The sequence below is a fragment of the Sporosarcina sp. genome, from assembly GCF_029257255.1.
Taxonomy (GTDB): domain Bacteria; phylum Bacillota; class Bacilli; order Bacillales_A; family Planococcaceae; genus Sporosarcina.
Map to the genome: position 1 here is coordinate 1 of NZ_JARICI010000049.1, position 57,671 is coordinate 57,671.

A 57,671-nucleotide genomic window follows, 5' to 3' on the forward strand; every position below is an offset into this window, starting at 1 on the left:
TATCCAGTAATCGTTCGTCCTGCATTCACTTTGGGCGGAACTGGCGGAGGAATCTGTCACGATGACGAGGATTTGGAAGAAATCGTAGCAAGTGGTTTGAAATACAGCCCGGTAACTCAGTGTCTATTGGAAAAATCAATTGCAGGCTTCAAAGAAATTGAATATGAAGTAATGCGTGACTCTGCGGACAACGCGATTGTTGTTTGTAATATGGAAAACGTCGATGCGGTCGGTATCCACACAGGAGATTCAATTGTAGCGGCACCTTGTCAAACTTTGACAGACCGTGAAAATCAAATGCTGCGAAATGTTTCATTGGATATCATCCGTGCATTGAAAATCGAAGGTGGCTGTAACGTTCAGCTGGCACTTGATCCGCATAGTTTTGATTACTACATCATCGAAGTAAACCCGCGTGTCAGCCGTTCATCTGCACTGGCATCTAAAGCGACAGGTTATCCGATCGCCAAGCTTGCGGCAAAAATTGCTGTCGGTCTGACACTGGATGAAATGATGAACCCGGTTACAGGCAACACGTATGCTTGCTTCGAACCGACACTTGACTACGTCGTTACGAAGATTCCGCGCTGGCCTTTCGATAAGTTCGAATCAGCAAAACGTAATCTAGGTACGCAAATGAAAGCAACAGGCGAAGTTATGGCAATGGGCCGCACATTCGAAGAGTCGATCTTGAAAGCAGTGCGTTCACTTGAAACTGGACAGTTCGATCTTTCGTTGCCTGGCGGTGATGAAATGACTGACGAGTGGATCGAGAAGCGTATCCGCAAAGCAGGCGATGAGCGTCTGTTCTTCTTGGGTGAAGCATTGCGACGCGGCGTAACGATCGAAACATTGCATGAGTGGAGTGCAATCGATTTATTCTTCCTGCGTAAATTCGAAAACATTGTACGCTACGAACAAATGCTGAAAGATCATCCATTTGATTACGAAACAGCATATAAAGCAAAACGTCTAGGCTTTGCAGACATTGTGATTGCAAAGTTTTGGAATACAACAGAGCGTGAAGTATATGACTGGAGAAAAGAGCAGGAATTGATTCCGGTCTATAAAAAAGTAGATACATGTGCGGGAGAATATGAATCGGACACACCGTACTTCTACGGTACGTATGAAGAGGAAAATGAATCCGTCAGAACAGATAAAAAGAGTGTTGTCGTTCTTGGTTCCGGCCCAATACGTATCGGACAGGGTGTGGAATTCGACTATGCAACGGTTCACTGTGTATGGGCAATCCAAGAAGCTGGTTATGAAGCAATCATCATTAATAATAACCCGGAAACTGTTTCAACAGATTTCTCGATCTCAGATAAGCTCTACTTTGAACCATTAACGATTGAAGACGTCATGCATATTATCGACCTCGAGCAGCCGGAAGGTGTTATCGTACAGTTCGGCGGACAGACTGCGATCAACCTGGCAGCAGATCTGGAAGCACGCGGCGTAAAAATTCTTGGTACGTCACTTGAAGATATCGACCGTGCTGAAAACCGCGACAAGTTTGAAAGTGCACTTCACGAAATCGGCGTACCGCAGCCGCTAGGTAAAACTGCACTGTCAGTACCTGAAGCAGTCGTAATTGCCAATGAAATCGGTTATCCGGTACTTGTCCGTCCTTCGTATGTATTAGGTGGACGTGCTATGGAAATCGTTTACCATGAAGAAGAATTGCTTCAATACATGGAGAATGCAGTAAAGGCGAGCCCTGAGCACCCGGTATTAATTGACCGCTATCTGACAGGTACGGAAATCGAAGTCGATGCAATCTGTGACGGCGAGACAGTCTTGATTCCAGGAATCATGGAACATATTGAGCGTGCAGGCGTTCACTCCGGTGACTCAATCGCTGTGTTCCCGCCGCAAAACCTGTCACAATCCATGATGGAAACGATCGCAGAATATACGAAACGTTTGGCGCTTGGGTTGAAAATTAGAGGATTGCTTAATATTCAGTTCGTTATTTCTGAAGGACAGGTATATGTCATTGAAGTGAATCCGCGTTCAAGCCGTACCGTACCGTTCTTAAGTAAAATCACGAATATCCCGATGGCTAATGTCGCGACACAGTCGATCTTGGGTAAAACCATCGCTGAGCAAGGCTTCGCAGACGGGCTGGCAGTTGCTCCTGAAGGCGTCTATGTAAAAGTACCGGTCTTCTCATTCGCAAAACTTCGCCGCGTGGATATTACATTAGGACCAGAAATGAAATCAACAGGTGAAGTAATGGGGAAAGACAGCACGCTTGAAAAAGCTCTTTACAAAGGGTTAGTGGCTGCAGGCATGGAAGTGAAAGAATACGGTTCCGTACTCATGACCGTTTCTGATAAAGATAAAGAAGAAATTATCGAGATTGCAGAGCGCTTTGTACAAATCGGCTATCGCATCCTGGCTACAGAAGGAACTGCGAAAGCTCTTGAACAGGCGAATATTGAAGTCGAAACAGTAGGAAAGATCGGAACGGAAGGCCCGACACTGATCGATGTAATCCAAAAAGGTCAGGCGCAGTTAGTGATCAACACACTGACAAAAGGAAAACAGCCTGCTCGTGATGGTTTCAGAATTCGCCGTGAATCCGTAGAGAATGGAGTTCCATGCTTCACTTCAATCGATACAGCCGCTGCTATGCTGTCTGTAATTGAGTCCATGACATTCGAAACAGCTGCGATGCCAAAGCCGAAGGTGATTCAATGATCATCCAAGAGCTGATGACCATTGTTTCTCAGCAACAAATCGCGAGAAATATTTTTGAAATGAAAGTAACTGGAAAGCTGGTCGGAGAAATTACTTCTCCGGGCCAGTTTGTCCATATCCGCGTATCCGATTCATTCGAACCGCTGCTTCGCCGCCCGATTTCAATCGCGGATATCAATGCAGAAACGAATGAAATGACGATTATCTACCGAGCGGAAGGACGCGGCACAGAGCTGTTGTCACAGAAGCAAGAAGGAGAGATCGTCAACGTATTAGGACCTCTTGGCAATGGATTCCCTGTGGAAGAAACAGGTTCCGGTCAAACAGCCGTCCTGATTGGTGGAGGAATCGGTGTACCGCCGTTATATGAATTGTCCAAGCAGCTGACGGCAAAAGGTGTAAAGTGTATTCATATTCTTGGATTTCAGTCTGACGATGTGGTCTTCTATGAAGAAGAATTTAAAGCACTTGGCGAGACATGTATCGCAACAGTTGACGGAAGCAACGGTACAGAAGGGTTTGTCACGAATGTCATGGCGGAACTGTCTGATGAATTTGCGACATTCTACAGCTGCGGTCCTATGCCGATGCTGGATGCAGTGCAAAAAGCATATGTACACAAAAAAGGTTTCTTATCGTTTGAACAGCGAATGGGCTGCGGAATCGGAGCTTGCTTTGCCTGCGTCTGCCATACAAACGAAAATGCAACGGACAAAGCATATGTCAAAGTATGCTCAGACGGTCCGGTATTTCCAGCAGGGGTGGTGCAAATATGAATAGATTAGCGATTACATTGCCAGGATTAGAACTGAAGAATCCAATCATGCCAGCTTCCGGCTGTTTTGGTTTTGGTAAAGAGTACGGCAATTTATACGATCTGTCTCAGCTTGGCGCCATCATGATCAAAGCGACGACGCTTGAAACACGCTACGGAAATCCAACACCGCGTGTTGCGGAAACATCTTCAGGGATGCTCAATGCAATCGGACTTCAAAATCCCGGATTGAAAGGTGTTCTTGAAAATGAACTGCCCTGGCTGGAAAAGTTCGATGTGCCGATTATAGCGAACGTGGCAGGTTCAGAGACAGAGGATTATGTCGAAGTAGCCAAAGAAATCTCTAAAGCACCAAATGTGCACGCACTGGAACTTAATATTTCCTGTCCGAATGTTAAATGCGGAGGCATGGCATTTGGGACGGATCCTGAAGTCGCGAAAGAACTGACTGCAGCCGTGAAAGCTGTATCCTCAGTACCTGTCTATGTGAAGCTGTCTCCGAACGTTGCAGATATTAAATCTATGGCGATCGCAGTAGAAGCAGGCGGAGCAGATGGAATTACGATGATCAATACACTTGTCGGTATGCGCTTAGACGAAAAGACTGGCAGACCGGTAATTGCCAATAAAACGGGCGGGTTATCCGGCCCTGCCGTTAAACCTGTCGCGATCCGCATGGTCTACGAAGTGAGCCAAGTCGTTAATATTCCAATCATCGGAATGGGTGGCGTTAGCTGTGTGCAGGATGCTGTAGATTTTTTGTCTGCAGGCGCAAGCGCAGTGGCAGTCGGTACAGCGAATTTCGTAGATCCATTCATTTGTCCGACGATTATTGAGCAGCTTCCGCAAAAACTGGATGAACTCCAAGTGGATCATATTTCAGAATTGATCGGAAGGAGCCATCGCCTATGAATCGATCACCTATTATTGCACTGGATTTTAATTCAGCAGAAAAAACATTCGAATTCCTGAAAGCCTTTGAGCAGTCGGTCAATGTCAAAGTAGGAATGGAATTATATTATAAAGAAGGCCCGGCAATGATTGCCCGTCTGAAAGAAGAAGGCTATTCCATTTTCTTAGATCTGAAACTGCATGACATCCCGAATACTGTCAAATCTGCAATGAACGTCCTGGCTTCACTTGAGGTCGATATGGTTAATGTGCATGCGGCTGGCGGAAAAACGATGATGGAAGCGGCTTTGGAAGGTCTGGATACCGGAACACCTGCCGGGAAAAAACGTCCTGCTTTACTTGCGGTGACGCAACTCACTTCGACAGATGATCGTCAAGTGCGCGAAGAGCAACTGATCGGTGTACCGCTTCAAGAGTCTGTGGAACATTACGCGAAGTTAGCTTCCTCTGCCCAATTGGACGGTGTCGTTTGTTCCGTTCAAGAAGCGAAGGTTATTGAAGAAGTGTGCGGTAAAGACTTTTTCAAAGTAACACCTGGAATTCGCTTGGCGGAAGGAGATGTCCACGATCAAAAACGCGTGGCAACTCCCGCAAAAGCGATGCAGGAGGGTTCGACACATATAGTTGTTGGACGTGCGATCACAGGTGCAGAAAATCCATTAGAAGCATACGAGTTAGTCAATACATTGTGGAAGGGGATCAATTCATGACCAGAGAAAAAGAAGTCGCGCAGATTTTATTGAATGTCGGGGCGGTTGCTTTGAATCCGAAAGAACCATTTACATGGGCATCAGGAATAAAGTCACCGATCTACTGTGATAACCGTTTAACGATGGCAGATCCAGTAGGACGCAAAGAAATCGCAGAAGGTCTGGCGGCATTGATTCGCGTTCATTATCCTGATACAACAGTCATTGCAGGAACCGCAACAGCAGGTATTCCGCACGCAGCATGGGTGGCGGATATCTTAAAACTGCCGATGGTTTATATCCGTTCTTCGGCAAAGGCACACGGCAGGAGCAAGCAGATTGAAGGCAAGATCGAGCCTAATGCGAAGGCTGTGATCATTGAGGATTTGATCTCAACAGGCGGAAGCAGTTTGAATGCAGCGGATGCGCTGATTGCTGAAGGCGTAGAGGTGTGCGGCATCGTCTCCATCTTTACATACGAGCTTCAAAAAGCGGATGAAAAGTTCGCTGAAGCGAAGCTTTCCTATCACAGTCTGACGAATTTTGCGGCGCTTGCTGAGGTGGCAAAAGAAGAAGGCGCGATTGAAGAAGAGTCCATGGCAGAGTTGATGGACTGGCATAATAAGCTGAAGCAAGGTACATTGTAATAAATAAAGGACTGTCTGGGAGGGCGCGAATTGATTTGCGTTCTCCTGTGGCAGTCCATTTTGTTTACGAGGTTCAGCAAATGAGCCAGTATGTTAACGAAAGAGGAATAGTTAATTGTTGGATTGTAAGAATATTTTTTTAGGAGGTCATACAATGGAAGTTTTCAGAGAATATTTAGCGGGCATTGATTCCCCCGATCAACGTGATCGAGTAGAGAAGATCTTGACGTGGGTAACTACTAAGTTCCCTGATTTGAAACCACAAATAAAGTGGAATACACCGATGTTCTCTGACCACGGCACATTTATTATTGGTTTTTCTACCGCAAAGCAACATATAAGCGTTTCTCCTGAACCAGCAGGTATTACCCACTTTGCAGATGATATTGCACAAGCTGGCTATAGCGCTACTAATGGCTTGTTTAGAATTCAGTGGAATGAGCCGGTAAATTACAAATTGATTGAGAAACTAATTGAATTTAATATTCAAGATAAAGTAGATTATACGAGTTTTTGGCGGAAATAGATAAATGAAACGAAATAATTGGGGACAGTAGTGTCATAAGAATGCGTTTCACTGGGTTACGATTAAGGTTTTTGCTTAAGCTTACAGATAAACTGACAGTACATAAAAAGGTTGTCCTCTACGGACAACCTTTTTCATATTAAAGGGTTTACTTTCGCAGTTTACGCACCAGATCTTCATCTGGCGTAACAAACACGGTCTTCTGTTCAAAGTAAATCACGAACCCCGGCTTAGCGCCGGATGGTTTTTTGACGTGACGGATTTCTGTGTAGTCTACCGGCACGGATGAAGATTCGCGTGCTTTGCTGAAGTACGCGGATAGTCCTGCGGCTTCCTCGATTGTCTGGGCATCCGGCTCTGCATCATGGATAACGACGTGTGAACCCGGAATGTCTTTCGTGTGCAGCCAGACATGATCACGTGCGGCCAATTTGAACGTTAGGTAATCATTTTGCTTATTATTCTTCCCAACCGAAATTGGAATGCCTGTCGATGAAACGAATGCTTCAGGTGCAGGTTTTTTCGGTTTAGCTTTCTTTTTGCTTCTTCTGGCGCGCATAAATCCAAGTTCGACCAATTCTTCACGTATTTCTTCTATATCAATTGGGGAAGCTTGGTATACCTGTTGCCGCACCATTTCGAAATACTCAATATCATCCTTCGTCTTTTCCAGCTGCTCGGCAATTCGGATGAGTGCAGTTTTTGCTTTTGTGTAGCGGGAGAAATATTTTTGCGCATTGTCGATCGGTGATTTTCTTGGATCAAGCGGAATGGTAACCGTCGTGCCCTGTTCATAATAATTTTCCACTGTCACTTCTTTATCACCTTTATTCAGCATGTAGCTATTAGCAGTAAGCAACTCGCCGTAAAGCTTCAATGTATCCAGGTTCTGCGCAGTCTGCTCTTCTTTTTGGAGTTTTTTTGATTTATTTTCAAGCTTCGAGATTTCATTCGATAGCCAGCGCTCAAGATCAATAGCCTGTGATTTAACCCGCTCACGCTCTGCTCTTGCAAAATACACTTTATCGAGTAAGTCTCCAAGTGTTTCAAAGGTTTGAGAAACTCCTTCTGCATGCGTCAGTTCAACTGCGGAAAATAGAGTTTTTCCGCCACTTTCTATAACTGTGGGCTTCATGGAATCGATATCAAAACCGTTCAGGAAAGATTTCCATACCTTAAAAGGACTGGCTTCATTTTGCTGCAGACGGTAGATCAGCTCAGCGGCAGTTAAAGGAGAGAATCCCGCAAACTGCTGGACTGCATCTCTCGGTTCATTCAGACTCGGCAAGACGTTCATGAATTGCTCTTCAGAAACTTGGAAAGGATCCAGTTTATCCTGCGGAGGTGCTGGAATATAAGGCTGTCCGGGCAAGATTGTACGGTAACTGTTCACGGAAGGCGGCAGGTGCTTCATACTGTCGATAATGAGATCGCGTGACGCATCCAGCAAAATGAAGTTACTGTGACGTCCCATGATTTCAATGACAAGCTTCCGTTCGATCTCATCGCCCAGCTCATTTCGTGCCCGGACATTCAGATGGATGATCCGGTCAGTTTCATATTGCTCAATCGACGTGATCATTCCGCCTTCAAGCTGCTTTCTGAGCACCATACAAAACAACGGAGGCTCAGCAGGATTGGTCAACACTTCATTCGTCAGCTGAATCCTTGAATAAGAAGGATGCAGAGAAACGAGTAATTTATGATTTTTATTATTTGCTCTGATTTGAAAAATAATTTCCTGTGAATTCGGCTGGTGGATCTTAGAAATCCGGCCAGTCTTCAACTGCTGCAGTTCGCTAACAATCGCTTTCGTAAATAAACCATCAAATGCCATACGGATTCCTCTTTCATTTCGTTTTGTTCCATTTTAGCACTCATCGTATGATTATGGTATAATATGAACAGATTACACGCATGGGCCTGTCCGTTTCGGCGAATGATGATACTGGAAGTAATTATTATATTCAACCGAATGTTTTTGGGTATTTGATAATTAAAACTTACTTAGTTGATTGTAGCGGAAGACGGGGCCCTCCGGAAAGCGTCCCCGTCTGAAGCGCAAATCAACGATGCCTATTAGGAATGCAGTGTAAATGAATACATAACAAAGAGGGATTACATGTACAAACATCGAGGACTCCTAATCGTCCTTTCAGGTCCATCCGGCGTAGGAAAAGGAACCGTCCGCAAAGAACTGTTCTCAAGCCCGGACACCAACTATGAATACTCCATATCGATGACCACAAGAAATCCTCGCGAAGGTGAAGTGGACGGCGTAGACTACTTCTTCCGTTCCCGCGAAGTATTTGAACAAATGATCCAGGACGGAAAACTTCTTGAATACGCAGAGTACGTAGGGAACTACTACGGAACGCCGATTGATTATGTCAATCAAACTCTCGATGCAGGGCGCGACGTATTCCTTGAAATCGAAGTCGTCGGTGCTGCGCAAGTACGTGAAAAAGTACCGAACGGCCTGTTTATCTTTTTAGCACCTCCAAGCTTAAGTGACTTAGAAACCCGTTTAATCGGACGAGGAACAGAGGCATCGGATATCATTGCCGACCGTGTATTGAAGGCAAGAGATGAACTTGAAATGATGCACCTGTACGACTATGTAGTAGAAAACGACGAGGTCTCTAAAGCATGTGACCGTGTCAATGCGATTGTTACAGCAGAGCATTGCCGCAGAGAACGTGTGGAAAAGAGATACTTACAAATGTTGGAGGGAGAATAAACTATGTTATATCCATCAGTTGATTCACTAAAAGGGAAAGTTGATTCTAAATACACGCTGGTTACACTGGCGGCAAAACGTGCACGTGAACTGCAAGAAAAGCAAAATGAACTGCTTCACTCATACCGCGCTCATAAAAGTGTCGGCCGCGCGCTTGAAGAAGTCGCAGCTGGTGTTTTGATCAACCAGCAGGCAGACGCATCGATTATCTACGAAGACGAAATTTGATGCTATATATGATGAGTTAAGTTTCTAGCATAGGCAGCAACTTAATATACGGGATATATAGTTGATTGGAGTGGAATGCGGCGACTCCCGCGGAAAGCGTCCGCCTGCAACGGAAATCAACGTGCCTAAGGTAGATGCAAATTATTTTTCTCATCTTATATAAATAAAAAATTACTCCCTTTGAATTCAATTGTTCTCAGGGAGTTTGTTGTTTTATCAGGTGGATGAAAGAGAGAGGGAAGGGGACTCTGAATATGATGAACAATAAAAATATACTGCTTTGTGTGACGGGCGGTATTGCAGTATATAAAGCGGTGGCACTGGTCAGTAAACTGTCACAGGCAGGCGCTAACGTAAAAGTGGTAATGACAGACTCCGCTAGGGAATTTGTACAGCCTTTAACGTTTCAAGTAATGTCCCGAAATGATGTATACACGGATACATTTGATGAAAAAGACTCCCGTGTGATTGCGCATATTGATCTGGCAGACTGGGCTGACCTTATTATTGTCGCTCCTGCAACTGCAAATGTGATCGGTAAACTAGCGAACGGAATTGCGGACGATATGGTTACGACGATCTTGCTAGCAACGGAAGCTGATGTCTGGATTGCACCTGCCATGAACGTACATATGTATAGTCACCCTGCGGTTGTCCGTAACATTGAGCGGCTGCATCTGGACGGCTATCATTTCATTGAGCCTTCTGAAGGTTTTTTGGCATGTGGTTATGTGGGGAAAGGGCGTCTGGAAGAGCCGGAACGTATTACCGAACTGGTCAGTCAGCATTTTAATGAAAGACAGAATTTACCGCTGAAAGGTAAAAAAGTAGTGATTACAGCCGGTCCGACGCGTGAACGGATTGATCCGGTACGCTATTTAACCAATTTTTCAAGCGGTAAAATGGGCTATTCCATGGCTGCAGCGGCGCAAAAACTTGGCGCGGAAACAGTGCTGGTTTCAGGTCCTGTTGAATTGCCTGTTCCTGCCGGCGTAAAGGTTATCCGCGTAGAAAGCGCTGCCGATATGTATGAAGCGGTGCTTGGTGAATATCAGGATGCATCCATGGTAGTAAAATCTGCTGCAGTAGCAGATTATCGCCCTAAAGCGATTCATGATCAGAAAATGAAGAAACAAGAAGGCGACGATGTGCTTGAACTCGAGCGTACTACAGATATCCTGAAGTCGCTAGGTGACCGCAAAGAGCATCAGTTGTTGGTAGGTTTTGCGGCAGAAACAAATGATGTAATTGCATATGGACAGAAGAAACTGGATTCCAAGAACTTAGATTATATTATAGTCAATGACGTAACGGATCCTGAAGGCGGTTTCGGCAGTGATACGAATGTCGTCACACTGCTTTCAAGACAAGGAGAAGTTATTCCCTTTACAGCGATGCCGAAAGAACAATTGGCGCTTCAATTATTTGAAACCATTATTCAGCAAGAAGGCGGCAATTTGAATGATCGCTGAAGTCATTGTCGATGTGGCGGCATATCCGATCGACCGTCCTTTTGATTATGCAGTACCGGTGGAATGGGAATCTGTGATGGAGCCGGGCCTTCGGGTAAAAGTTCCGTTTGGCCCCCGAAAAGTTGTTGGTTATGTCACTGGAATCAAAATGAACAGTAATCTGGATTCTGCCAAAATCAAATCAATCATAGAAATCATAGATTTAGAGCCTGTGTTATCTACAGAACTTTTACAGCTGTCTCGCTGGATGGCTGATGAAACGATCGCATATGAAATTGATGCGCTCCAAGTGATGCTACCGGCAGCGATGCGTGCGAAATACGAAAAAGTTATGCGCGTCATTAAACCTGAATTACTTGATGAAAGTTTCCGTCAATTTCTTGGCAACCGCCAGCAAGTAACATTGAAAGCTTTGCAGGATGCTAATTTACTAAATGAAGCAAAGAAATATAGCGAACAGGGTGCTGTTCAGCTTGATACAGCCGTTCAGCAAAAGACGAAAATAAAAAAAGTTCGGATGATTCATATTCCCGATGCTGAGCATTTGCAGGCAGCTCTAGAAGATACGCATGCTAATGCGAAAAAACAGGCAGAATTATTAAGCTGGCTGCTACAGCGTCCTTCCTCTTCATTGGAAGCTAGTGAAATTATGAATAAATCCGGCGTCAAGGCGAATGTCCTAAAGGCGCTGCTCGATAAAAAAGTGATCGAAGAGTCGCAAATGGAAGTATACAGAGAACTCGATGCACCGAAAATGCGCGACAGCGGCAAGCCGGAACAGCTTACAGATGAGCAGAAGACAGCATTGTCAGCGATTGAACAAGCGAGTGATCAAGAGGAGCAAGAAACGTTTCTGCTTCACGGAATCACGGGAAGCGGTAAGACGGAAGTGTATTTGCAGGCAATCGATCATGTGCTGAAAAAAGGCAAGGAAGCGATTGTGCTCGTACCTGAAATTTCATTGACTCCGCAAATGACTGCTCGTTTCAAAGCGCGCTTTGGTGAGCTCGTTGCTGTGCTGCACAGCGGTTTATCGGCAGGTGAAAAGTATGATGAATGGCGCCGTATACATCGGGGAGAAGTGAAAGTAGCTATCGGGGCACGGTCAGCAGTTTTCGCTCCCTTCACTAATTTAGGACTGCTTATTTTAGATGAAGAGCATGAATCTACGTATAAACAAGAAGATTCTCCGAGATATCACGCTCGGGATGTAGCGATTTGGCGCGCGGATTATTATCAGTGTCCGGTCATATTGGGAAGCGCCACACCTTCTTTGGAATCGTATGCTCGTGCAACAAAGGATGTATATACATTACTGACCTTGACGAAGCGTGCGAAACAGCAGGCGTTGCCGAGTGTCCAAGTTGTTGATATGCGGGAAGAACTGAAAGCAGGGAACCGATCTATGTTTTCGATGGCGTTAGCAGATGCGATCAGAGAACGGCTTGAGCGTAAGGAACAGATCGTCTTGCTGCTGAATAAAAGAGGGTTCTCCAGTTTTGTATTATGCAGAGACTGCGGTACTGTGGTGGAATGTCCAAACTGTGATATTTCATTGACCTATCACCGTTCATCTGAAAGTTTAAAATGCCATTATTGCGGTCATGAACAGCCCGTGCCGCTTGAATGTCCGGAATGCGAAAGTGAGCATATCCGGTTTTTTGGAACAGGTACGCAAAAAGCGCAGGAAGAGTTGTACAAACTGGTACCGGAAGCTCGTGTCATTAGGATGGACGTGGATACGACCAATACTAAAGGTGCTCACGAACGATTATTGCATGATTTTGGTGAAGGCAAAGCAGATATCCTGCTTGGCACACAGATGATTGCAAAGGGACTGGATTTTCCGCGCATTACGCTCGTTGGTGTGCTGGCGGCGGATACGTCTCTTCACTTAGCGGACTTCCGCGCTGCAGAGAAAACGTTTCAATTGCTAACGCAAGTAAGCGGAAGAGCTGGACGTGATCAGTTGCCTGGCGAAGTAGTCATTCAGACATATGATCCCGAACATTATGCGATCGAGCTATCCAAATCCCAGTTGTATGTCCCTTTTTATGATATTGAAATGGAACGAAGAAGACAGCTCGGCTATCCGCCTTATTATTATGTCACTGTCGTACAGTTCAGCCATGAAGACGTATTAAAAGCTGCCGACTATGCACATAAGGGCTCGTCGTTCCTTGCAGAGCGTCTGTCAGCGGGTTCAGTCATCATCGGGCCCACAGCTGCAGCAATCAGTCGTCTCAACAATAGATATCGTTATCAATGTTTGGTAAAATACAAACAAGAACCGGCTCTCATACCCGTTTTGCAGGAGCTGCTGAAACATTATAAAACGAATTGGGTGAAAGACGGCCTAGTTATGTCTATTAACAGAGAACCGACAGCTATTTTCTAGTTGAAGCAGGTCTGCAGTTTAAAGCCCGCTTTGGAATGACTCGTAAATCTACCTATGCTGATTGGGAATCAATGCAGTGCAGGGAAACAGATTTATTCTACAAGCTTGCTCTTTGTAACGCAAAAATGATTGTTAACATTAGAAATGAGGAATTATTTTGGCTATATTGGAAATTGTAAAACATCCCTCTCCTATTTTATCAGCACCATGTAAAGAAGTTACGGTGTTTGATAAGGAACTGAGTAAATTATTGGATGATATGCATGAAACCATGATTAAAAATGATGGAGTGGGCATTGCAGCTCCTCAGGTTGGTAAATCGATTCGCGCAGCGATCGTCGATTTTGATGAGGATCAAGAGATTATTGAAATGATTAACCCTGTCGTAACAGCGACCGGCGGATCAGAAGTTGATGTAGAAGGCTGTCTTAGTTTCCCTGGATTATTCGGGGAAGTTGAGCGACCTTTCCACGTCCGTATCGAAGCGCAGGAGCGCGACGGCAAACTGTATGAACTCGAAGCTGAGGGATATGAAGCACGTGCTATCCTTCATGAAATAGATCATCTGAACGGAATTTTATTTGATAAGAAAATACAGCGTATTGTAGATCCTTCCGAGTTCGAAGAGGAAGAGGAGGACGACGAATGACAAAAATTATTTTTATGGGGACCCCGAAATTTTCTGTTCCAGTTCTCACCATGCTTCACGAAGAAGGCTATGATATTTTAGCAGTTGTTACACAGCCGGACCGTCCTGTCGGGCGCAAGCGGGTGCTGACTCCGCCTCCAGTTAAAGAAGAAGCAGTTCGCCTGGGTTTGCCTATCATTCAGCCGGAAAAACTGAAAGGTTCTGCTGAACTGCAAGAAATCATTGCTTTGCAGCCTGAATTGATTGTAACGGCGGCATTCGGTCAGTTGCTTCCGAATGAATTGCTAGAAGCGCCCAAACTAGGTTGTATAAACGTCCATGCTTCTCTTCTACCGAAATATCGCGGTGGTGCTCCAATTCATCAGTCCGTCATTGATGGTGCAGATGAAACAGGTGTGACGATTATGTATATGGCTGAAAAGCTTGATGCAGGCGATATCATTTCTCAGGTCGCACTGCCGATTGAAGAAAAGGATGATACAGGCAGTATGTTTGACAAACTTTCTGTCGCAGGCACAGATCTGTTAAAAGAAACGCTGCCATCCATTGTCAATGGCACGAATGAACGTAAAGTTCAGGATGAAACACAGGTGACGTTTGCGAGAAATATTTCGAGAGAACAAGAACGAATTGACTGGACTAATTCAGCCCGATCTATTTATAACCAGGTAAGAGGACTACATCCATGGCCGGTGGCTTATACGAAGTTTGCGGATGACCAGGTGAAAATTTGGTGGGGACAGCCGGAAGACCAAATGTCTGAAGCTGCACCAGGTGAAATTGTTGGGTTAGAAAAAGATCGTATTATCGTGCAGACAGGTGACGGGGCATTCGCAATTACTGATCTCCAGCCTGCAGGAAAAAAACGAATGACTGCCACCGTGTTCCTTAATGGAATCGGATCTAAATGGCAACTGGGAGATAAATTTGAATGACACATTATAATAAGAAAATTTGGCGCGGAAACGTCCGCGATGCAGCATTGTCCATCTTGATGGATATTGAAAACGAGCAGGCATTCAGTAATTTGTTGCTCCATAAAACAATTGAATTATATGATCTGCCTCAAAAAGACCGTGCATTATTGACGGAATTAACATACGGAACACTTCAGCAGCAAATGACACTGGATTATTATCTGGCTCCTTTTGTTCGAGGAAAATTGCAGCCATGGGTTCGCCAGCTGTTACGATTGTCTGTTTACCAAATTGTCTACTTATCGAAAATACCTGAACATGCGGTCGTCAATGAAGCGGTGAAAATTGCCAACAAGCGCGGACATAAAGGTGTTTCGTCAATGGTCAACGGAATATTACGTTCCATTTTACGTGAAGGAGTTCCTTCATTAGATGAAATCGAAGATCCTATCACTCGCATATCCATTGAAACGAGCCATCCTGAATGGCTGATTAAGCGCTGGATTGAACAGTATGGGGTTGAAGAAGCGACAGCTATTGCAGTAATCAATAATCTGCCGCCTGTCACGACTGCGCGCATCAACTCGACCAAGACGAACAGAGGAGAAGTTATCGGTCTGCTTAAGAAAGAAGGAGTCCTGGCATCTCCCGGCAACTTAACGGAAGGCAGCATTCAAGTCGAATCTGGCAATTTGGCATCCACGGAAGCTTATAAACAAGGATTGCTGACAGTTCAGGATGAAAGTTCTATGCTGCCAGGATTGGCTTTACAGGCGGAACCGGGTATGAACGTACTGGACATGTGTGCAGCACCGGGCGGTAAAACCACACATATCGCCGAACGAATGAAAGATGACGGAGAAGTACAGGCGCATGATCTTCATCCGCATAAACTGCGTTTGATTGAGCAAAATGCGAAGCGGCTTGGTCTGACTTCTATCCGGACGCATAGCGGTGACAGCAGAGAGCTGTTATCTACGTATGAGCCGCAGTCATTCGATAGAGTACTTGTTGATGCACCTTGCAGTGGTTTAGGTGTTATTCGCAGAAAACCTGAAATCAAATACAAAAAAACACTTCAGGACATCGAAAATCTGGCTTCTATTCAAAAAGATCTTCTACAAGTCGCCAGCCAATTGGTGAAAAAGGGCGGCCGATTGGTATACAGTACATGTACAATCGATAAAACAGAAAACCAAGAAATTGTAGAATGGTTTTTACAGCAACAACCTGATTTTGAATTGGTCCCGCTGGATATTTTGGGTGAAAAGAGTGACAGGGATGTAGTACAGGTGTTGCCGCATCAATATGAGAGTGACGGTTTCTTTGTAGCAGCCCTGCAGAGAAAAAACTGACTTATAGGGAAAAGGGAATGGGGGTTGGCTTATGAAGTATGAAATCCGCTCAGACACCGGACTGAAACGAACGGTAAATGAAGATGAAGCGGCCGTGTTCGTTCATTCAAAAAGTAATGCAGCGCTTGCTGTCGTTGCGGACGGGATGGGAGGGCATAAAGGCGGGGATTACGCCAGTGCGACTGCTGTCCAGATGATTGGTGAGCAGTTCATGTCTGCAAGTGAGGCAGTAGAAACAGAACAGGATTGGTATGATCTGCTTTATGATTCGGTCGTGGACGTCAATCTGTATCTATATAATAAAGCACAGCAGGACGAAAGTTATAAAGGGATGGGTACAACACTTGATCTGGCATTGATACTGCGAAATAAATGCTTGGTTTTTCACGTCGGCGACAGCCGGATTTATCAAGTTACTGGCAAAGCAATCCGGCAAATTACGAAAGATCATTCCTTCGTCAATGTGCTTATTGAAAGCGGCGAAATTACGGAACAGGAAGCAGAAGTGCATCCGCAGCGCAACTGGATCATGAAAGCGGTTGGATCGGAAAAATCGATCGTACCGGATCTTTATACAATTGAACTGCCTGCAGAATCTTATCTACTGCTATGTACAGATGGATTGAGTAATAAGATCGAAAAAGAATTGATGCTGGATATCCTACTGCGTGATGTCCCGTTGGCTGATAAAGCCGATACTTTTGTGGAACTGGCCAATGATCGCGGTGGCGAAGATAATATCACGGTAATTTTATTGGAAATACCTGAAACTGAGGTGATTCCCGTATGATCGGAAGACGAATCGGGCAGCGTTATGAAATTATCCGTGTCATTGGTGACGGAGGGATGTCGCGGGTCTATCTGGCGCATGATATTATTTTGGATCGCGATGTGGCGATTAAAGTACTGCACTATGATTTTGCCAATGAAGAAGAATTAAAAAAACGTTTCCAGCGGGAAGCTCTTTCGGCAACCAGTCTGACACACCCGCATATTGTCAATATTTTTGATGTTGGGCAGGAAGACGAACTTCATTATTTAGTAATGGAATACATACCTGGCCGGACATTGAAGGAATATATTCATACGCATGGAGCGCTGAGTGCTGAGCATGCAGTTTCCATCATGCTTCAGCTGGTATCTGCAATTTCTCATGCACATCATAACGGCATTGTCCATCGTGATATTAAGCCACAAAACGTTTTGATGAATGGTGAAGATGATGTAAAAATAACGGACTTTGGGATTGCCATGGCTTTGAACTCCACTGCCCATACAAAAACCAATTCAGTGATCGGAACTGTCCACTATCTTTCACCTGAACAGGCAAGAGGCGGCATGGCGACAAAGCGTTCTGATATTTATTCGCTTGGTATCGTTTTTTATGAATTGTTGACAGGGAAACTACCATTTTCAGCAGAAACCGCTGTGGCGATTGCGCTGAAACATCTGCAAGAAGAAACACCTTCTGTACGCGAACAGTTGCCTGAAATCCCGCAAAGCGTTGAAAATGTCATATTAAAAGCTACGGCAAAAGATGCGAACTACCGCTATGATACGGCAGATGATATGTATAATGATTTGCTGACGATACTTTCGCCTGAACGTGCCGATGAGGAAAAATTCACGTTGCCGTTCGACGATGACCGTACTGTAGCGATTCCAATCGTAAAAGATCCGAAGAAATTTGATAATGTAGAAGACACGGTTAAAATTGCTCCTTCTAAAGAGCAACCGAAACCCGCTGTCCCGGAAAAGAAGAAAAAGAAAAAGAAAAAGAAAAAATGGCCGGGTATTCTCGGTGTCAGTGTGTTAATCATTGCATTGCTTGCAGTACTTTTGACAATAATGCTCAAACCGAAAGAAATCATGGTTCCTGATGTAGTGGGAGAAGAAGAAGTGGCGGCTACAGAAATTCTTGAAAAAGATGGATTTGTGATCGATGAACGATTCGAAGAAACTTCCGATGAGTTTATTGCGGGCCAGGTAATTAAAACGGTTCCGAAAGCAGGCGAAAAGCGTAAGGAAGGCGACGGTATTAAGTTATTTGTCAGTACCGGCAAAGACAAAATGACATTGCAGGACTATACCGGACGTAATTACGAAGCGACGGTACGCTTGCTGGAAAGCTATGGATTCGAATTTGGCGAACCTGTTGAAGAATACGCTGATGAGCCAAAAGGAACCATAATCCGCCAGCAGCCGGAAGGTGATTCAGAAGTTGTGCCGGAAGAGACTGATCTGATTTTTACCATCAGTAAAGGGAGAGAGCTTCAATCATTGAATGATCTGCGGGGGATGACTGAAAAAGAACTGAAAAGCTACGCAAAGAGTTCAGGTTTCAATATTCATATCGTCAGTGAGGAACATTCTGAGAGAGTGGAAAAAGGCCGTGTGATTTCTCAAAAACCATCTAAAGGTACGAAGATGGATAAAGGTGGCCGTGTAGATGTCGTTCTTTCTAAAGGTGCTCCTACTAAACCGGTGAAACTGCTGGTTAAGAAGATTACGATTCCTTATGAATTTCAGGAATTTGATGAGGATGGGGACGGTGAGATGAATCTTCAGCCTCAAAAAATCCAAATTTATATACAAGATCGCAAACGAACGATGAATGACCCTGCGGAAGAATTTGAGATTACTGAGGATACGACGCGTAAGATTACAATTGAGTTGGAGCAAGGAGAGCGCGGAGGTTACAGAATCCTGCGTGACCAGACTGTCATAGAAGAAGATAAATTTGATTACAAAGAGTTGGATTAAAGGAGGAGTTCGATGGCGGAAGGTCAGATTCGAAAAGCAATCAGCGGTTTTTATTATGTGGAGCACGAGGGTCAACTGATTCAGTGTAAGAGTCGCGGTGTGTTCCGGCTGAAAAAGATTAATCCGCTTGTGGGCGATACAGTCACATATGTTCCAGATGGAGAGAATGATGCGTTGATTACAGATGTTCACCCGCGAAAAAGCGAGCTGGTCAGACCGCCAATCGCGAATGTAGACCAGGCGCTTCTTGTCTTTTCTGTCGTGGAACCTGACATGAGCCTGCGTTTGCTGGACCGCTTTCTGACGGTCATAGAATCGCATCAGCTGGAGCCGATTATCTATATATCCAAAGAAGATCTCGCAGATGACCAGACGGTAGAAGCCAATGAAAGTAATCTAACTTACTATCAGAATATCGGCTATACCGTGCTGCGTAACCGCGGCAATGACGACCCACTGCTGGAAGTATTGCGTCCGTATTTGAACGACAAAACTACTGTACTGGCAGGGCAGTCAGGTGTAGGGAAGTCAACACTTCTGAATACACTGCTTCCTGAACTAGATTTGAAAACCGGAGTGATTTCCGATGCGCTCGGCCGAGGTAAGCATACGACACGCCACGTAGAACTGATGGAAGTAGCCGGCGGCTTAGTGGCGGATACACCGGGCTTCAGTTCACTCGACTTTGATCATATTGAAAAAGAAGAGCTTCGGAATTACTTCCTAGAAATCTCTGAAGCCGGTGAAAGCTGCAAATTCAGAGGCTGTATTCACGTTAAAGAGCCCGGTTGCGCGGTAAAAGCGCAGGTAGAAGAAGGCATCATTTCTGAATCACGCTACAAAAATTACTTACTGTTCTTACAAGAAATTATGGATCGAAAGCCGAGGTATTGATTATGATAAAAATTGCGCCATCTATTTTAGCGGCAGACTTTGCAAAGCTTGGAGAAGAAGTGAAAGAAGTAGAAAAAGCAGGTGCCGAACTGATTCATATTGATGTAATGGACGGTCACTTTGTACCAAACATTACTATGGGACCTATTGTAGTAGAAGCCTTGCGTCCATTGACAGAACTGCCGCTTGATGTTCATTTGATGATCGAAAATCCGGATAACTATATTGAGAGCTTTGCAAAAGCGGGAGCAGATTATATTACGGTGCATGTGGAAGCATGCCGTCATCTGCACAGAACACTTCAATTAATTAAATCAACAGGCGCGAAGCCGGGTGTTGTGCTGAATCCTCACACACCTGTTGAACAGATCATGCATGTGCTCGAAGATGTGGATATGGTATTGTTCATGACAGTTAACCCCGGCTTTGGCGGACAGTCATTTATCCAGTCTGTCGTACCGAAAGTAAAACAGCTGTCGGACATCATTCAAGAGCGCGGTCTGTCGATTGAAATTGAAATTGACGGTGGCATTAATGAAGAGACGATCAAGCCATGCGTGGAAGCCGGCGCGACAATTTTTGTTGCGGGTTCTGCGATCTATAATCAGAAAGATCGGGCAAAAGCATTGCAGGCCATTAAATCTGCCGGCGAGAGTGTGATTGCTCAATGAAATATGCCATCATTTGCGCAGCGGGCCCTATTGAAGAAGTGGTGGATTTAGCGGAATATGATCAAAAAGATACCGTTTATATCGGTGTCGACCGCGGTGCATTTTATTTGTTGGAAAAAGGTATTCAGCCAAACGAAGCTGTCGGTGATTTTGATTCGGTGTCGGAAGAACAGTTTGCCGCAATAAAGTCCTCTGTAGAAATCATTCATCAGGCTAATGAAGAAAAAGATGAGACGGATACAGAACTGGCTGTGCAGCGCGCGCTGACGTATGAGCCGGATTATATTGTGCTGACCGGTGTTACAGGGGGCCGCCTGGATCATTTGCAGTCGGCGCTTCATTTGCTGTACCGCATGCAGTCGGAGAATCGCAAAGTGAAGTTTAAAATTCACAATACGACGAATGATATCCGTGTCATGCTGCCGGGAGTGCGCCGGGTGAAGAAAGATGAGCGTTATCCATATACTTCATTTTTTTCGTTTGGCCCCGTGGTTACAGGCTTGACACTGACCGGATTCAAATATGAGACGGTTAATGAAACGCTGGAAATAGGCATGACCCGATTCACAAGTAATGAAACGGTGGCGGATGTTTGTACTATCTCTTTCCGAGACGGCATATGCTTAATGGTAAGGAGTTCAGATTCCTGAAAGGAGTGGGGATTTGCGAGTATATACATTCACGCTGCCGAAGTTCGTCAGCAATATCGTTAGAAAATGCGCAGTCGCGTTCCAGAAGGACGGCCGTGCTAAATCAACTGTTGCTGCGAATAGTAAAGTCAGCAAGTCGAAAAGACGTAAAAAAGAAAAAACACAAGGCGCCTAATATAGGCGCCTTGTGTTTTTTTCTTTGGGTGCAGCAAAAAAGCGCAGGGGCTACCCGGCGCTTTCAGCATTTACTATTACACGCGTTGTACTTTGCCTGATTTTAAAGCTCTAGCAGATACCCAAACACGTTTAGGTTTACCGTCTACTAAGATTCTCACTTTTTGAAGGTTTGCACCCCAAGTGCGTTTGCTTGAGTTCAGAGCGTGTGAACGAGAGTTTCCAGAACGTGCTTTACGTCCAGTGATAACACATTGTTTAGCCATTTTAGTACCTCCTCGTGAATTATTTAGCGATTCACGTTACAATTCGCATACCATAGTACTTTATCATAAGGCAGGAAACCTTGCAACAATTTTTTGCGATGCTTTCAAGCTTTTTTCCTTTACACAATATTTTCACGACAAGAATACTTTCTTTCTTGATGAATTCCCGTATAATGTACGTATGATGGTCGAATAGTGTTAGGAGGAGATAAGGATGTCAATCGAACTGAAAAATGAACATGGAACCATAGATATTACGAATGACGTAATTGCCCAGGTAGTCGGAGAGGCTGCAATCGAGTGTTACGGAATTGTGGGAATGGCTTCGCAACACCAAATTCGTGACGGACTTACAGAAATTCTCCGGAAAGAAAACTTTGCCCGCGGCGTGATTGTACGCAATGAAGGCGATGAATTTCACATCGATATGTATGTCATCATGAGCTATGGCACGAAAATTACTGAAGTATCCTATCAAGTACAGTCTAAAGTACAATATACAGTGAAGAAGACGCTAGGTCTTTCAGTTAGCTCAGTCAATATTTTTGTTCAAGGAGTTCGTGTAACGAACGTGTAGAAGGAGGCCTTTTAGTTAATGAGTTCTTTAAATGGATTGCAATTTGCGAAGATGGTAGAAATGGGTGCACATCATCTTCATCAAAATGCTGATTACGTAGATTCTTTAAATGTATTCCCTGTACCAGATGGTGACACGGGAACAAATATGAATTTATCTATGTCTTCCGGTGCAAAAGAAACGGAATTACATGCACAGGAACATATCGGGCTGACTGCTCAAGCATTCTCCAAAGGTTTACTGATGGGCGCAAGAGGTAACTCAGGCGTGATCCTGTCTCAGCTATTCCGAGGATTCAGCAAGCAAATTGAGAACGAAGCGGAAGTAACAGTTAAGCAGTTCGCGGAAGCTCTTAAATATGGTGTAGATACTGCTTATAAAGCAGTCATGAAGCCAGTCGAAGGGACAATTTTGACTGTCGCGAAAGATGCTTCCAATGCAGCTGTTTCTGCTATAGAGGAATCATCGGATCTGACAGAGCTGTTGGAAGTGGTTGTCAAAGAAGCTAAAGCTTCATTGAAGAGAACGCCTGACTTGCTGCCAGTTTTGAAAGAAGTAGGAGTTGTCGACAGCGGCGGGCAAGGTCTTGTATATGTTTATGAAGGGTTTTTAGCTTGCTTAAAAGGCGAAGACCTTCCTGAAAAGACGGTCGTTCATTCGATGGATGATTTAGTGAATACGGAACATCACCGCAGTGTGCAGGGATTCATGAATTCTGAAGATATTGAATTCGGCTACTGTACGGAGTTTATGGTGAAATTAGCTGCAGATAAACAGCTGGATCAGCCGTTTGATGAAGCGGTTTTCCGCCAAGATTTGAGTGAGATAGGTGATTCGCTGCTTGTCATTTCTGATGACGAAGTGGTTAAAGTACATATTCACACAGAAGAGCCGGGAGATGCCTTATCATATGGTCAGAAATACGGTTCGCTGACGAAAATGAAGATCGAAAATATGCGTGAACAGCACAGTGATATTATGGAACGTGACAGCATTCCTAAAGCTGCGAAAAAGCAGCATAAGTATGCTATTGTCACGGTATCTATGGGATCCGGTATTGCCGAACTGTTAAAGAGTATTGGTGCATCTGCAGTTATTGAAGGTGGTCAGACGATGAATCCTTCAACGGAAGATATTGTCAAAGCTATTCAGGAAATCGGTGCAGAAAAAGTGCTAATCCTGCCGAACAATAAAAATATTATTATGGCGGCAAAACAGGCGGCTGAAGTAATGGAAATCGAAGCAGCAGTTGTACCGACTAAATCGGTGCCTGAAGGTTTGGCGGCAATTCTTGCATTCAATCCTGAAGCGACTGTTGAAAATAATGCGATAGCTATGAAGGAAGCAGCTTCTTCTGTGAAAACAGGACAAGTCACTTATGCAGTACGTGATACTTCCATCGACGGCGTGACGATTCAGAAAGATGATTTCATGGGAATTGCTCAAGGGAAAATCACGAGCTCCAATCCTTCATTGGAAGAGGTTACCAAGAAATTAATCGCTTCGATGATCGATGAAGAGGATGAAATCGTTACAGTCATTTATGGCGAAGACGTTTCTGCCGGAGATGCTGAAGAAATCTCAGCATTCATTGAAGAGCAGTTCGATCACGTAGACGTTGAACTATACGCAGGCAAACAGCCTTTGTATCCATACATTCTTTCAGTAGAATAAATTCCACGTTGTCCTTTTCACAGGGGCAACGTTTTTATTTTCCAGCTTTTTCGTGGTAAACTGGAAAGAAGAACATCCGTTTTCTAACATACTGTGCAAGGAGGTGGATTCACTGGTGGAAAATGTGTTGCAGCAAAAAGTGGATACAGTAAAAGGGATCGGTAAAACGACGGCTGAACAATTTATGAAACTTGGAATCCTGACGGTTGAGGATCTGCTTTATTCGTTTCCTTACCGGCATGAAGATTTCAGAATGACAGATCTGTCGGAAACTCCTCATAACGAACGTGTCACAGTAGAAGGGCGAGTCGAGTCGGAACCAGCTGTATTTTATTCGGGGAAGAGTCGTTCTCGTCTTCAACTGCGTTTGCTCGTTGGCCATCATTTAGTGAAAGCCGTATTTTTTAATCAGCATTATTTGAAAGATCGTCTGTCGACTGGAATGAATATTACGGTGACGGGCACATGGGACAGAGGCCGCCAGTCAATTACAGTGAATCGTCTTCATACAGGAGAGCAGGTTGATTTTGAGCCGGTTTACAGTTTGAAAGGCGTCATGCATCAGAAAACGTACAGACGTTACATGCGAAATGCGCTCGATGCTGCAGCAGACTCTATCATCGAAACGCTACCAGTTTCTATTTTAGAAGAGTACCGTCTTCCGATATTAAGTGAAGCACTCGAGATGATTCATTTTCCGACGAAGCTGGAGGACGTGAAGCAGGCTAGAAGAAGATTCGCGTATGAGGAACTGCTGCTGTTTCAGCTGAAGATTCAAGGTGTCAAGAAGTTGCGCAAAGAACAGGAGAAGGGTCTCGTTATCCAATACGATTTGGAGTTGTTGAAGAAGTTTATTGGATCGCTACCTTTTGAATTAACGAATGCGCAGAAGCGTGTAGTAAACGAACTATGCGCGGAATTAAAAGCGCCTCTCCGAATGAATCGTCTGCTGCAGGGAGATGTAGGTTCTGGAAAGACAGCAGTAGCGGCAATTGCTTTATATGCAGCGATTACAGCTGGCTTCCAGGGGGCACTGATGGCTCCGACAGAAATTTTAGCGGAGCAGCATGCGGAATTATTTGCTGATTGGTTTGAACCATTTGGAGTGACCGTAGCATTTTTAGCAGGATCAACAAAATCGAAAGCCCGCAGAGAACTGCTTGAGCGGCTCGAAGCCGGGGATATCGATTTACTTATTGGAACGCATGCACTGATTCAGCCGGAAGTGCAGTTTAAGAGGCTAGGTTTTGTCGTGACGGATGAACAACACCGTTTTGGCGTCGAGCAGCGAAGAGTGTTGCGAGATAAAGGACTGAATCCAGATGTCCTGTTCATGACAGCTACGCCAATTCCGCGTACACTTGCCATCACAGTTTTTGGTGAAATGGATGTGTCAATTCTTGACGAACTGCCTGCAGGACGGAAGGAGATTGAGACACATTGGCTGAAAGAAGAGTCGCTAGTGCCTGTGCTGCAGAAGATGGAGAAAGAGCTGCGTGCGGGACGCCAGGCGTATGTAATCTGCCCTTTGATTGAGGAATCTGATAAGCTGGACGTGCAAAATGCGGTGGAAGTTCATGCAGAACTGAGTAATTATTTTGCCGGACGCTACCGTGTCGGATTAATGCACGGAAGATTGCCTTCTTCAGAAAAGGAACAGGTCATGCGTTCATTCAGTGAAGCTGAGTTGGATATTCTAGTTTCTACGACAGTAGTAGAAGTCGGTGTGAATGTACCGAATGCTACGTTTATGCTGATTTATGATGCGACGCGATTCGGTCTGGCGCAGCTTCATCAGCTAAGGGGGCGTGTCGGACGGGGATCGGAGCAATCATATTGTGTATTGCTTGCGAATCCTTCCTCTGAGGAAGGCAAAATGCGCATGCAGTCGATGACAGAGACTAATGATGGCTTCGTCCTTGCTGAAAAAGATCTTGAGCTTCGCGGTGCCGGCGATATTTTTGGGAGGAAGCAAAGCGGAATGCCTGAATTTAAAGTAGCTGATTTAGTACATGATTTCAAAGTGCTGGCGACTGCACGTCAAGACGCAGAACGATTGCTGAATTCTGACGATTTTTGGCAGGGTGCAGAGTATGCGGCGCTACGACAGCGGCTAGAAGAGTCAGGAGCTTTGACGGATAAACGAATTGATTAAACGCCATCTGCTATATGTCCACAAGAAATTGGATCCCCCCTTGCAATCTGTTTTGCCACTTACTATACTAAGTATTAGTACCAAGTGCTAAACTGAAGGGGTGTAGCAATTGAAAATTTCGAAGAAGGAGCGACAGAGCTCGCTGCAAAGGCTGCTTGCAGAAGATCCTTTTTTGACGGATGAAGATCTCGCCCGGCATTTTTCAGTGAGTGTCCAGACCATCCGGTTGGATAGGCTGGAATGCGGTATCCCTGAATTAAGGGAGCGGCTGAAGTCTGTCGCCTCGCAGCATATGAAGGAAACAGTTAAATCATTGCAGACGGAAGAAATATTTGGTGAAATCATAGATGTAGAGCTGGACAATAAAGCGTTATCAATTTTTGACGTGACCAGTGATCATGTTTTCAAACGTAACGGCATTGCCAGAGGGCACCATTTATTTGCCCAGGCAAACTCACTGGCTGTGGCGGTGCTTGATGATGACTTAGCGTTGACTGTAAGGTCTTCTTTGCATTTTGAGAGACCTGTTAGCGCTGGAGATCGCGTCGTAGCCAGGGCAACAGTGCGACGGGAAACGTTAAAAAATAAAAGTACAGTCGTCGATGTGGTCTCTACAGTTGAAAATATAACCGTTTTTTCTGGAGAGTTTCAGATGTATCGCACGACACGGAAAGGCAGGTAATTGCAGATGATTATCGCAGTTGACGCAATGGGCGGAGATAACGCTCCTGGAGAGATTGTAAAAGGGGCTTTGCAGAGCCTGCATGCATTTGAAGACATTACTATACATATATTTGGTGATGAACAAAAAATGGCACCATTCCTGGAAACGCATGAGCGGCTGAAAGTATTTCATTGTTCCGAAGTAATTGAACCGGATGATGAACCAGTACGAGCCATCCGTAAAAAGAAAGACGCTTCCATGGTCCGTATGGCGCAGGCAGTGAAAGATGGCGAGGCGCAGGCATGTGTATCAGCGGGGAATACAGGCGCACTGATGTCAGCAGGACTGTTCATTGTGGGACGTATAGAAGGCATTCAGCGGCCGGCACTAGCGCCGACTTTGCCGACGATTGACGGCAGCGGATTCGTGCTTCTTGATGTCGGAGCAAATTCAGACAGCAAACCTGCACAGCTGGCACAGTTTGCCGTGATGGGCAGTGTTTATGCGGAGAAAGTACGCGGAATTGAAAAGCCGCGTGTCGGATTGCTGAATATCGGTACGGAAGAAGGAAAAGGCAATGAATTGACGAAACATGCATTTGAAGAACTGCAAAAAGCGCCTGTTCATTTTATTGGAAATGTAGAATCGCGTGATTTGCTTAACGGTGCGGCAGATGTAGTCGTGACGGACGGCTTTACAGGCAATATGGTGCTGAAGACGATTGAAGGAACGGCGATGAATGTATTCGCCATGATCAAAGATGTTTTCATGTCCTCCTTCAAGACGAAACTGGCTGCGGGCTTAGTAAAGGACGATCTGAAAGGCCTGAAGCAGAAGATGGATTACTCCGAATATGGAGGAGCTGGTTTATTCGGCTTGAATCATCCGGTGATCAAAGCGCATGGCTCTTCAAACGCCAATGCTTTTTTCAATGCAGTCCGTCAGACACGTACGATGGTGGAATACCGTGTGTGTGAAACGATACGAGAAACAATCGGAGAGGAAGATGAATCTTGAGTAAACTGGCATTTGTATTCCCTGGACAAGGCTCACAAGCTGTAGGGATGGCGAAGGAATTCGTAGAACGGGATGAAGCATGTAAAAAGTTTTTACAGCAGGCAGATGACGCACTTGGTTTCGAACTGAGCAAACTGATGCTAGAAGGTCCTCAGGATGAACTTACGTTAACTTATCACGCACAGCCCGCTTTATTGACAGCAGGAGCGATGATCGCATCTAAGTTAGAAGCGGCAGGCATTACACCGGATTATTCAGCGGGTCACAGTCTCGGTGAATATACGGCACTTGTTGAATCCAAAGTACTTTCATTTGAGGACGCAGTCGTTGCTGTGCATAAACGCGGCCTATATATGAATGAAGCAGTACCTGCAGGAAAAGGTGCGATGGCTGCCATTTTAGGTATGGACCATGATGTGCTGGAATCTATTACATCAAATATTACAGAATCTGGACATCCAGTTCAGCCGGCCAATCTGAATTGTCCTGGACAGATTGTTATTTCCGGAGCAAAAATGGGTGTAGATAAGGCTTGTGTTGCGTTGAAGGAAGCAGGAGCGAAGCGTGCCATGCTGTTGGACGTCAGCGGCCCGTTTCATTCTGTGCTGATGGAACCGGCTGCCGCTGAACTGGAAAAGACTCTGTCAGAAATAGATATGAAAAACGCAGAAATTCCAGTCATTGCGAACGTAACGGCGGATGTCGTGACGGATCAGCAGGAAATTAAGAAATTATTAGTTGAGCAGCTGTATTCTCCGGTCCGCTGGGAAGAATCTGTAGAAAAGTTATTGGATCTTGGTGTGACACGTTTTATTGAATGTGGTCCCGGCAAAGTGCTCAGCGGTTTGATTCGAAAAATTGACCGGACTGCGACTGTTTATCCGGTATATGACGAAGAATCACTGCAAAAAGTGCTGGATGAAGCGAAGGAGTGGTCGTAATGGGAAAATTTGACGGGAAAACGGCGGTCGTCACGGGCGCGTCCCGCGGAATCGGCCGCACGATTGCGCTGCGTCTTGCTTCAGAAGGGGCGAAAGTAGTTGTCAACTACAGCGGCAGCCAGGCGAAAGCAGAAGCAGTGGCAGAAGAAATCCGCGCAGCTGGCGGAGAAGCTTTGGTCTTCCAGGCGAATGTCTCGGATAGTGATCAAGTAAAAGAGATGATGGATGAGACAATCAAGCAGTTTGGTTCGATCGACTTTCTAATCAATAACGCGGGAATTACCCGTGATAACTTATTGATGCGAATGAAAGAAGACGAGTGGGATGATGTGCTGTCAATCAATCTGAAAGGCGTCTTCTTGTGCACAAAAGCAGTTGCGCGCCAAATGATGCGCCAGCGTTCAGGACGGATTGTTAATTTAGCTTCCGTTGTAGGCATTGCAGGAAATGCTGGACAGGCTAACTATGTGGCTGCAAAAGCAGGTGTCATCGGATTGACGAAAACGACTGCTAAAGAATTAGCAGCACGTAATATTTTAGTGAATGCGGTGGCGCCAGGATTTATTACAACGGATATGACAGACGAGCTCGGAGACGAGATGAAAGAACAGCTGCTGTCGACTATTCCGTTAGGTCGGCTTGGCAGTGCGGATGATGTAGCAGGCACTGTGGCATTCCTTTTGTCAGACGAAGCGAAATATATCACAGGCCAAACGATCAATGTTGACGGCGGCATGGTGATGTAAACGGACGAGTTCTTTGATCACTGTAATCAATGGTTGCACATTCAGGAGTGAAACCTCTATAATTCAATAGAAGTGTATAGGTCTTCATTGACCTTGAGAGGAGGTGACTATGTTGTCAACAGTACTAGAGCGTGTAACTAAAGTAGTTGTCGACCGTCTTGGTGTCGATGAAAGCGAAGTAAAACTTGAAGCTTCTTTCCGTGAGGATCTTGGAGCTGATTCACTAGATGTGGTAGAGCTTGTTATGGAATTTGAAGATGAGTTTGAAACTGAGATTTCTGATGACGATGCAGAGAAAATTGCAACTGTCGGAGATGCAGTAACGTACATTACAGAAAAAGTAGGCGAATGACCTTCTGGTGAGACTCTTTCTTCCCTTTAATTGAAAAGGAAGAAAGCGTCTCTTTTCTCATGCAAAAGCGGAAGACGCCGTTCAGCCTCGACAGGCGTTGGAGGAATTACCAAAAAGGCGACCTTTGCCTTTCTGGTAATTTTGAAACGACCCGAGAGGCTGGCGTCTGAAGCTAGATGAGAGCAAAAGCGGAAGACGCCGTTCAGCCTCGACAGGCGTTGGAGGAATTATCAAAAAGGCGTCCTTTGCCTTTCTGGTAATTTTGAAACGACCCGAGAGGCTGGCGTCTGAAGCTAGATGAGAACAAAAGCGGAAGTGGCTGTCAACAAAATGGAACTACAACTAGATTACAGATTAGAGGCAGAGTATTTTATGAAAAATAAAAAACATACAAAAGAATCGTCATCCTATCCTACCTTACCTCACCCGGTCAGAGAGAAGTTTCAAACGCTTCAGCAGCAATTAGGCGTTCAATTCAAGGATGAAAATTTGTTGTTTAACGCATTTACGCACTCTTCTTACGTCAACGAACACCGCCGTAAGAAATTTTCGGACAATGAACGTCTGGAGTTTTTAGGTGATGCTGTTTTAGAATTGGGTGTGTCCAAATTTCTATTCCGCACAGAACCTTCCAAGAGTGAAGGGGAATTAACGAAACTTCGTGCTGCAATCGTCTGTGAGCCTTCATTGGTGAAGTTTTCCAATGAACTTCATTTTGGAGATTACATATTACTCGGCAAAGGTGAAGAGCTGACGGGTGGAAGAATGCGTCCTGCGTTGCTTGCAGATGTATTCGAAGCATATATAGGGGCATTGTATTTAGATCAGGGCATGGAAGTAGTTGAAGAGTTTTTACAACGAATCGTTTTTCCGAAAATTAGTATCGGAGCTTTTTCGCATGTGACAGATTATAAAAGTCGTCTGCAGGAATTGGTGCAGCAAAAGAATAACGGACCTCTTCAATATGAAGTGGTTGAAGAAAAAGGTCCTGCACATGCGAAAAAGTTTGTTACCGTAGTGAGTCTGAATGACAAGCAACTCGGTAAAGGAATAGGTAAGTCTAAAAAAGAAGCTGAACAGGAAGCTGCCCGCCGAGCGATTGAACAACTGCAGTCGCAGACGAACGAAGGGGAGAACTAATTGTGTTTTTGAAGAGACTGGAGATTACAGGATTCAAGTCTTTTGCAGAGAAAATCCATATCGATTTTGTACCGGGTGTCACAGCGGTCGTAGGACCTAACGGCAGCGGGAAGAGCAATATTATCGATGCAATCCGTTGGGTACTCGGTGAACAGTCAGCAAAGTCTCTGCGTGGCAGTAAGATGGAAGATGTGATATTTGCTGGCAGTGATTCGAGAAAAGCGGTTAATTTTGCAGAAGTAAATTTAATACTGGACAACACCCAAAATCTTTTTCCGCTCGACTATACAGAAATCAGTGTCAGCAGAAGAGTGTTCCGTTCGGGTGAAAGTGCTTACCTGATCAATGGACAGAATTGCCGTTTAAAAGACGTAACGACGATGTTCATGGATTCGGGACTCGGCAAAGAAGCATTTTCCATCATCTCTCAGGGCCGGGTTGACGGAATCTTAAACAGTAAGGCGGATGAACGCCGAAATGTTTTTGATGAAGCAGCCGGCGTGTTGAAGTATAAGACGCGGAAGACACAGGCAGAGCATAAGCTTTTTGAAACAACCGATAATCTGGACCGCGTTCTCGATATCCTAAAAGAAATCGATGACCGGCTCATGCCACTTGAAAAAGAAGCCGCGGCAGCACGGCAGGCAGAGCGCTTTTCAAAGGAACTGCGGGAAGCGGATGTCCGTTTATTGAACCATGATGCATGGGTTCTTCAACAGCAGATCACAGAAAAAGCCAGCGTACTTACTGCAAATGAAACTGAACAGGGCAAGTTTGATAAATTGCTATCCGATCATGATCGAGAGCTTGAACGTGATAAAATCAGTTTGCAAAAGGTGGAGGCGTCGCTTGATCAACTCCAAAGTGAACTGGTCGAGAAGACATCTGAAGCGGAAAAGTGGGAAGGCAGACGACTGCTGTCGCTTGAAAAAAGCCGCAATACAAAACAGCAACTCGAACGCATTCAAAACGAATTGCAACTGTCTGAAAAAACGAGACAGGCTTCAGAAGAAAAGTTGACGCTGATGCAGGAAAAGCAACAGACAGTCAAACAGGATCTGCAGCAGACATCAAAAGAAATTCAGCAAGTAAACAGCATGCTGAATAGTTCATTGAAAGAAACGGAGCAGCAGATTGAAGAACTAAAATCCGTCTATATCGAGAAGCTCAATGAAGAAGCGACTTTGCGCAGTGATAAAAAATATGTAGATGAACGTCTGCAAGGAGAAAAATCTTCAACTGAAAAAATTACGATTCAGCATCAGCTGCTTCAGGAACGCATGCAACTACTGAAAAATGAACAGAATGAGAAAATGAAAGAAAAACAAGCAGTTCAGCAGCGAGTAAGTAAAGCCGAGCAATCTGCTAAAGAATGCGTCCTCCAATTAAAAGAAGCGGAGGAGCGTCTCGCCGTTCAGCAGCAGTTTCTTCAGCAGGCACTGCGGAAACAATCTGAAATGCAGGGAAGAATCCGTGCCCTTGAAAGCTTGGAACGAGACTTTTCAGGGTTTTATTCGGGCGTCAAAGAAGTATTGCACGCAAAAAAACAACAGCGTTTACAAGGAATCGAAGGCGCGGTAGCCGAGTTGATTACTACCGAGTCTGCTTACACGAAAGCGATTGAGACGGCTCTTGGCGGCGCTATTCAGCATATAGTAACGGCAACGGAAGCGGACGCCAGGAAAGCGATCGGCTATTTGAAAGCGAAAAATTTAGGTCGAGCAACATTCTTGCCGTTAGATATTTTGAAGCCGCGCGAACTGCCGATGAACAGCCGGCAGCTATTGCGAGGTCAGCCGGGTTTCATAGGCACGGCGTTTGAACTCATTCAAACCTCATCAGCTTATGAAACGATTGCCAAGAATTTACTGGGTCAGACAATTGTCGCAGGTACGCTGAAAGAAGCGTCTGCGATTGCTAAGGCAATCGGCTACCGTTACCGCATTGTTACGCTGGACGGAGATGTCGTCAATACAGGCGGCTCTCTGACAGGCGGAGGAGCAAAAGGGCAGTCCACAGTGTTCTCTAGGAAAGCTGAATTGGAAATGCTGACAGGACAATTGGAACAAATGGATGAATCAATCCGCCAGGCAAATGAAACCATGTCTTCTACGCGTGAACAGGCAGGTGCGGGACTGCAGCGCCGGGATCAGCTGCAAACATCGATGGAGGAACTTCAGCGACAGGCATCCATTGCGCATACTTCATTGCAAGAAACCGAAATGGAAATCCGTTCTGTTAGGATGGAATTGTCGACTATTGAAACGGGTCGCAGTGATAATGCATCTGCAGAAAAGGATTTATTGGTTAAAAAGCAAGCCTTGGATCATCGCCATTCGGCTATCCGACAAGAACTCCAGGATATGACGGAGAAACTGGAAAGTTTAGAGCGTCTTGTGGAGAACCGCCGTGAAGAGCAGGAAACGCTACAGCAGAAATTAGTTCAATTGCAGCAGAAAAGTGCTGTTCTTAAAGAACAGAGCATCTATCAAACCAGCTCGATAACGGAAACGCAGCAGTTGATCGGTGAACTCACGCAAACTGTTACACGTCTGCGCGAAGAACAACAATATGTACAGGGTCATTTAGTCGGCAAGGAGCTGTCGCCTGAAGAGATTGATCAGCGGATGAAGGAATCGATGACAGCGAAACAGCAGCTGGAAGAAACTATACTTATAGAACGCACAAAACGTCTTGAACAGACAGAGGTCGTTGCACGTCATGAACAGCAAATGAAACAGCTTCGTGTACAAGTTCAAACAGTTAGTGAACAAGTGAATACAGTGAAAATCCAACTGTCGAGACTTGAAGCGCAATATGAGTATGTCACCAATCGTCTTGATGAAGAATACGGTCTGCGTCCAGATTCATCGTTCATTGAAGAGTCAATGGATGCAGAAGCGTTGCGGCTTGCGGTCGATCAATTCAAACAACAACTTGCTGACCTTGGACCCGTGAATCCGAATGCCATTCAAGAGTTTGAAGAAGTTTCTGAACGCCATCAGTTTTTAACTGCACAGCGCAATGATCTGGTGGAAGCCAGAGATACGCTGCAGGAAGCGATGTCGGAAATGGATATGGAAATGAAAAGCCGTTTCCAGACAACATTTGAAGCGATCCGCAGCCATTTCCATCGTGTATTTAAAGAAATGTTCGGCGGTGGAGAAGCGGACTTGATTTTGACGGATCCTTCTAATTTATTGACGACCGGCATCGATATCATCGCACGTCCACCAGGTAAGAAACTGCAGAACATGAGTCTTTTATCCGGCGGGGAACGTGCGCTGACAGTTATCTCCTTACTGTTTTCGATTCTCGAAGTCCGTCCAGTACCGTTCTGTATTCTGGATGAAGTGGAAGCTGCACTGGATGAAGCGAATGTAGTGCGATATAGTAATTATTTGAAGAAGGTTTCGGAGCAGACGCAATTTATCGTCATCACCCACCGAAAAGGTACAATGGAAGGTGCAGATGTATTATATGGCGTGACAATGCAGGAATCGGGTGTATCGAAACTGCTGTCCGTCAAGCTTTCCGAAGTCGCAGAAGAAATCACTGGTTAAGGAGTGAAATTCATTGTCATTTTTTAAGAAGCTGAAAGATAAGATTACAGGTACAAATGAAGCCGTAACAGAGAAGTTTAAAGACGGTCTGACGAAGACACGTGATTCATTTACTTCAAAAGTGAATGATCTGGTATCTCGTTTCCGCGTTGTCGATGAAGAGTTCTTTGAGGAATTGGAAGAAGTACTTCTGCAGGCGGACGTAGGGTTTGATACGGTTATGGAACTGATCGATCTGTTGAAAGATGAAGTGAAGCGTAAAAACATTAAGGACACAGCTGGCATGCAGTCCTTAATTTCCGAGAAACTTGTGGAGATTTATAACTCGGGAGAAGAAATGTCCAATGAGTTGAATATTGAAGAAGGCCGTTTGAATGTCATCCTGATGGTCGGTGTGAACGGTGTCGGGAAAACAACGACAATCGGTAAAATGGCTGCACGTCTGCAAAAAGAAGGAAAGACCGTCATGCTTGCGGCTGGTGATACATTCCGTGCAGGCGCCATTGAGCAGCTTGTCGTCTGGGGCGAGCGGACAGGAGTGGAAGTTGTCCGCCAGGCGGAAGGTTCTGATCCCGCTGCGGTTATTTATGATGCCGTCAAGTCTGCTAAAAAACGCAATGTCGATGTCTTGATCTGTGATACAGCAGGGCGCTTACAGAATAAAGTAAACTTGATGAATGAACTGGAAAAAGTCCACCGTATTATCGGGCGTGAAATCGAAGGTGCACCTCATGAAGTATTGCTTGCACTTGATGCGACAACAGGGCAAAATGCACTGATCCAAGCACAGACATTCAACGAAGCAACAAAGGTAACAGGAATTGTCTTGACGAAATTGGATGGCACGGCAAAAGGCGGCATCGTCTTGGCGATCCGCAGTAAACTGGACATTCCGGTCAAGTTTGTAGGTCTCGGCGAAGGGATAGAAGACTTGCAGCCGTTTGATCCGGAGCGATATGTCTATGGTTTATTCGCAGATGGTCTTGAAATGGAAGAAGCGAATGAAGACGAAATCCAGGAAGAGTCCGAAGACAAGTAAAATTACTTGACAGACGTATCGTCAAAAGCTACTATAAATGTTGAGCAGGAGGGGTTGGCGTCATGCTTGAGAAAACGACAAGAGTAAACTTCCTCTTTGATTTTTATCAATCATTATTAACAGATAAACAGCGGTTATATATGCAATTATATTATTTGGATGATCTTTCTCTCGGTGAAATCGCAGAGCAGTACAGCGTATCGAGACAGGCAGTGTATGATAATGTTAGAAGAACAGAAGCAATGCTTGAAGACTATGAAGAAAAGCTGAATTTATTTGAAAAGCACGAGAAACGCCTGGAAGCAGTCGAGCAGCTGGAGCGGCTTGTGCAGGCTGACACAGCTTCCTCTGATAAAGTTTTCGAACTGTTACATACCTTGAAGGATTTTGAATAGGGGGGATGGTCCATGGCATTTGAAGGATTAGCCGAACGCCTGCAGGGAACGCTCAATAAAATTACAGGCAAAGGAAAAATTAACGAAGCTGATGTCAAAGAAATGATGCGAGAAGTGCGTTTTGCACTGATCGAGGCAGACGTCAACTTGAAAGTTGTAAAAGAATTCGTCAAAACTGTCAGTGAACGGTCGGTGGGTCAGGACGTCATGAAGAGTCTGACGCCTGGACAGCAGGTCGTGAAAATCGTAAAAGATGAATTGACGAACTTGATGGGTGGAGAACAAAATCCGATTCAGTTTGCCCGCAAGTCACCGACGGTCATCATGATGGTCGGTCTGCAAGGTGCAGGTAAAACAACATCTACTGGAAAGCTGGCTACGGTTCTCCGTAAAAAACACAATAGAAAACCGTTATTAGTGGCGGCTGATATTTATCGTCCTGCCGCTATTCAACAGCTCGAAACACTCGGTAAGCAGATTTCGGTGCCGGTATTTTCGATGGGCACGGATATTTCACCAGTGGAAATTGCTCGCAAAGCGATGGAAGAAGCGGAAGCTGAGCATCATGATGTCGTCATCATAGATACAGCTGGCCGTCTTCACGTCGACGAGAAGCTAATGCAGGAACTCAAAGATATCCGTGAGCTGACCAAGCCCGATGAAGTCTTCCTTGTTGTAGACGCTATGACGGGTCAGGACGCTGTTAATGTTGCGAAAAACTTTAACGAAGCCATTGATATTACAGGTGTGATCCTGACGAAGCTTGACGGCGATACACGAGGCGGAGCAGCATTGTCTATCCGTTCTGTCACTGATAAGCCGATCAAATTTGTCGGTATGGGTGAGAAGATGGATGCACTTGAAGCATTCCATCCCGAGCGCATGGCATCACGGATTCTAGGTATGGGCGACGTCATGTCGCTGATCGAAAAAGCGCAGGAAAATGTTGATGAAGAAAAAGCAAAAGAACTTGAGCAAAAACTGCGCACGCAGAGTTTCACACTCGAAGATTTTCTTGATCAGCTGCAGCAGGTGAAGAAAATGGGGCCGCTGGATGAAATTCTTAAAATGATGCCTGGCGCCAATAAAATTAAAGGGCTCGACAATGCAAAAGTTGATGAGAGCCAAATGGGTCGAGTAGAAGCAGTCATTTATTCTATGACGGCAGCTGAACGCGAAAATCCTGACATCATCAATGCGAGTCGGAAAAAACGAATTGCGGTCGGGTCAGGCACTTCGACGCAGGAAGTCAATCGTCTGCTCAAGCAATTTGATGAAATGAAAAAAATGGTCAAGCAAATGACTAATATGCAGCAAAAGGGTAAAAAGAAGGGCAAAATACCCGGTTTAGATTCGTTTTTTAAATAAATTTCAGGGTGTTAAGAAAAAACACTTTACAAACAAACAAAACCTTGATAATATACTATCTTGTGTGAAACTATTCGGAGGTGTAGATTAAAATGGCAGTTAAAATTCGTCTAAAACGTATGGGAGCTAAGAAATCTCCTTTTTATCGTATTGTAGTAGCTGATGCACGTGCACCACGTGACGGCCGTCAAATCGATCAGGTGGGTACATACAACCCGCTTACAAAGCCAGCAACAGTTCAGATCAACGAAGAGTTGGCTTTGAAATGGCTTCAAGATGGAGCAAAACCATCTGATACAGTACGTAACTTGTTCTCAGAGCAAGGTATCATGGAAAAATTCCATAACGCTAAATACAGCAAGTAATTTGGAGGGGTGGACATGAAGCAGCTGATTGAAACAATTGTAAAGCCGTTAGTCGATTACCCGGACGACGTGAAGGTGGTAGCGGATGAACAGTCACAGCGTGTCGTTTATCAGTTATCAGTGAATGCGGAGGATATGGGAAAAGTGATCGGAAAGCAAGGTCGTGTGGCAAAAGCGATCCGGACGATTGTTTACTCAGCAGCAGGCAGCCACCACGGCAAAAAAGTGTATTTGGATATATTGGATTGATCCAAAAGGAAGGAGCCCCGGTTCCTTCCTTTTTTGCACGTATAAATGGATTTTGGTCGGATAGAGTAGGTTAGTAAGCAGGGTGTGTAGTTAGGGGATTTGCGCTCTAGGCGGACGCGTTCGGGAGGGCCCGCGGTGAGCCGACTTGGTCGCAAGCTCCCCAAAGTCGTCTCACCTGTCGGGCTGATCCTCCCCGAGTCGCCGCCTGCCGCTCCAATCCCTATATGGCGAGCAGTACTAGTATGCGTTGCTGATCTAAATTGCTATGTATTTTCTTGCTTAAAATATTAATACTATTTATTAAAAGGATTACTTGTTTTTTTACATTTAGAGAAATTTAATGGAACTCACTTAGCTATGTATTGAAAAAAAGCCAGTGTACCGGAGTGGAAGGCGGCGACTCCTGGGGGATTAGCGTGACAGGTGAGACCCTGGACTGAGCGCAGCGAGGGAAGCGGCTCACCGCACGCCCCCCCGGAAAGCGTCCGCCTGGAACGCAGGGAAACGGTATCCTAACCACACACTATATTCTAACTAAGTGTTTAAATATAATTGGATTCTAAACGGAGGCGAAATAATGGAATGGTATAACGTGGGAAAGATTGTTAATACGCACGGAATCAGAGGCGAAGTCCGGGTCATGGCGACAACGGATTTTCCGGATGAACGCTTTGCAGTCGGAAGCGAACTGGCGATCTTCATGCCGAAAAGTAAAACACCCGTCATGGTCAAGGTAGCGAGCCACCGCAAACATAAAAACTTCAACCTGTTAACATTCGAAGGCTACCCGAACATCAATGACGTAGAAAAATTCCGCGACGGCATCGTCAAAGTATCCGAAAGAGACCTGACGGAACTGGAAGAGAATGAATTCTACTACCACGAAATCATCGGCTGCCGCGTAGTAACAGAAACAGGTGAAGAAATCGGCACAGTTACAGAAATTATTGAAACAGGTGCCAACGACGTCTGGACGGTTACCCCTAAAGAAGGCAAGCCACATTATATTCCGTACATCGAGCAAGTCGTCAAAGAGATCGACGTTGACGAGAAGTTGGTCAAAATTGAATTAATGGACGGACTGCTTTCATGATGCATGTCGATGTATTGACGTTGTTTCCTGGCATGTTCGAAGGTGTGCTTCATTCATCGATTATGAAAAAAGCGCAGGAGCAGCAGGCGGCTTCATTCCGAGTAACTGATTTCCGTGAGTACTCGACGAATAAACATAAAAAAGTGGATGACTATCCATACGGCGGTGGAGCGGGTATGGTGTTGAAGCCGGAACCACTTTTTGCTGCAGTTGAAGCATTGACAAGTGAGGCTCAAAGTACACCGCGTATTATTTTGATGTGTCCTCAGGGCGAGCGCTATACGCAGAAGAAAGCGGAAGAGCTTGCAAAGGAAGAGCACTTGATTTTCATCTGCGGCCATTATGAAGGTTACGATGAACGGATTCGGAAACATCTAGTGACCGATGAAATTTCTCTTGGTGATTTTGTTTTGACTGGTGGCGAGGTGGCTTCCATGGCGATTATTGATAGTGTCGTGCGTCTGTTGCCGGAGGTGCTGGGGAATGATCAGTCAGCTGTCCACGATTCGTTTTCGACAGGGATGCTCGAACATCCGCAGTACACGCGCCCTGCTTCATTCAACGGCTTAGAAGTGCCGCCAGTGCTGTTATCAGGCAATCATGCGGAAATTGATAAGTGGCGGGAAGAGCAAGTGTTTTTGCGGACAGCAGAAAGACGTCCTGAATTATTGGAGAGTGCGACGTTAACAGAACATCAGCAAAAACTTTATCAGCAGTGGAAGCAAAAAAGAGACTAAATATACTTGAACAGCCCCCATGCTTATGATATGATTTACGAAGTGCTTTTTGAAAAGCACCTATTTACTGTAGTTCCGCTGCAAAGCAAGACGTGCAAGAACTTCAGAAAAGAAGGAGAGAAAACCATGCAAAAACTAATTGCAGACATTACAAAAGATCAGTTGCGTACTGAACACCCTGATTTCCGTCCTGGAGATACATTGCGTTTACACGTAAAAATCATTGAGGGTACTCGTGAGCGTATCCAGCTATTCGAAGGTGTTGTAATTAAACGCCGCGGTGGTGGAATCAGCGAAACTTTCACAGTCCGTAAAATTTCTAACGGTGTTGGAGTGGAACGTACTTTCCCTGTACACACACCAAAACTTGCGAAGATTGAAGTAACTCGTCGCGGTAAAGTTCGTCGTGCGAAGTTGTACTACTTGCGTAAATTACGCGGTAAAGCAGCACGTATTAAAGAACTCCGCTAATCAGATAAACACAAAACGAAGGAGGCCTTGCATTTGGCCTCCTTTCTTTTTGCGCCTAAAGCATTTTGGCGGTACAATAATAGCAGACAAGGCAGGAGGCTGGATTGATGGAAGAGAAAAAAACGAAAAGCGAAGGGTTAGAATGGATTAAAGCACTGTTAATTGCGTTCGGGCTCGCTGCAATTATCCGTATATTTTTATTCACTCCGATCGTCGTCGATGGTATTTCCATGATGCCGACACTGGAACATGGTGACCGGATGATCGTCAATAAAATTGGCTACACTATTGGAGAACCTCATCGCTTTGATATTGTTGTGTTCCATGCGCCTGAACAAAAAGATTATATTAAGCGTGTAATCGGATTGCCGGGAGATACTGTGGAATATAAAGATGATGTTTTGTACATCAACGATAAACCGTATGAAGAACCGTATCTTGATAAATATAAAGCAGAAATACAGGACGGTACACTGACTGAAGACTTCACACTTCAGGATATACCGCAAATCGAAGCGGAAGTAGTACCGGAAGACCATGTATTTGTTATGGGTGACAACCGTCGAAAAAGTAAAGACTCAAGACATATCGGCGCTGTTTCAATTGACGAGATTATCGGCAGCACGAGTGTAGTATTCTGGCCGATTAAAGATTTCGGTATAGTGAAATAACGAAAGGAGACGATTCGAATGACTATTCAATGGTTTCCAGGCCATATGGCGAAAGCAAGAAGAGAAGTATCTGAAAAACTGAAACTTGTTGATATCGTTTTTGAATTGATAGATGCGAGACTACCTCTATCTTCCCGAAATCCGATGATCGATGAATTAATTCAGCAAAAACCAAGATTGTTGATTTTGAATAAAATGGATTTGGCTGACGAAGTGCAGACGAAGCGTTGGATTGCCTATTTTGAGGAGCGCGGTTCCCGTACAGTAGCGATTAATTCATTCGAAGGTAAAGGGTTGCAGACGGTCATGAAAGCCGCAAAAGAAATTTTGCAGCCTAAATACGACCGGATGAAACAGCGTGGAATCCGTCCAGGTGCTATCCGTGCGATGATTGTCGGGATCCCGAATGTAGGGAAATCCACACTAATCAACCGTCTCGCGAAGAAAAATATCGCGAAAACTGGTAATAAACCGGGCGTGACAAAAGCGCAGCAATGGATCAAGTATGAAAAAGAATTAGAACTGCTGGATACGCCAGGTGTGCTCTGGCCCAAATTTGAAGATCCGGAAGCCGGCTTCAAACTTGCATTAACCGGTGCGATCAAAGACTCGGTTCTCAATATGGAAGAACTGGCGGTTTATGGTCTGAAGTTCTTAGAGGAACACTATCCTGACCGTTTAGAAGAACGTTATCAAATTACTTCTGTCGATGATGATATTCTAGCTATTTTCGATCAGATCGGTGAGCGCAGGAAAGTATACAGTGCCGGCGCAGAAATTGATTATGACCGAGTAGCTGATTTAATTGTTCAGGATATACGTGATCAGCAAGTCGGCAAACTGACTTTTGATTTCACCGAAGATCAAGCATGATAATAAGTAACTGCTCGGAACACTGTTTCCGGACGGTTGCTTTTTTTGTCGAAAAATTGATTCTTAAACCGATATAATACATAGAGATGAATTTTGGCGGATGGACAGGTGAATACAATGACAACGATTCAACAAATAAAAGAGCAATTACAAAACTTGCAGGAACCGGATGAGTGGCTGGAAGGACTTCAGCTAGATGAACGTAAAGGTGTCCAGCTAGCAATCGCGCAATGGAGAAAACAATATACAAAAAAGCAGCAATTACTAGAAGAATTTATGAAAAAGATAGCGTTTGAAGATTCCTACAGAACGCCTGGTAAAACACTGATAGCAGGAATTGACGAAGCGGGGAGGGGGCCGCTCGCCGGTCCCGTGGTTACGGCGGCAGTCATTTTGCCTGAAGATTGTTCTGCTTTAGTTGGCGTGGATGATTCCAAGAAAATATCCAAGGCGCAGAGACAGCAATTCGCCGAGCTGATCAGAAGAGAGGCAGTATCCTATTCAGTTCATATCCAGTCTGCTCAGGCTATTGATGAGCTGAATATTTACCAGGCAACGAAGCAATCGATGGAAGAAGCCGTCAGACAGCTCTCTGTCATTCCTGATGTAGTACTGGCAGATGCTATGAATCTGTCCGTCGGCCGTCCGGTCTACTCGATTATTAAAGGTGATGAAAAAAGCCTGTGTATCGCAGCGGCCTCGATTTTGGCGAAAACAACAAGGGATCAGCTGATGGAAGAATTACATGAAGAGTTCCCTTGGTATGGATTCAATGAAAATGCCGGATATGGAACGGCTCAGCATCTTAAAGGGCTTGAAACACATGGCTTTTGCATACATCATCGGAAAACGTTTGAACCAATTAAAACAATGTGGAGTGATCATATATGAATTTAAATTCATTATCCATTTCATCGACGAAAATCACGGCAACAGAATCACAGCCGCTGACACTGAAAGAAGGTCAAATGATTCATGGGAAAGTACAGCAACTTTTCCCAGGCCAGATGGCACAGATACAGGTTGGAAGCCACCAGCTGTTTGCCAAACTCGAAGTGCCAATGCAGGCTGGTGATACGTATTACTTTAAAGTGAACGGCACAGAGCCGGAAGTGAAGTTGCAGGTCATTGCCGGACCCATGCGAGGAGCGGAAGCACAGACGGGTCAGTTAACACAATTAATGGAGTCGCTTAATTTACCGAAAACCCAGGAAATGAAAGAATTGCTGGCAGCCATCATCAAACAGAAGATCCCCATGACGAAAGAGAATATTATAGATGCGGCCAATCTGCTTAAATCTGTCCCGGAAGGCATGAAGGCAGAAGCGCTCGTGGCACTCGGGAAAATCGCGAATGCACGGCTACCTTTTACACAAGCCGTTTTCCAATCACTGCTACAAGCGCAAAACGGTACGATTACACAGAATTTGACGGCACTTCAGACCGCTGTACAAAACGAAAACAATCTCCCGCCGGCGGTTCGTGAGGCTTTGCTTAGTACACTACAGGCCGTATCAAACCCCGCGAGTCAAGCGGTCGGCAAGGAACTGCTTAGCCAGACGATATCACAACTTTTGAATCCGCAAGCAAGTAAAGGAGACCAATTTGCCGCACTGCAGTTATTGAAAAGTGCAGGGATTCTGCCTGCCCGTACGTCGCTCGCTAATTTGCCACAGGTTTTGGCGCAGTTAGTGTCACAGACGGCAGATGGCAAAGGGACACCTGTCCAGCCGCAGAATACAGCCCAGCTTCAAAATGTCACTCAGCAGACCGCAGAGAGCCTGTTGGCAGCGAACAAACCGCCCGCTGCAATGAATACTCAACCTCAACCTTCTGCTCCGGTAATGAAGCAGAGCGCAGTCCCACGGATGCAGGTGGAAAGCCCGCTCGTTTCTGTAAAAGCCCTTCAGACGATGCTTGGACAACTTACGCAGGTGCCGGTAGGAGAACAACAAAACGCAAAAGCCATTATGCAAAACATTTCCCAGCAGATTCAAAATAGTCCTGCCTTGCCTGAACAGATGAAAACGGCACTGCAAAATGTCGTCAATCAATTCGCGCAGCAGCCAATGACGGAAAGTGTGAAAATCGCTTTTATTGAACAATTCAGCAAAGCACTGCTGCAACAAACAAGTAGCCAGGCTACTGCACAAACCGCAGTAACTACAAATCCGGCAACTCAGCCAGTCATCGCTAAAGAAGCACAGCAGGCACTCATGTCACTCGTTTCTCTGCCACCGGAACAAGCTGATGAAGCATTACGAACATTAATTCTATCAGCAGAGAAATCAGGCAGTGTGCAAGTCAAACAGATGTTGCAGACGGCTGAAATGCAGTTGTCACAGGCAATGAGCGGCCCTGTCATGAAAGAAGCTATGCAGAGTGTCCTAAGTTCGCTCGGCTTCAACTACGAAGCGTTACTGAACAGCAAGGAGCCGGTTGCAAATATGGCTAACACGCTGAAACCACAGCTGCTTAATCTGTTGCAGGACCCAACCCTGTCTCCGCCACTTAGAGATGCAGCGGAAACAATGGTTCTTCGAATGAACGGAACGGTTATCCAGACTGCTGATACAAGTGTTCAGCAGCAGATCATCATGCAAGTACCGCTGGATTTATTCGGCAAGAAAATAGATGCGACGTTGCAGTGGAACGGCCGAATGAAAGAAAACGGCCAGATTGATCCGGCATTCGCCAGAATTCTATTTTATTTGGACCTGGAGTCGCTTTCGACAACGCTAGTCGACATGCATGTACAGAATAAAGTCGTCAATCTGACAATTTTCAATGAACAGGAATCGCTGCGGACGACAGGACAGTCCTTCCAGACGGTGCTGAAAGAGGGATTGGAAAATGTCGGATATAAACTTTCAGGCGTTTCATTCAAAACTTTCACTGAATCACAGCAGAGCGTGAAAAAACCTGTCGCTCCTTCTTATATTGATGAAAGAGGAGTGGATTACCGGATATGAAAGAAGAACGTTATAAACGAAAAGAAGCTGTTGCGCTTTCCTATGATCCTGAAGTATCCGACGCTCCAAAAGTCATTGCTAAAGGTAAAGGAATGATCGCGGAAAATATACTGGAACGGGCAAAAGAACATGATGTGCCTGTACAGGAGGATCCGAGTTTATTGGAATTGTTGGGTCAGCTGAATGTCAATGAAACAATTCCTGAAGAACTCTATCAGGCTGTATCTGAAGTATTTGCCTATATTTACCGTCTCGACAAGGAAAGCAGAAGCGTTAAAAAATAGAGGATTCGACATCGCAATAGACATCCATGGACAATATGTGACGGTTTGTTTACAATAATGAAGTAGTTGAATATTGCAGTTGCAAATCGAATGGAGGCAGTATTTATGAACATCCATGAATATCAAGGGAAGCAGCTATTGAGAGAGTACGGTGTCGCTGTTTCGAATGGTCGTGTTGCATTCTCGCCTAAGGAAGCTGTGGCGGTTGCAAAAGAATTAGGAACAGTGCCTATCGTGGTAAAAGCTCAAATTCATGCGGGCGGTCGAGGAAAAGCAGGCGGCGTAAAAATCGTTAAGAACCTTGATGAAGTCCGTGCGGTAGCGGCAGACTTGATTGGAAAACAACTAGTTACACACCAAACAGGTCCTGAAGGTCAAGAAGTGAAACGTCTTCTTGTTGAAGAAGGAATTGACATTGAACAGGAATTCTACATCGGCCTTGTCGTTGACCGTGCAACAGATCGCGTAACATTGATGGGATCTGCAGAAGGCGGAGTAGAAATCGAAGAAGTCGCAGAAAAGAATCCGGAAAAAATCTTTTATGAAATCATTGATCCGGTTGTTGGATTAGCTCCTTTCCAGGCTCGTCGTATGGCATTTAATATGGAAATTCCGAGCAAACTGATTAACAAAGCAGTCAGCCTATTCTTAGGTCTATATAAAGTCTTCAGTGAAAAAGATGCGTCAATAGTAGAAATTAATCCGCTTGTCGTAACGAAAGACGAGAGAGTACTTGCGTTGGATGCGAAATTCAATTTTGACGATAACGCAACGTTCCGTCATAAAGACATCGTTGAACTTCGTGACTTTGATGAAGAGGATCCAAAAGAAATCGAAGCTTCTACTTTTGACTTAAGCTATATTTCCCTTGACGGAAATATTGGATGTATGGTCAATGGTGCGGGTCTTGCGATGGCGACAATGGATACGATTAATTATTACGGCGGCGAACCCGCTAACTTCCTTGACGTTGGGGGCGGCGCGAAAAAAGAAAAAGTGGCCGGTGCATTCAAGATCATTTTATCTGATCCGAATGTAAAAGGCATTTTCGTTAATATTTTCGGCGGCATCATGAAGTGTGATGTGATTGCTGAAGGTGTTATTGAAGCTGCAAAAGAAGTAGAGCTTCAGGTTCCGCTTGTTGTTCGTCTGGAAGGTACAAATGTAGAACGCGGGAAAGCTTTGCTTAAAGAATCCGGTATCAATGTTGTTGCTGCGGATTCAATGGCTGAAGGCGCGAAAAAAATCGTTGAGTTGATAGGATAAGAAAGGCAGGTACAAATCATGAGTATTTATGTAGATAAAGACACCAAAGTAATTGTACAAGGAATTACAGGTTCCACTGCCCTGTTCCATACGCAACAGATGTTGGAATATGGTACAAAGATTGTCGGCGGCGTTACACCGGGCAAGGGCGGCCAAACAGCCGAAGGCGTTCCTGTCTTTGACACAGTTGATGAAGCCGTGAAAGCTACAGGCGCAACAGTCTCCATCATTTATGTGCCGGCTCCTTATGCAGCAGATGCGATCATGGAAGCTGTTGATGCAGAAATGGATATGACGATCTGTATTACAGAGCACATTCCTGTTCTCGATATGATTAAAGTGAAGCGTTACATGGAAGGCAAAAAGACTCGTTTAATTGGTCCAAACTGCCCTGGCGTTATCACTGCGGATGAAACAAAAATCGGCATCATGCCTGGCTATATTCATACAAAAGGCCATGTCGGCGTTGTATCACGTTCAGGTACACTGACATATGAAGCTGTGCACCAGTTGACGCAGGAAGGGATCGGCCAGACGACAGCTGTCGGAATCGGCGGAGATCCTGTCAACGGTACGAACTTTATTGATGTATTAAAGGCATTCAATGAAGATCCCGAAACATATGCAGTTGTGATGATCGGTGAAATCGGCGGAACAGCTGAAGAAGAAGCGGCTGAGTGGGTCAAAGAAAATATGACTAAACCAGTTGTCGGCTTCATCGGCGGTCAAACTGCCCCTGAAGGTAAGCGTATGGGTCACGCGGGCGCGATCATTTCAGGCGGTAAGGGAACAGCAGCTGAAAAGATTAAAGCTTTACAAGCGGCAGACATCCAAGTAGCAGAGACGCCATCTGTTATTGGTGAAACGCTTATTAAAGTTCTGAAGGAAAAAGGTCTGTACGAAAAATGTAAAACAAAGTAATATGAAAGGTGCAGCGAAGAAATTCGCTGCACCTTTTTTCGTACTTTGCTTGTAGTGTCGAATAAAGGAGAACACTATGCAATTTACAGATCAGCAAAAACAATTAATTTTCCTTCATTATATTCACCCCGTTCCGTACAACCGTTACAAGAGGTTACTGCTGGAAAATCCGCTTCTTGAAGATTTTTCGGCTTATTCTGCTATCTACTTGCAACAAATACTTGGCATAAATGAAGATAAAGCGTACCAATTACAAGGGCAATACAGAGAAGTAGCGCAGCTTCCCCTGGTTGAATTACTGCAGAAGACGGGCATCATCCCTATTCCGTACGGCCACCCAGACTACCCGAAAGAGCTGACTGAACTTTGCGATCCACCGGCTGTCCTATATGTCAAAGGTAACCGGATTTTATTGGGAAAGTCGCTTAAGGTTGGTATCATCGGCTCAAGAAAAGCTACATCGTATACGAAGAAAGCGCTTAATTTTATTGTGCCGCCGCTCGTTGCGGAAGAGATTCCGATCGTCTCCGGGTTGGCAGCGGGTGCAGATACGATGGCGCATCAGGCAGCCATGGAATACGGAGGGGATACTATCGCTGTGCTGGGGCATGGTTTCTCTCATATGTATCCGAAGAAAAATGAGAAAATTGCACAGGAAATAGCTGACAATCATCTGTTGCTGACAGAGTATCCTCCTTATATTCTACCGGCAAAATGGACGTTCCCCATGCGCAATCGAATCATCAGCGGATTATCTAACGCAATCGTTGTAACAGAGTCTGTTGAACGGAGCGGAACGATGAGTACAGTAGAACATGCACTGGATCACGGAAAAGAAATTTTCGCTGTGCCGGGAGCGATTGACTGCCCGTTATCAGCGGGTCCGAATAAGCTGTTAGATGAAGGTGCCAAGCCATTGTGGAGCGGCTTTCAAATTATTGATTCATTGAAGTGATTTGCCATATAGTGCGAGAGCAAAATGTTTAAAAGGTTGCATTATAATGAAAACTGTTATACATTTTGCAACAGATATTCTTTTGATGAATAAATATAAAAGAAATCTCTCTGAGGAGGGAAATAGATGGCGGATTACTTAGTTATTGTTGAGTCACCAGCTAAAGCAAAAACCATTGAACGTTACTTAGGCAAGAAATATAAAGTCAGCGCTTCACTTGGTCATTTACGCGATTTACCCCGAAGTCAAATGGGTGTAGATACGGAAAATAATTATGAACCGAAGTATATTACGATCCGTGGTAAAGGACCAATACTTCAAGATTTGAAAAAAGAAGCAAAAAAAGCAAAGAAAATATTTCTCGCGGCTGACCCGGATCGCGAAGGGGAAGCAATTGCATGGCACTTATCACATCAGCTCGGTGTCGATATCGAATCAGACTGCCGAGTAGTTTTCAATGAAATTACCAAGGACGCAATTAAAGAATCTTTTAAAAATCCACGTCCGATTAATATGAATCTGGTGGATGCACAGCAGGCAAGACGGATTCTTGACAGATTGGTTGGTTATAATATTAGCCCGATCCTATGGAAAAAAGTGAAAAAGGGATTGTCAGCAGGACGTGTTCAGTCAGTTGCATTACGCTTGATTATTGACCGTGAAAATGAAATTAATGCATTCGAGCCGGAAGAATACTGGAGCATCACTGCACAGTTTGAAAAAGGCGATAAGACATTCGAAGCTGCTTTTTACGGAGATGCAAAAGAAAAAGTGAAGCTGACGAATCAAGAGCAAGTAGAAAAAATCGTCAATGCGCTTGAAACTGATGAGTTTGAAGTAGCTAAAGTCGTGAAGAAAGAACGCAAGCGTAATCCCGCACTGCCGTTTACCACATCCTCTCTTCAGCAGGAAGCAGCGCGTAAGTTGAACTTCCGAGCGAAGAAAACGATGATGCTTGCCCAGCAATTATATGAAGGAATTGCAATCGGTAAAGAAGGTACTGTCGGGTTAATTACCTATATGCGTACGGATTCTACACGAATTTCTGATACAGCGAAAGATGAAGTAAAGTCGTTCATTCAGACGATGTATGGTGAGGAATTCATTTCCACGACGACCCGTAAAGCGAAAGCTAGCGCTAAAACACAGGACGCACACGAAGCAGTACGTCCGACTTCAGCAATGCGGCCGCCTGAAGCGATGAAAGCGTTCTTATCACGCGATCAGCACCGATTATATAAATTGATTTGGGAACGATTTGTTGCGAGCCAGATGGCGCCTGCAATTCTAGATACCGTAACTGCGGATTTCCTGAATGGTGATATTCGTTTCAGAGCCTCCGGTTCTCAAGTGAAGTTTCCGGGTTTCATGAAAGTTTATATCGAAGGCGACGACGATCAGCAGGAAGAAAAAGAAAACATTCTGCCACCGCTTGATGAAGGTGAGCGAGTCAAATATGCGGAAGTCGATCCGAAACAGCACTTTACTCAGCCGCCTCCGCGCTATTCTGAAGCGAGACTAGTAAAAACGCTGGAAGAACTGGGTATAGGGCGACCTTCCACATTCGCACCCACGTTGGATACCATTCAAAAACGCGGCTATGTCACATTGGACGCCAAGCGTTTCATTCCAACTGAACTCGGCGGCATTGTGCATCAGGCAGTCGATCAATATTTCCCTGATATTATTGATATTGAATTTACTGCTGAGATGGAAAAGAGTCTGGACCATGTAGAAGAAGGCAGTATCGAATGGCGGAAAGTCATCGACGACTTTTATCAGGACTTCGAGAAGCATGTAGAAGTCGCAGACGCTGAAATGGAGAAAATTGAAATTAAAGATGAACCCGCTGGAGAAGACTGCGAGAAGTGTGGATCTCCGATGGTTTATAAAATGGGACGTTACGGAAAATTCATGGCCTGTTCTAACTTCCCTGATTGCCGGAACACGAAAGCGATCGTTAAACCAATTGGCGTGACGTGTCCGAAGTGTAAAGAAGGCGAAGTCGTTGAACGCAAAAGTAAAACGAAGAGAATATTCTTTGGCTGTGACCGTTATCCAGAGTGCGATTACGTTTCATGGGATAAACCAATTGCGCGCCCATGTCCGAAGTGTCAACATACGCTCGTAGAAAAACGTTTGAAAAAAGGCGTACAGATTCAATGTACGGAATGTGACTATAAAGAACAGCCACAGGGCTAATGAGCAAAACGAGGAAGAGGGATTGAAATGACGCAAACTGTAAATGTAATCGGTGCAGGTCTGGCAGGCAGTGAAGCGGCCTGGCAGTTGGCCAATCGAGGAATTCAAGTGAAATTATTCGAGATGCGTCCGGTCAAACAGACGCCGGCCCACCATACAGATAAATTTGCAGAGTTAGTTTGCAGCAATTCATTGCGGGCGAATAATTTAACGAATGCAGTCGGTGTGATCAAAGAAGAGATGCGTCAGCTGAATTCATTGATCATCCAAGCGGCAGATAAGTGTGCAGTTCCTGCCGGTGGTGCACTGGCGGTTGACCGGCATGAGTTTGCGGGAAATGTCACTGAGCAGATCCGCAATCACCCGAACATTGAAATCATTAATGAAGAAGTGACGAAATTACCGGAAGGCATTACGATTATCGCTTCCGGACCGCTTACATCACCTGCACTAGCAGATGAAATCCGCCAGCTGACAGGGGAAGATTATTTATACTTCTATGATGCGGCAGCTCCAATCGTGGAAAGTGATTCGATAGATATGGATAAAGTCTATTTGAAATCACGCTATGACAAAGGGGAAGCAGCTTATCTGAACTGCCCGATGAATGCGGAAGAGTTTGACCGTTTTTATCAGGCACTCATTTCTGCTGAAGTTGCTCCGTTAAAAGATTTTGAGAAAGAAATGTACTTTGAAGGCTGTATGCCGATTGAAGTGATGGCTAAGCGCGGAGTGAAAACGATGCTGTTTGGTCCGTTGAAACCGGTTGGCCTCGAGGATCCGAAAACAGGAAAACTTCCTAGAGCAGTTGTTCAGCTACGTCAGGATAATGCGGCAGGAACGCTCTATAACCTCGTCGGTTTCCAGACTCACTTGAAATGGGGCGCACAAAAAGAAGTGCTGCAGCTCATTCCAGGATTGGAAAATGTCGAAATCGTCCGGTATGGCGTCATGCACCGTAACACGTTCATTAACTCACCGAGAGTGCTGAACTGTACTTATCAGTTAAAGTCACAGCCAACAATTTTCTTTGCCGGTCAAATGACAGGCGTGGAAGGATATGTGGAATCAGCTGGTTCAGGTTTAATCGCAGGAATCAATGCTGCACATTTGGCGAAAGGCAAAAAGCCAATTCGTTTACCGAAAGAAACGGCTCTCGGTAGCATGTCCCGCTATATTACGGAAGCTGATCCAAATAACTTTCAACCTATGAATATTAACTTCGGATTGTTCCCTGATTTAGAACGGCGCTTCAAGACGAAAGCGGAACGGGCAGAAAAAAACGCAAACCGTGCCCTCGAAACATTGAAGGAATTTATAGAAACGACTGAAATTTAAGTTCTGCCTTACCCTTATTTTTGGGGTAAGGTTTTTTGTTTAGTGCAACTAAATTAGGATATAGACGTCTTGTACGTAAGAAAAAGTAGTTTGACATTGAAGCATTTTGAACATTATGTGTCAAATAAGAGTTTTTAGGGAATAACTGACGTTGACTCAGTTTTCTATGTTGCCCAAAAATCCTTGCTAATGTATAGTGTTTCATGGAGAACATTTGGATTTCATTATAAATTCCAAACTATATACATTCAAGAATCTTTAGAATCTTCAAAACTTCCTACGACATATCATTAGCACGGGGTGAAGAAAATGGTTCCTGAAATAAAAGAACTGGCAGATGAATATGTATCGTATATTCGCTTGGAAAAGAACTATTCGTCTTACACTGTTGCGGAATATGAAAACGATCTTCGGGAATTTCTAGTATTCTTAGAAGCGGAACATATCGACAAGTTGAATGATGTTCAGTACCCAGCAGCCAGGCTGTATGTCACGAGGTTGTATGACAGGTCGCTGGCGAGAACGACGATATCGCGAAAGATTTCTTCGATTCGATCCTTTTTCAAATTTACGAACGCACGTTACGGTATTCAAGATCAGGCATTTCGTTTATTGTTTCATCCCAAAAAAGAAGAACGCCTGCCTGCTTTTTTTTATGAACAGGAACTGCAGAAATTGTTCGATGTGACAGAAGGTGAAGATGCTCATTCATTGCGTGACCGGGCGCTGCTGGAGCTTCTTTACGCCACGGGTATTCGGGTAGGTGAACTTGTGACGATTGAAATTCAGGATATTGACCAATACTTAGGGATAGTGAAAGTAATGGGGAAAGGTCGCAGAGAACGCTTTGTTCCGTATGGCAGTTATGCTGAAGAGGCTCTTGAAAAATATATGGATACAAGTAGAACGCGGCTTATGAAACAAAAGAAGCATTCGTTGTTATTTGTAAATTTACGGGGCGATCCACTGACGGAACGAGGTGTTCGCTACATTTTGAATGATTTGATGGAACGTGCGGCTCTTCATACGAAAATAACGCCGCATATGATCAGGCACACCTTTGCAACACATTTACTCTCAGCAGGTGCTGATCTTCGCAGTGTGCAGGAACTTCTCGGTCACCGTCATTTATCATCCACACAAGTGTACACGCATATTACGAATGAACATTTACGTCAAACCTATTTACAGACGCATCCGCGTGCTTAGGAGGAGATTGAATGGAATTCCATGCCACAACGATTTTTGCGATACACCATGAAGGACAATGTGCCATGTCTGGTGACGGACAGGTGACGATGGGGAATGCAGTCGTCATGAAGCACACAGCAAGAAAGGTCCGTAGATTATTCAATGGACAAGTGCTTGCAGGCTTCGCGGGATCTGTAGCCGATGCATTTACTTTATTCGATTTATTTGAAGCGAAATTGATGGAGTATGACGGCAATCTACAAAGAGCTTCTGTAGAACTGGCAAAAGAGTGGCGAGGCGATCGGATATTACGCAAACTAGAGGCGATGCTGCTCGTTATGGATAAGAAAACTTTGCTGCTTGTTTCTGGAACCGGCGAAGTTATTGAACCAGACGACGGGATTTTAGCTATTGGGTCAGGCGGCAACTATGCGCTGTCTGCAGGAAGAGCTTTGAAAAAATACAGCAGCGGTTTAACAGCACAGCAAATTGCAAAAGCTTCATTGGAGACGGCAGCTGATATTTGCGTCTATACAAATCATGAGATCATCGTGGAGGTGCTTTGATTGGTAATGAAATCAGAAATGACGCCTAAAGAACTTACGGCTTATTTAAATCGATTTATCGTTGGACAGGAAAAAGCGAAAAAAGCAGTAGCTGTCGCGATGCGCAATCGGTATCGACGTATGCAGCTGTCGGCGGAAGAGCAGGAAGAAGTCATTCCGAAAAACATCCTAATGATCGGTCCGACAGGTGTAGGTAAAACAGAAATCGCGCGTCGAATCGCCAAGCTGATCCATGCACCGTTTGTTAAAGTGGAAGCGACAAAATTTACGGAAGTCGGCTATGTTGGCCGCGATGTAGAATCGATGGTCCGGGATCTGACAGAAGTCGGGATTCGTATGGTGAAGGAAGATATGCGAGAAGCTGTGAAAGAGCAAGCACAAAAACTGGCAGAAGAGCGCCTGGTCAAACTGTTGGTTCCGGAAGTGAAAAAGAAAAGCAGCGGACAGAATCCGTTTGAGATGTTCTTTGGACAAAAAGAGCAGCAGGAAGAAGAGAATCCTGAAGAACGAACTGAAATTAAAAGGAAACGCTCAGAGGTTGCAGAACTTCTGAAAAATCGTCAGGCAGAAGAACAAATGGTCACGGTAGAAGTAACAGCGCAGCAGCCATCTCTATTTGATGCACTGCAAGGTTCCGGCATGGAGCAGATGTCAGGCATGCAGGACGCTCTATCTTCATTGATGCCAAAGAAAAAGAACAAGCGCCGAATGAAAGTGAAAGATGCACGTGTGGTGTTAGAGGCTGAAGAGGCCGATAAATTGATCGATCAGGACGAAGTGGCACGCAAAGGCATCGAACTGACCGAACAGGCAGGTATCATCTTCTTGGACGAGATGGATAAAATTACGAGCGGCAATCAACAAACTTCAGGTGAAGTATCGCGTGAAGGTGTGCAGCGTGACATCCTGCCGATTGTTGAAGGTTCGACGGTCTCAACAAAATATGGAGCTGTCAAAACAGATTATATTTTATTCATAGCGGCGGGCGCTTTCCATATGTCAAAGCCTTCAGACATCATTCCGGAACTCCAGGGACGCTTTCCAATCCGCGTAGAATTGGATAAATTGACAAAGGTCGATTTTGAGCGTATACTCCGAGAGCCAGATTTTTCACTGCTGCGTCAATATGAACGGTTACTGTCTACCGAAGAAGTTGAAATTGAATTTACAGACGAAGCAATCAGTAAAATTGCGGAAATTGCATTTGAAGTAAACAATGAAACAGAAAATATCGGTGCGAGAAGACTGCATACCATATTGGAAAAACTTTTGGAGGATCTTTCATTCGAGGCGGCGGACATAGGGCCTGCTTCCATAAAGATTACACCCGCTTATGTAGATGAAAAATTAGACGGAATCGTTAAAAACAAAGATTTGTCACATTTTATTTTGTAAATAAGGCTTTATGGTTTATTTAATGATTAAAAACCTTTAGAATATTCAATATAGTCAACAGAGAATTTAAGGAGGAACTATTGAAATGAGTTTATTAGTAAAAACGAGAAAAATTAATGCAATGTTACAAGAAGGCGCTGGTGGCCCAGTCAATTTTAAAGAGATGGCAGAGGAACTGAGCGATGTCATCGATTGTAATGCGTTCATCGTCAGCCGGAAAGGTAAATTGCTTGGTCTGGAAGTACATCACCAGATTGAAAATGACCGAATGAAGAAAATGTTTGAGGATCGCAAATTTCCTGAAGAATATACAAATCATTTATTCGAAATTCAGGAAACATCACCTAATATCGATATCGATAGTGAATATACAGTATTCCCTGTAGAGAATAAAGAGTTATTCAAAGATGGTCTGACTACGATCGTTCCGATAATTGGTGGCGGAGAACGTTTAGGAACATTGATCCTGGCGAGACTAAAAGAAAGTTTTAAAGAAGACGATTTGATTCTTGCTGAGTACGGCGCTACAGTAGTCGGCATGGAAATCTTGCGAGAGAAATCAGAAGAGATTGAGCATGAAGCACGCAGTAAAGCGGTTGTTCAGATGGCGATCAACTCTCTGTCATACAGTGAGCATGAAGCGATCGAGCACATTTTTAAAGAGCTAGACGGAAATGAAGGCTTGCTAGTAGCTTCTAAAATTGCAGATCGTGTAGGAATCACTCGTTCTGTAATCGTAAACGCACTACGTAAATTAGAAAGTGCAGGCGTAATCGAGTCACGTTCTCTTGGAATGAAAGGGACGTATATCAAAGTATTGAATGACAAGTTTTTGTCTGAATTAGAAAAGCATAATTCATAAAAAAGAGCGCCGCTTCTTTAAAGCGGCGTTTTTTTATGTGTAATAATAAATTAGGATTTTCAAGTTAAAATAGATAAAATTACCTAATTTGACATAGATGCATAAGATACAGTTCGCTAATTGTGTTAATCTAAAAGGTGAAATAAATAGAATGCGAAATTTGTCATGAAAGAGAAAAGTTCGTTTCTAGACCTAAATAAGCATAGGAAGAAAGTGCGTTTTTTAATACAAAGTAACGAGAAAATTAAGCTGAATAGTTCGAAAACGGCAAAAGGGTACATTAGTACTAGGAGAAAGTTAAGATTTGATTGGACAATAAACATTATAATCCGCTACAATAGACTAATAGATAAAACAAGAATACACATTAATATATATATAAAGTAATAGAGCTAGTTAGAATTTAGTAGTCTTATGTAGAATTTTGTAGAAAACGAGACTGTATTAAGAAAGGGAGGCATGGCATTGAATATATACGGCAGTACTATCAATTTGCTTGAAAAAGGACTGGACTACTCGTCTGCCAAAGGGAAAGCTATATCGCAAAATATAGCGAATGTTGATACGCCTAAGTATAAAGCGAAATCTGTTAACTTTCAGGAAGTGTTTTCCGGAGAAAAGAGTAAAGCATTTGAAGCTTACAAAACTGATGTACGGCATATTGATTTTACCAGTTCTTCAGGAAGTAAAACATTTGATTTATCTAATCTTCGTTATCGACAGGACCGCAATGGAGTCGATATGGATAAAGAACAGGCAGATTTAGCTGCCAATCAAATTTATAACTCTGCTTTAATTGAACGATTGAACGGCAAGTTTAATACGCTACAAAATGTCATTAAAGGAGGGCGCTGATCTTGAGTATATTTCATAGTCTAAATACCTCTTCTTCAGCCTTGACTGCACAGCGGCTTCGAATGGATGTCGTTTCATCCAATATGGCGAATGTCGATTCTACACGAGCAAAGCAAGTAAATGGCGAATGGGAGCCATACCGCAGAAAAACGGTGACGCTTCAGCCTAAAGAAGGGCAATTCGCTTCGTTTCTGCAGGCAGCTAAAGGCGTTCATTCTCACGGGGGTGCGGGCAACGGAGTCGCAGTGACAAGAGTGAAAGAGGACCGAGAAACACCTTTCAAGCTTGTATTTGATCCGACTCATCCAGATGCGAACGAAGAAGGCTATGTCCAGATGCCGAATGTGGATCCTCTACGTGAAATGATTGACCTGATGTCTGCAACTCGATCTTATGAAGCGAACGTCACAGTACTCAATGCCAATAAATCGATGCTGATGAAAGCGTTAGAAATAGGAAGATAACGGATAGAAACGTATATAGAAGGAGTGAAATCGATGCCGATTCAATCAATTACAAGCGCTTTACCGACTACACTGGTTCAGCCAGCTGAAGTCCGGACTCAAAAAACCCCATTCGAAGCGCAGCAAAATTTCTCTGCCATGCTGAATGAAGCAATTCATAAGGTTGACCAAGCGCAACAAACTTCAGATACGCTGACGACGAAGTTGATTAAGGGAGAAGACGTTGATTTGCATAATGTCATGATCTCTGCTCAAAAAGCGAGTATTGCACTGAATGCAACTGTTGAAATGCGGAATAAAGTAGTGGAAGCATACCAAGAAATCATCAGAATGCCTGTCTAACAGAACGAGTTACACTAGGCAGACGTGAAAATTTGCCTAGTTAGGCTGACCGGGGGATTAGAATGAAAGAAAGATTCACAAAGCTCAGAGCGGATCTTAAGGAGTTCTGGGGAAGTCGCTCCAAAAAACAAAAAATCACATATATTTCTACAGCTGCCAGTGTCATTGCATTGGCCATTTTTTTAACAGTGTTCCTATCAAGAACTACATATGTCACGCTTTATTCAGAAGTCTCGCCTTCTGAAATAGGCCGCATTAAAGAAGTATTGGACGGGCAGGGTGTTTCGTATGTTGTCCAGCCAGGGGGAACTGCTATTGCGGTGCCTGAAAAACAGCTGGATTCGCTTCGTGTTTCATTGGCTGCTGAAGGATTTCCGGACTCTGGTCTTATTGATTACTCCTTCTTCTCTGATAATGCAGGATTCGGAACGACGGATAATGAATTCAATATGATCAAATTGGCTGCTATGCAGACAGAATTAGCGAACTTAATAAAGGGTATAGAAGGTATTAAGGATGCGAAAGTCATGCTG

The 57,671-nt window shown here is 44.6% G+C and carries 57 protein-coding genes (1 of these 57 running past the window's edge); 55 read left to right on the forward strand and 2 right to left on the reverse strand.

What is annotated here, in order from left to right:
• The 6 genes from carB to Q1J64_RS09985 form a co-directional block, all read left to right on the forward strand.
• The coding region (gene carB / locus Q1J64_RS09960) for a carbamoyl-phosphate synthase large subunit (RefSeq protein ID WP_301108913.1) at positions 1-2,709 on the forward strand (2,709 nt) is incomplete at its 5' end.
• Positions 2,706-3,485, forward strand: coding sequence for a dihydroorotate dehydrogenase electron transfer subunit (locus Q1J64_RS09965; RefSeq protein ID WP_301108914.1), 780 nt, complete (start codon positions 2,706-2,708; stop codon positions 3,483-3,485). The genes carB and Q1J64_RS09965, both read left to right, overlap by 4 nt.
• Positions 3,482-4,396: a dihydroorotate dehydrogenase gene (locus Q1J64_RS09970; RefSeq protein WP_301108915.1), complete on the forward strand. Its 915-nt coding sequence runs from the start codon at positions 3,482-3,484 to the stop codon at positions 4,394-4,396. Before Q1J64_RS09965 ends, Q1J64_RS09970 begins: the two co-directional genes overlap by 4 nt.
• On the forward strand, positions 4,393-5,106 hold the full coding sequence (gene pyrF / locus Q1J64_RS09975) for an orotidine-5'-phosphate decarboxylase (protein WP_301108916.1): 714 nt from the start codon (positions 4,393-4,395) through the stop codon (positions 5,104-5,106). The genes Q1J64_RS09970 and pyrF overlap by 4 nt, the downstream gene beginning before the upstream one ends.
• The gene (pyrE, locus tag Q1J64_RS09980; RefSeq protein WP_301108917.1) at positions 5,103-5,732 is read left to right on the forward strand and encodes an orotate phosphoribosyltransferase; all 630 of its coding nucleotides are present in this window, start codon (positions 5,103-5,105) and stop codon (positions 5,730-5,732) included. Before pyrF ends, pyrE begins: the two co-directional genes overlap by 4 nt.
• Positions 5,733-5,886: 154 nt before the next feature.
• Positions 5,887-6,258, forward strand: coding sequence for an iron chaperone (locus tag Q1J64_RS09985; RefSeq protein ID WP_301108918.1), 372 nt, complete (start codon positions 5,887-5,889; stop codon positions 6,256-6,258).
• 148 nt (positions 6,259-6,406) lie between these two features.
• Here the strand turns inward: Q1J64_RS09985 and Q1J64_RS09990 are convergent, their stop codons facing one another.
• Entirely contained in the window at positions 6,407-8,095 is a 1,689-nt protein-coding gene (locus Q1J64_RS09990; protein WP_301108919.1) for an Rqc2 family fibronectin-binding protein, read from the reverse strand.
• Between the two features lie 285 nt (positions 8,096-8,380).
• Here Q1J64_RS09990 and gmk point away from each other — a divergent pair, with 285 nt between their 5' ends.
• The 13 genes from gmk to spoVM all read left to right on the forward strand — a co-directional run bounded on the left by gmk (position 8,381) and on the right by spoVM (position 21,170).
• On the forward strand, positions 8,381-8,998 hold the full coding sequence (gene gmk, locus Q1J64_RS09995; protein WP_301108920.1) for a guanylate kinase: 618 nt from the start codon (positions 8,381-8,383) through the stop codon (positions 8,996-8,998).
• A gap of 3 nt (positions 8,999-9,001) precedes the next feature.
• A complete protein-coding gene (gene rpoZ, locus Q1J64_RS10000) occupies positions 9,002-9,226 on the forward strand; it encodes a DNA-directed RNA polymerase subunit omega (protein ID WP_301108921.1) in 225 nt (74 codons plus the stop codon).
• A 254-nt stretch (positions 9,227-9,480) separates the two neighbouring features.
• On the forward strand, positions 9,481-10,698 hold the full coding sequence (gene coaBC / locus Q1J64_RS10005; RefSeq protein WP_301108922.1) for a bifunctional phosphopantothenoylcysteine decarboxylase/phosphopantothenate--cysteine ligase CoaBC: 1,218 nt from the start codon (positions 9,481-9,483) through the stop codon (positions 10,696-10,698).
• A complete protein-coding gene (gene priA / locus Q1J64_RS10010) occupies positions 10,688-13,096 on the forward strand; it encodes a primosomal protein N' (protein ID WP_301108923.1) in 2,409 nt (802 codons plus the stop codon). The genes coaBC and priA overlap by 11 nt, the downstream gene beginning before the upstream one ends.
• A 157-nt stretch (positions 13,097-13,253) precedes the next feature.
• On the forward strand, positions 13,254-13,745 hold the full coding sequence (gene def, locus Q1J64_RS10015) for a peptide deformylase (protein WP_301108924.1): 492 nt from the start codon (positions 13,254-13,256) through the stop codon (positions 13,743-13,745).
• Positions 13,742-14,680 carry a methionyl-tRNA formyltransferase gene (gene fmt / locus Q1J64_RS10020; protein ID WP_301108925.1) on the forward strand — a complete coding sequence of 313 codons (939 nt, stop codon included), beginning with the start codon at positions 13,742-13,744 and terminating at the stop codon, positions 14,678-14,680. The genes def and fmt overlap by 4 nt, the downstream gene beginning before the upstream one ends.
• Complete coding sequence (rsmB, locus tag Q1J64_RS10025) at positions 14,677-16,017, forward strand: 16S rRNA (cytosine(967)-C(5))-methyltransferase RsmB (RefSeq protein ID WP_301108926.1); 1,341 nt, start codon at positions 14,677-14,679, stop codon at positions 16,015-16,017. The genes fmt and rsmB overlap by 4 nt, the downstream gene beginning before the upstream one ends.
• Positions 16,018-16,048: 31 nt before the next feature.
• A complete protein-coding gene (locus Q1J64_RS10030; protein WP_301108927.1) occupies positions 16,049-16,807 on the forward strand; it encodes a Stp1/IreP family PP2C-type Ser/Thr phosphatase in 759 nt (252 codons plus the stop codon).
• Positions 16,804-18,780 carry a Stk1 family PASTA domain-containing Ser/Thr kinase gene (pknB, locus tag Q1J64_RS10035; protein ID WP_301108928.1) on the forward strand — a complete coding sequence of 659 codons (1,977 nt, stop codon included), beginning with the start codon at positions 16,804-16,806 and terminating at the stop codon, positions 18,778-18,780. Before Q1J64_RS10030 ends, pknB begins: the two co-directional genes overlap by 4 nt.
• A gap of 12 nt (positions 18,781-18,792) precedes the next feature.
• Positions 18,793-19,674: a ribosome small subunit-dependent GTPase A gene (gene rsgA, locus Q1J64_RS10040; RefSeq protein WP_301108929.1), complete on the forward strand. Its 882-nt coding sequence runs from the start codon at positions 18,793-18,795 to the stop codon at positions 19,672-19,674.
• 2 nt (positions 19,675-19,676) lie between these two features.
• The gene (gene rpe / locus Q1J64_RS10045; protein ID WP_301108930.1) at positions 19,677-20,345 is read left to right on the forward strand and encodes a ribulose-phosphate 3-epimerase; all 669 of its coding nucleotides are present in this window, start codon (positions 19,677-19,679) and stop codon (positions 20,343-20,345) included.
• On the forward strand, positions 20,342-20,995 hold the full coding sequence (locus Q1J64_RS10050; protein WP_301108931.1) for a thiamine diphosphokinase: 654 nt from the start codon (positions 20,342-20,344) through the stop codon (positions 20,993-20,995). The genes rpe and Q1J64_RS10050 overlap by 4 nt, the downstream gene beginning before the upstream one ends.
• A gap of 13 nt (positions 20,996-21,008) precedes the next feature.
• Positions 21,009-21,170 (forward strand): stage V sporulation protein SpoVM, encoded by a 162-nt coding sequence (gene spoVM / locus Q1J64_RS10055; RefSeq protein WP_301108932.1) that lies wholly within the window; start codon positions 21,009-21,011, stop codon positions 21,168-21,170.
• Between the two features lie 76 nt (positions 21,171-21,246).
• Here spoVM and rpmB read toward each other — a convergent pair whose 3' ends face one another.
• Positions 21,247-21,435 carry a 50S ribosomal protein L28 gene (gene rpmB / locus Q1J64_RS10060; protein WP_078817777.1) on the reverse strand — a complete coding sequence of 63 codons (189 nt, stop codon included), beginning with the start codon at positions 21,433-21,435 and terminating at the stop codon, positions 21,247-21,249.
• Between the two features lie 214 nt (positions 21,436-21,649).
• Here rpmB and Q1J64_RS10065 point away from each other — a divergent pair, with 214 nt between their 5' ends.
• The 36 genes from Q1J64_RS10065 to fliF all read left to right on the forward strand — a co-directional run.
• On the forward strand, positions 21,650-22,012 hold the full coding sequence (locus Q1J64_RS10065) for an Asp23/Gls24 family envelope stress response protein (protein WP_153720467.1): 363 nt from the start codon (positions 21,650-21,652) through the stop codon (positions 22,010-22,012).
• A gap of 18 nt (positions 22,013-22,030) precedes the next feature.
• A complete protein-coding gene (locus Q1J64_RS10070) occupies positions 22,031-23,686 on the forward strand; it encodes a DAK2 domain-containing protein (protein ID WP_301108933.1) in 1,656 nt (551 codons plus the stop codon).
• Between the two features lie 115 nt (positions 23,687-23,801).
• Positions 23,802-25,841, forward strand: a complete 2,040-nt coding sequence (gene recG, locus Q1J64_RS10075) for an ATP-dependent DNA helicase RecG (protein ID WP_483315963.1) — start codon at positions 23,802-23,804, stop codon at positions 25,839-25,841.
• 109 nt (positions 25,842-25,950) lie between these two features.
• Positions 25,951-26,523, forward strand: coding sequence for a transcription factor FapR (fapR, locus tag Q1J64_RS10080; protein WP_301108934.1), 573 nt, complete (start codon positions 25,951-25,953; stop codon positions 26,521-26,523).
• A gap of 6 nt (positions 26,524-26,529) precedes the next feature.
• Positions 26,530-27,522, forward strand: a complete 993-nt coding sequence (gene plsX / locus Q1J64_RS10085) for a phosphate acyltransferase PlsX (protein WP_301108935.1) — start codon at positions 26,530-26,532, stop codon at positions 27,520-27,522.
• Positions 27,519-28,463, forward strand: a complete 945-nt coding sequence (gene fabD, locus Q1J64_RS10090; RefSeq protein WP_301108936.1) for an ACP S-malonyltransferase — start codon at positions 27,519-27,521, stop codon at positions 28,461-28,463. The genes plsX and fabD overlap by 4 nt, the downstream gene beginning before the upstream one ends.
• The gene (gene fabG, locus Q1J64_RS10095) at positions 28,463-29,209 is read left to right on the forward strand and encodes a 3-oxoacyl-[acyl-carrier-protein] reductase (RefSeq protein WP_301108937.1); all 747 of its coding nucleotides are present in this window, start codon (positions 28,463-28,465) and stop codon (positions 29,207-29,209) included. Before fabD ends, fabG begins: the two co-directional genes overlap by 1 nt.
• A gap of 112 nt (positions 29,210-29,321) precedes the next feature.
• A complete protein-coding gene (locus Q1J64_RS10100; protein ID WP_301108938.1) occupies positions 29,322-29,561 on the forward strand; it encodes an acyl carrier protein in 240 nt (79 codons plus the stop codon).
• 372 nt (positions 29,562-29,933) lie between these two features.
• A complete protein-coding gene (gene rnc, locus Q1J64_RS10105) occupies positions 29,934-30,701 on the forward strand; it encodes a ribonuclease III (protein ID WP_301108974.1) in 768 nt (255 codons plus the stop codon).
• 2 nt (positions 30,702-30,703) lie between these two features.
• Entirely contained in the window at positions 30,704-34,264 is a 3,561-nt protein-coding gene (gene smc / locus Q1J64_RS10110) for a chromosome segregation protein SMC (protein ID WP_301108939.1), read from the forward strand.
• 13 nt (positions 34,265-34,277) lie between these two features.
• Positions 34,278-35,303, forward strand: a complete 1,026-nt coding sequence (ftsY, locus tag Q1J64_RS10115) for a signal recognition particle-docking protein FtsY (protein WP_301108940.1) — start codon at positions 34,278-34,280, stop codon at positions 35,301-35,303.
• A gap of 62 nt (positions 35,304-35,365) precedes the next feature.
• The gene (locus Q1J64_RS10120; RefSeq protein WP_301108941.1) at positions 35,366-35,698 is read left to right on the forward strand and encodes a putative DNA-binding protein; all 333 of its coding nucleotides are present in this window, start codon (positions 35,366-35,368) and stop codon (positions 35,696-35,698) included.
• A gap of 12 nt (positions 35,699-35,710) precedes the next feature.
• Complete coding sequence (ffh, locus tag Q1J64_RS10125; protein WP_301108942.1) at positions 35,711-37,066, forward strand: signal recognition particle protein; 1,356 nt, start codon at positions 35,711-35,713, stop codon at positions 37,064-37,066.
• A gap of 92 nt (positions 37,067-37,158) precedes the next feature.
• A complete protein-coding gene (gene rpsP / locus Q1J64_RS10130; RefSeq protein WP_153720456.1) occupies positions 37,159-37,431 on the forward strand; it encodes a 30S ribosomal protein S16 in 273 nt (90 codons plus the stop codon).
• Positions 37,432-37,446: 15 nt separating this feature from the next.
• Positions 37,447-37,680, forward strand: coding sequence for a KH domain-containing protein (locus Q1J64_RS10135; RefSeq protein WP_009765535.1), 234 nt, complete (start codon positions 37,447-37,449; stop codon positions 37,678-37,680).
• Positions 37,681-38,257: 577 nt separating this feature from the next.
• On the forward strand, positions 38,258-38,773 hold the full coding sequence (gene rimM / locus Q1J64_RS10140) for a ribosome maturation factor RimM (protein ID WP_301108943.1): 516 nt from the start codon (positions 38,258-38,260) through the stop codon (positions 38,771-38,773).
• Entirely contained in the window at positions 38,773-39,510 is a 738-nt protein-coding gene (gene trmD / locus Q1J64_RS10145; protein WP_301108975.1) for a tRNA (guanosine(37)-N1)-methyltransferase TrmD, read from the forward strand. The genes rimM and trmD overlap by 1 nt, the downstream gene beginning before the upstream one ends.
• 126 nt (positions 39,511-39,636) lie before the next feature.
• Entirely contained in the window at positions 39,637-39,981 is a 345-nt protein-coding gene (gene rplS / locus Q1J64_RS10150) for a 50S ribosomal protein L19 (RefSeq protein ID WP_153720454.1), read from the forward strand.
• A 107-nt stretch (positions 39,982-40,088) separates the two neighbouring features.
• On the forward strand, positions 40,089-40,652 hold the full coding sequence (lepB, locus tag Q1J64_RS10155; protein ID WP_301108944.1) for a signal peptidase I: 564 nt from the start codon (positions 40,089-40,091) through the stop codon (positions 40,650-40,652).
• Positions 40,653-40,670: 18 nt separating this feature from the next.
• Positions 40,671-41,525, forward strand: a complete 855-nt coding sequence (gene ylqF / locus Q1J64_RS10160) for a ribosome biogenesis GTPase YlqF (RefSeq protein ID WP_301108945.1) — start codon at positions 40,671-40,673, stop codon at positions 41,523-41,525.
• Between the two features lie 117 nt (positions 41,526-41,642).
• Positions 41,643-42,416 carry a ribonuclease HII gene (rnhB, locus tag Q1J64_RS10165; protein ID WP_301108946.1) on the forward strand — a complete coding sequence of 258 codons (774 nt, stop codon included), beginning with the start codon at positions 41,643-41,645 and terminating at the stop codon, positions 42,414-42,416.
• On the forward strand, positions 42,413-44,497 hold the full coding sequence (locus Q1J64_RS10170; RefSeq protein WP_301108947.1) for a TP0910 N-terminal domain-containing protein: 2,085 nt from the start codon (positions 42,413-42,415) through the stop codon (positions 44,495-44,497). Before rnhB ends, Q1J64_RS10170 begins: the two co-directional genes overlap by 4 nt.
• Positions 44,494-44,781 carry an EscU/YscU/HrcU family type III secretion system export apparatus switch protein gene (locus Q1J64_RS10175; RefSeq protein ID WP_301108948.1) on the forward strand — a complete coding sequence of 96 codons (288 nt, stop codon included), beginning with the start codon at positions 44,494-44,496 and terminating at the stop codon, positions 44,779-44,781. Before Q1J64_RS10170 ends, Q1J64_RS10175 begins: the two co-directional genes overlap by 4 nt.
• A 105-nt stretch (positions 44,782-44,886) precedes the next feature.
• Positions 44,887-46,047 (forward strand): ADP-forming succinate--CoA ligase subunit beta, encoded by a 1,161-nt coding sequence (gene sucC, locus Q1J64_RS10180; protein WP_301108949.1) that lies wholly within the window; start codon positions 44,887-44,889, stop codon positions 46,045-46,047.
• Between the two features lie 18 nt (positions 46,048-46,065).
• A complete protein-coding gene (gene sucD, locus Q1J64_RS10185; RefSeq protein WP_301108950.1) occupies positions 46,066-46,968 on the forward strand; it encodes a succinate--CoA ligase subunit alpha in 903 nt (300 codons plus the stop codon).
• Between the two features lie 76 nt (positions 46,969-47,044).
• The gene (gene dprA / locus Q1J64_RS10190; RefSeq protein ID WP_301108951.1) at positions 47,045-47,923 is read left to right on the forward strand and encodes a DNA-processing protein DprA; all 879 of its coding nucleotides are present in this window, start codon (positions 47,045-47,047) and stop codon (positions 47,921-47,923) included.
• A 126-nt stretch (positions 47,924-48,049) separates the two neighbouring features.
• Positions 48,050-50,125, forward strand: coding sequence for a type I DNA topoisomerase (gene topA / locus Q1J64_RS10195; protein ID WP_301108952.1), 2,076 nt, complete (start codon positions 48,050-48,052; stop codon positions 50,123-50,125).
• Positions 50,126-50,152: 27 nt separating this feature from the next.
• A complete protein-coding gene (trmFO, locus tag Q1J64_RS10200) occupies positions 50,153-51,463 on the forward strand; it encodes an FADH(2)-oxidizing methylenetetrahydrofolate--tRNA-(uracil(54)-C(5))-methyltransferase TrmFO (RefSeq protein WP_301108953.1) in 1,311 nt (436 codons plus the stop codon).
• Positions 51,464-51,772: 309 nt separating this feature from the next.
• Positions 51,773-52,672 carry a tyrosine recombinase gene (locus tag Q1J64_RS10205; RefSeq protein ID WP_301108954.1) on the forward strand — a complete coding sequence of 300 codons (900 nt, stop codon included), beginning with the start codon at positions 51,773-51,775 and terminating at the stop codon, positions 52,670-52,672.
• An 11-nt stretch (positions 52,673-52,683) separates the two neighbouring features.
• The gene (gene hslV / locus Q1J64_RS10210) at positions 52,684-53,220 is read left to right on the forward strand and encodes an ATP-dependent protease subunit HslV (RefSeq protein ID WP_301108955.1); all 537 of its coding nucleotides are present in this window, start codon (positions 52,684-52,686) and stop codon (positions 53,218-53,220) included.
• 6 nt (positions 53,221-53,226) lie between these two features.
• Positions 53,227-54,615 (forward strand): ATP-dependent protease ATPase subunit HslU, encoded by a 1,389-nt coding sequence (hslU, locus tag Q1J64_RS10215; protein WP_301108976.1) that lies wholly within the window; start codon positions 53,227-53,229, stop codon positions 54,613-54,615.
• 85 nt (positions 54,616-54,700) lie between these two features.
• Positions 54,701-55,477 carry a GTP-sensing pleiotropic transcriptional regulator CodY gene (codY, locus tag Q1J64_RS10220; protein ID WP_301108956.1) on the forward strand — a complete coding sequence of 259 codons (777 nt, stop codon included), beginning with the start codon at positions 54,701-54,703 and terminating at the stop codon, positions 55,475-55,477.
• Positions 55,478-55,942: 465 nt separating this feature from the next.
• Positions 55,943-56,332: a flagellar basal body rod protein FlgB gene (flgB, locus tag Q1J64_RS10225; RefSeq protein ID WP_301108957.1), complete on the forward strand. Its 390-nt coding sequence runs from the start codon at positions 55,943-55,945 to the stop codon at positions 56,330-56,332.
• A 2-nt stretch (positions 56,333-56,334) separates the two neighbouring features.
• Positions 56,335-56,796, forward strand: a complete 462-nt coding sequence (flgC, locus tag Q1J64_RS10230) for a flagellar basal body rod protein FlgC (protein WP_301108958.1) — start codon at positions 56,335-56,337, stop codon at positions 56,794-56,796.
• A 33-nt stretch (positions 56,797-56,829) separates the two neighbouring features.
• Positions 56,830-57,138 carry a flagellar hook-basal body complex protein FliE gene (gene fliE, locus Q1J64_RS10235; protein ID WP_301108959.1) on the forward strand — a complete coding sequence of 103 codons (309 nt, stop codon included), beginning with the start codon at positions 56,830-56,832 and terminating at the stop codon, positions 57,136-57,138.
• Positions 57,139-57,200: 62 nt separating this feature from the next.
• Positions 57,201-57,671 carry the 5' end (the start) of a flagellar basal-body MS-ring/collar protein FliF gene (fliF, locus tag Q1J64_RS10240; protein ID WP_301108960.1) on the forward strand. The gene runs 1,122 nt beyond the window's last position, so 471 of the gene's 1,593 nt are visible here — the first part of the coding sequence; its start codon is at positions 57,201-57,203; the stop codon falls past the right edge of the window.

Bases quoted from the DNA above. Each gene is read 5' to 3' on its own strand.
- rimM (WP_301108943.1), top strand. From the start codon at position 38,258: ATGGAATGGTATAACGTGGGAAAGATTGTTAATACGCACGGAATCAGA.
- trmD (WP_301108975.1), top strand. From the start codon at position 38,773: ATGCATGTCGATGTATTGACGTTGTTTCCTGGCATGTTCGAAGGTGTG.
- Q1J64_RS10065 (WP_153720467.1), top strand. From the start codon at position 21,650: ATGTCAATCGAACTGAAAAATGAACATGGAACCATAGATATTACGAAT.
- rsmB (WP_301108926.1), top strand. From the start codon at position 14,677: ATGACACATTATAATAAGAAAATTTGGCGCGGAAACGTCCGCGATGCA.
- rnhB (WP_301108946.1), top strand. From the start codon at position 41,643: ATGACAACGATTCAACAAATAAAAGAGCAATTACAAAACTTGCAGGAA.
- topA (WP_301108952.1), top strand. From the start codon at position 48,050: ATGGCGGATTACTTAGTTATTGTTGAGTCACCAGCTAAAGCAAAAACC.
- rnc (WP_301108974.1), top strand. From the start codon at position 29,934: ATGAAAAATAAAAAACATACAAAAGAATCGTCATCCTATCCTACCTTA.
- rplS (WP_153720454.1), top strand. From the start codon at position 39,637: ATGCAAAAACTAATTGCAGACATTACAAAAGATCAGTTGCGTACTGAA.
- fliE (WP_301108959.1), top strand. From the start codon at position 56,830: ATGCCGATTCAATCAATTACAAGCGCTTTACCGACTACACTGGTTCAG.
- ylqF (WP_301108945.1), top strand. From the start codon at position 40,671: ATGACTATTCAATGGTTTCCAGGCCATATGGCGAAAGCAAGAAGAGAA.
- Q1J64_RS10120 (WP_301108941.1), top strand. From the start codon at position 35,366: ATGCTTGAGAAAACGACAAGAGTAAACTTCCTCTTTGATTTTTATCAA.
- lepB (WP_301108944.1), top strand. From the start codon at position 40,089: ATGGAAGAGAAAAAAACGAAAAGCGAAGGGTTAGAATGGATTAAAGCA.
- rsgA (WP_301108929.1), top strand. From the start codon at position 18,793: ATGGCGGAAGGTCAGATTCGAAAAGCAATCAGCGGTTTTTATTATGTG.
- pyrF (WP_301108916.1), top strand. From the start codon at position 4,393: ATGAATCGATCACCTATTATTGCACTGGATTTTAATTCAGCAGAAAAA.
- Q1J64_RS09985 (WP_301108918.1), top strand. From the start codon at position 5,887: ATGGAAGTTTTCAGAGAATATTTAGCGGGCATTGATTCCCCCGATCAA.
- Q1J64_RS10070 (WP_301108933.1), top strand. From the start codon at position 22,031: ATGAGTTCTTTAAATGGATTGCAATTTGCGAAGATGGTAGAAATGGGT.
- pyrE (WP_301108917.1), top strand. From the start codon at position 5,103: ATGACCAGAGAAAAAGAAGTCGCGCAGATTTTATTGAATGTCGGGGCG.
- dprA (WP_301108951.1), top strand. From the start codon at position 47,045: ATGCAATTTACAGATCAGCAAAAACAATTAATTTTCCTTCATTATATT.
- rpsP (WP_153720456.1), top strand. From the start codon at position 37,159: ATGGCAGTTAAAATTCGTCTAAAACGTATGGGAGCTAAGAAATCTCCT.
- Q1J64_RS09965 (WP_301108914.1), top strand. From the start codon at position 2,706: ATGATCATCCAAGAGCTGATGACCATTGTTTCTCAGCAACAAATCGCG.
- fabG (WP_301108937.1), top strand. From the start codon at position 28,463: ATGGGAAAATTTGACGGGAAAACGGCGGTCGTCACGGGCGCGTCCCGC.
- trmFO (WP_301108953.1), top strand. From the start codon at position 50,153: ATGACGCAAACTGTAAATGTAATCGGTGCAGGTCTGGCAGGCAGTGAA.
- Q1J64_RS10030 (WP_301108927.1), top strand. From the start codon at position 16,049: ATGAAGTATGAAATCCGCTCAGACACCGGACTGAAACGAACGGTAAAT.
- hslV (WP_301108955.1), top strand. From the start codon at position 52,684: ATGGAATTCCATGCCACAACGATTTTTGCGATACACCATGAAGGACAA.
- Q1J64_RS10170 (WP_301108947.1), top strand. From the start codon at position 42,413: ATGAATTTAAATTCATTATCCATTTCATCGACGAAAATCACGGCAACA.
- sucD (WP_301108950.1), top strand. From the start codon at position 46,066: ATGAGTATTTATGTAGATAAAGACACCAAAGTAATTGTACAAGGAATT.
- plsX (WP_301108935.1), top strand. From the start codon at position 26,530: ATGATTATCGCAGTTGACGCAATGGGCGGAGATAACGCTCCTGGAGAG.
- hslU (WP_301108976.1), top strand. From the start codon at position 53,227: ATGAAATCAGAAATGACGCCTAAAGAACTTACGGCTTATTTAAATCGA.
- Q1J64_RS10205 (WP_301108954.1), top strand. From the start codon at position 51,773: ATGGTTCCTGAAATAAAAGAACTGGCAGATGAATATGTATCGTATATT.
- gmk (WP_301108920.1), top strand. From the start codon at position 8,381: ATGTACAAACATCGAGGACTCCTAATCGTCCTTTCAGGTCCATCCGGC.
- Q1J64_RS10050 (WP_301108931.1), top strand. From the start codon at position 20,342: ATGAAATATGCCATCATTTGCGCAGCGGGCCCTATTGAAGAAGTGGTG.
- rpoZ (WP_301108921.1), top strand. From the start codon at position 9,002: ATGTTATATCCATCAGTTGATTCACTAAAAGGGAAAGTTGATTCTAAA.
- Q1J64_RS10175 (WP_301108948.1), top strand. From the start codon at position 44,494: ATGAAAGAAGAACGTTATAAACGAAAAGAAGCTGTTGCGCTTTCCTAT.
- fmt (WP_301108925.1), top strand. From the start codon at position 13,742: ATGACAAAAATTATTTTTATGGGGACCCCGAAATTTTCTGTTCCAGTT.
- priA (WP_301108923.1), top strand. From the start codon at position 10,688: ATGATCGCTGAAGTCATTGTCGATGTGGCGGCATATCCGATCGACCGT.
- sucC (WP_301108949.1), top strand. From the start codon at position 44,887: ATGAACATCCATGAATATCAAGGGAAGCAGCTATTGAGAGAGTACGGT.
- ffh (WP_301108942.1), top strand. From the start codon at position 35,711: ATGGCATTTGAAGGATTAGCCGAACGCCTGCAGGGAACGCTCAATAAA.
- Q1J64_RS09990 (WP_301108919.1), bottom strand. From the start codon at position 8,095: ATGGCATTTGATGGTTTATTTACGAAAGCGATTGTTAGCGAACTGCAG.
- codY (WP_301108956.1), top strand. From the start codon at position 54,701: ATGAGTTTATTAGTAAAAACGAGAAAAATTAATGCAATGTTACAAGAA.
- rpe (WP_301108930.1), top strand. From the start codon at position 19,677: ATGATAAAAATTGCGCCATCTATTTTAGCGGCAGACTTTGCAAAGCTT.
- pknB (WP_301108928.1), top strand. From the start codon at position 16,804: ATGATCGGAAGACGAATCGGGCAGCGTTATGAAATTATCCGTGTCATT.
- rpmB (WP_078817777.1), bottom strand. From the start codon at position 21,435: ATGGCTAAACAATGTGTTATCACTGGACGTAAAGCACGTTCTGGAAAC.
- Q1J64_RS10135 (WP_009765535.1), top strand. From the start codon at position 37,447: ATGAAGCAGCTGATTGAAACAATTGTAAAGCCGTTAGTCGATTACCCG.
- Q1J64_RS09970 (WP_301108915.1), top strand. From the start codon at position 3,482: ATGAATAGATTAGCGATTACATTGCCAGGATTAGAACTGAAGAATCCA.
- coaBC (WP_301108922.1), top strand. From the start codon at position 9,481: ATGATGAACAATAAAAATATACTGCTTTGTGTGACGGGCGGTATTGCA.